The 56999-nt window shown below is 65.1% G+C and carries 53 protein-coding genes (1 of these 53 running past the window's edge); 31 read left to right on the plus strand and 22 right to left on the minus strand.

Annotation, left to right across the window (positions count from 1 at the left end):
- Positions 1–424: 424 nt before the first annotated feature.
- The 11 genes from AC066S_RS24485 (at position 425) to fabZ (ending at position 12267) form a co-directional block, all read left to right on the plus strand.
- Positions 425–1420 (plus strand): 30S ribosomal protein S2, encoded by a 996-nt coding sequence (locus tag AC066S_RS24485; RefSeq protein WP_126257370.1) that lies wholly within the window; start codon positions 425–427, stop codon positions 1418–1420.
- 131 nt (positions 1421–1551) lie between these two features.
- Entirely contained in the window at positions 1552–2475 is a 924-nt protein-coding gene (gene tsf, locus AC066S_RS24490) for a translation elongation factor Ts (protein ID WP_126257371.1), read from the plus strand.
- Between the two features lie 60 nt (positions 2476–2535).
- Positions 2536–3252, plus strand: a complete 717-nt coding sequence (gene pyrH, locus AC066S_RS24495; protein WP_126257372.1) for a UMP kinase — start codon at positions 2536–2538, stop codon at positions 3250–3252.
- 68 nt (positions 3253–3320) lie between these two features.
- Positions 3321–3884 carry a ribosome recycling factor gene (frr, locus tag AC066S_RS24500; RefSeq protein WP_126257373.1) on the plus strand — a complete coding sequence of 188 codons (564 nt, stop codon included), beginning with the start codon at positions 3321–3323 and terminating at the stop codon, positions 3882–3884.
- A 12-nt stretch (positions 3885–3896) separates the two neighbouring features.
- Positions 3897–4655, plus strand: coding sequence for an isoprenyl transferase (locus AC066S_RS24505; protein ID WP_126257374.1), 759 nt, complete (start codon positions 3897–3899; stop codon positions 4653–4655).
- Positions 4652–5494: a phosphatidate cytidylyltransferase gene (locus tag AC066S_RS24510; protein ID WP_126257375.1), complete on the plus strand. Its 843-nt coding sequence runs from the start codon at positions 4652–4654 to the stop codon at positions 5492–5494. Before AC066S_RS24505 ends, AC066S_RS24510 begins: the two co-directional genes overlap by 4 nt.
- Positions 5495–5498: 4 nt before the next feature.
- Positions 5499–6722, plus strand: a complete 1224-nt coding sequence (gene dxr, locus AC066S_RS24515) for a 1-deoxy-D-xylulose-5-phosphate reductoisomerase (protein ID WP_478270830.1) — start codon at positions 5499–5501, stop codon at positions 6720–6722.
- Between the two features lie 43 nt (positions 6723–6765).
- A complete protein-coding gene (gene rseP, locus AC066S_RS24520; RefSeq protein ID WP_135170895.1) occupies positions 6766–7917 on the plus strand; it encodes an RIP metalloprotease RseP in 1152 nt (383 codons plus the stop codon).
- Between the two features lie 176 nt (positions 7918–8093).
- Entirely contained in the window at positions 8094–10616 is a 2523-nt protein-coding gene (gene bamA, locus AC066S_RS24525) for an outer membrane protein assembly factor BamA (protein ID WP_478270831.1), read from the plus strand.
- Between the two features lie 125 nt (positions 10617–10741).
- Positions 10742–11809, plus strand: coding sequence for a UDP-3-O-(3-hydroxymyristoyl)glucosamine N-acyltransferase (gene lpxD / locus AC066S_RS24530; RefSeq protein ID WP_135164424.1), 1068 nt, complete (start codon positions 10742–10744; stop codon positions 11807–11809).
- Positions 11806–12267 (plus strand): 3-hydroxyacyl-ACP dehydratase FabZ, encoded by a 462-nt coding sequence (fabZ, locus tag AC066S_RS24535; protein WP_024341283.1) that lies wholly within the window; start codon positions 11806–11808, stop codon positions 12265–12267. The genes lpxD and fabZ overlap by 4 nt, the downstream gene beginning before the upstream one ends.
- Before the next feature lie 27 nt (positions 12268–12294).
- On the opposite strand, the gene AC066S_RS24540 is transcribed toward fabZ, so the two are convergent.
- Positions 12295–12618, minus strand: a complete 324-nt coding sequence (locus tag AC066S_RS24540) for a KTSC domain-containing protein (protein WP_126257380.1) — start codon at positions 12616–12618, stop codon at positions 12295–12297.
- Positions 12619–12793: 175 nt separating this feature from the next.
- On the opposite strand from AC066S_RS24540, the gene lpxA reads away from it, so the two are divergent.
- Genes lpxA through lpxB form a run of 3 tightly spaced genes read left to right on the plus strand, consistent with a single transcriptional unit; the run spans position 12794 to position 15637 of the window.
- A complete protein-coding gene (lpxA, locus tag AC066S_RS24545; RefSeq protein ID WP_126257381.1) occupies positions 12794–13585 on the plus strand; it encodes an acyl-ACP--UDP-N-acetylglucosamine O-acyltransferase in 792 nt (263 codons plus the stop codon).
- A gap of 19 nt (positions 13586–13604) precedes the next feature.
- Positions 13605–14462, plus strand: a complete 858-nt coding sequence (locus AC066S_RS24550) for an LpxI family protein (protein ID WP_478270832.1) — start codon at positions 13605–13607, stop codon at positions 14460–14462.
- The gene (gene lpxB / locus AC066S_RS24555; RefSeq protein WP_478270833.1) at positions 14459–15637 is read left to right on the plus strand and encodes a lipid-A-disaccharide synthase; all 1179 of its coding nucleotides are present in this window, start codon (positions 14459–14461) and stop codon (positions 15635–15637) included. The genes AC066S_RS24550 and lpxB overlap by 4 nt, the downstream gene beginning before the upstream one ends.
- 109 nt (positions 15638–15746) lie before the next feature.
- Here the strand turns inward: lpxB and AC066S_RS24560 are convergent, their stop codons facing one another.
- From AC066S_RS24560 to gltX, 8 genes are all read right to left on the minus strand, one after another.
- Positions 15747–16514 carry an SDR family NAD(P)-dependent oxidoreductase gene (locus tag AC066S_RS24560; protein ID WP_478270834.1) on the minus strand — a complete coding sequence of 256 codons (768 nt, stop codon included), beginning with the start codon at positions 16512–16514 and terminating at the stop codon, positions 15747–15749.
- Positions 16511–17620 carry an ABC transporter ATP-binding protein gene (locus AC066S_RS24565; protein WP_478270835.1) on the minus strand — a complete coding sequence of 370 codons (1110 nt, stop codon included), beginning with the start codon at positions 17618–17620 and terminating at the stop codon, positions 16511–16513. Before AC066S_RS24565 ends, AC066S_RS24560 begins: the two co-directional genes overlap by 4 nt.
- A 10-nt stretch (positions 17621–17630) precedes the next feature.
- Complete coding sequence (locus AC066S_RS24570) at positions 17631–18488, minus strand: carbohydrate ABC transporter permease (RefSeq protein ID WP_164718568.1); 858 nt, start codon at positions 18486–18488, stop codon at positions 17631–17633.
- Positions 18481–19404 (minus strand): carbohydrate ABC transporter permease, encoded by a 924-nt coding sequence (locus tag AC066S_RS24575; RefSeq protein WP_164718569.1) that lies wholly within the window; start codon positions 19402–19404, stop codon positions 18481–18483. The genes AC066S_RS24570 and AC066S_RS24575 overlap by 8 nt, the downstream gene beginning before the upstream one ends.
- On the minus strand, positions 19401–20687 hold the full coding sequence (locus AC066S_RS24580) for an ABC transporter substrate-binding protein (protein ID WP_135170905.1): 1287 nt from the start codon (positions 20685–20687) through the stop codon (positions 19401–19403). The genes AC066S_RS24575 and AC066S_RS24580 overlap by 4 nt, the downstream gene beginning before the upstream one ends.
- 59 nt (positions 20688–20746) lie before the next feature.
- Entirely contained in the window at positions 20747–21925 is a 1179-nt protein-coding gene (locus AC066S_RS24585; RefSeq protein WP_205680482.1) for an ROK family transcriptional regulator, read from the minus strand.
- Between the two features lie 278 nt (positions 21926–22203).
- On the minus strand, positions 22204–23508 hold the full coding sequence (gltA, locus tag AC066S_RS24590; protein ID WP_126257390.1) for a citrate synthase: 1305 nt from the start codon (positions 23506–23508) through the stop codon (positions 22204–22206).
- Between the two features lie 146 nt (positions 23509–23654).
- Entirely contained in the window at positions 23655–25079 is a 1425-nt protein-coding gene (gene gltX, locus AC066S_RS24595) for a glutamate--tRNA ligase (RefSeq protein WP_478270836.1), read from the minus strand.
- Between the two features lie 154 nt (positions 25080–25233).
- Here gltX and AC066S_RS24600 point away from each other — a divergent pair, with 154 nt between their 5' ends.
- The 4 genes from AC066S_RS24600 (at position 25234) to AC066S_RS24615 (ending at position 30091) form a co-directional block, all read left to right on the plus strand.
- Positions 25234–26910 (plus strand): glutamine--tRNA ligase/YqeY domain fusion protein, encoded by a 1677-nt coding sequence (locus tag AC066S_RS24600; protein ID WP_478270837.1) that lies wholly within the window; start codon positions 25234–25236, stop codon positions 26908–26910.
- Positions 26911–26916: 6 nt separating this feature from the next.
- Positions 26917–27303 carry a YybH family protein gene (locus AC066S_RS24605; protein WP_478270838.1) on the plus strand — a complete coding sequence of 129 codons (387 nt, stop codon included), beginning with the start codon at positions 26917–26919 and terminating at the stop codon, positions 27301–27303.
- 182 nt (positions 27304–27485) lie between these two features.
- Positions 27486–27719 carry a DUF2171 domain-containing protein gene (locus AC066S_RS24610; RefSeq protein WP_126257394.1) on the plus strand — a complete coding sequence of 78 codons (234 nt, stop codon included), beginning with the start codon at positions 27486–27488 and terminating at the stop codon, positions 27717–27719.
- 95 nt (positions 27720–27814) lie between these two features.
- Positions 27815–30091, plus strand: coding sequence for a ComEC/Rec2 family competence protein (locus tag AC066S_RS24615; protein WP_478270839.1), 2277 nt, complete (start codon positions 27815–27817; stop codon positions 30089–30091).
- Between the two features lie 7 nt (positions 30092–30098).
- Here AC066S_RS24615 and AC066S_RS24620 read toward each other — a convergent pair whose 3' ends face one another.
- From AC066S_RS24620 to AC066S_RS24645, 6 genes are all read right to left on the minus strand, one after another.
- The gene (locus tag AC066S_RS24620; RefSeq protein WP_164718573.1) at positions 30099–30533 is read right to left on the minus strand and encodes a hypothetical protein; all 435 of its coding nucleotides are present in this window, start codon (positions 30531–30533) and stop codon (positions 30099–30101) included.
- Between the two features lie 516 nt (positions 30534–31049).
- On the minus strand, positions 31050–31751 hold the full coding sequence (gene lexA / locus AC066S_RS24625; RefSeq protein ID WP_135170910.1) for a transcriptional repressor LexA: 702 nt from the start codon (positions 31749–31751) through the stop codon (positions 31050–31052).
- 175 nt (positions 31752–31926) lie between these two features.
- The gene (locus tag AC066S_RS24630) at positions 31927–33138 is read right to left on the minus strand and encodes a molybdopterin molybdotransferase MoeA (RefSeq protein ID WP_478270840.1); all 1212 of its coding nucleotides are present in this window, start codon (positions 33136–33138) and stop codon (positions 31927–31929) included.
- 212 nt (positions 33139–33350) lie between these two features.
- Positions 33351–33557, minus strand: a complete 207-nt coding sequence (locus tag AC066S_RS24635) for a hypothetical protein (RefSeq protein WP_135164457.1) — start codon at positions 33555–33557, stop codon at positions 33351–33353.
- A gap of 167 nt (positions 33558–33724) precedes the next feature.
- Entirely contained in the window at positions 33725–34348 is a 624-nt protein-coding gene (locus AC066S_RS24640; protein ID WP_126257428.1) for an HAD family hydrolase, read from the minus strand.
- Between the two features lie 40 nt (positions 34349–34388).
- Positions 34389–35522 (minus strand): alpha-hydroxy acid oxidase, encoded by a 1134-nt coding sequence (locus AC066S_RS24645; RefSeq protein ID WP_478270841.1) that lies wholly within the window; start codon positions 35520–35522, stop codon positions 34389–34391.
- 321 nt (positions 35523–35843) lie between these two features.
- On the opposite strand from AC066S_RS24645, the gene AC066S_RS24650 reads away from it, so the two are divergent.
- Positions 35844–37181, plus strand: coding sequence for a S41 family peptidase (locus AC066S_RS24650; protein WP_126257430.1), 1338 nt, complete (start codon positions 35844–35846; stop codon positions 37179–37181).
- 125 nt (positions 37182–37306) lie between these two features.
- On the opposite strand, the gene AC066S_RS24655 is transcribed toward AC066S_RS24650, so the two are convergent.
- Both AC066S_RS24655 and AC066S_RS24660 read right to left on the minus strand, forming a co-directional pair.
- Entirely contained in the window at positions 37307–37807 is a 501-nt protein-coding gene (locus tag AC066S_RS24655) for a hypothetical protein (RefSeq protein ID WP_478270842.1), read from the minus strand.
- A gap of 83 nt (positions 37808–37890) precedes the next feature.
- Positions 37891–38139, minus strand: coding sequence for a hypothetical protein (locus AC066S_RS24660; RefSeq protein ID WP_164718558.1), 249 nt, complete (start codon positions 38137–38139; stop codon positions 37891–37893).
- On the opposite strand from AC066S_RS24660, the gene AC066S_RS24665 reads away from it, so the two are divergent.
- From AC066S_RS24665 to AC066S_RS24695, 7 genes are all read left to right on the plus strand, one after another.
- Entirely contained in the window at positions 38036–39259 is a 1224-nt protein-coding gene (locus AC066S_RS24665) for an OpgC domain-containing protein (protein WP_245481386.1), read from the plus strand. The genes AC066S_RS24660 and AC066S_RS24665 overlap by 104 nt on opposite strands.
- The gene (locus AC066S_RS24670; protein ID WP_478270843.1) at positions 39256–40134 is read left to right on the plus strand and encodes a Spy/CpxP family protein refolding chaperone; all 879 of its coding nucleotides are present in this window, start codon (positions 39256–39258) and stop codon (positions 40132–40134) included. Before AC066S_RS24665 ends, AC066S_RS24670 begins: the two co-directional genes overlap by 4 nt.
- Positions 40135–40156: 22 nt before the next feature.
- Entirely contained in the window at positions 40157–42145 is a 1989-nt protein-coding gene (locus tag AC066S_RS24675) for a 2Fe-2S iron-sulfur cluster-binding protein (RefSeq protein WP_478270844.1), read from the plus strand.
- 4 nt (positions 42146–42149) lie between these two features.
- On the plus strand, positions 42150–42854 hold the full coding sequence (locus tag AC066S_RS24680; RefSeq protein WP_478270845.1) for an iron reductase: 705 nt from the start codon (positions 42150–42152) through the stop codon (positions 42852–42854).
- A gap of 23 nt (positions 42855–42877) precedes the next feature.
- A complete protein-coding gene (locus AC066S_RS24685) occupies positions 42878–43627 on the plus strand; it encodes a class III cytochrome C family protein (RefSeq protein WP_235885195.1) in 750 nt (249 codons plus the stop codon).
- Between the two features lie 207 nt (positions 43628–43834).
- A complete protein-coding gene (locus AC066S_RS24690) occupies positions 43835–44227 on the plus strand; it encodes a hypothetical protein (protein WP_126257435.1) in 393 nt (130 codons plus the stop codon).
- A gap of 313 nt (positions 44228–44540) precedes the next feature.
- Complete coding sequence (locus AC066S_RS24695; protein WP_478270846.1) at positions 44541–45152, plus strand: RNA polymerase sigma factor; 612 nt, start codon at positions 44541–44543, stop codon at positions 45150–45152.
- On the opposite strand, the gene AC066S_RS24700 is transcribed toward AC066S_RS24695, so the two are convergent.
- The 5 genes from AC066S_RS24700 to AC066S_RS24720 all read right to left on the minus strand — a co-directional run bounded on the left by AC066S_RS24700 (position 45149) and on the right by AC066S_RS24720 (position 52350).
- A complete protein-coding gene (locus AC066S_RS24700; protein ID WP_478270847.1) occupies positions 45149–47869 on the minus strand; it encodes a bifunctional diguanylate cyclase/phosphodiesterase in 2721 nt (906 codons plus the stop codon). The two genes, AC066S_RS24695 and AC066S_RS24700, sit on opposite strands and share 4 nt — an antisense overlap.
- 176 nt (positions 47870–48045) lie before the next feature.
- Entirely contained in the window at positions 48046–48594 is a 549-nt protein-coding gene (moaC, locus tag AC066S_RS24705) for a cyclic pyranopterin monophosphate synthase MoaC (protein ID WP_478270848.1), read from the minus strand.
- Between the two features lies 1 nt (position 48595).
- A complete protein-coding gene (gene trpC / locus AC066S_RS24710; RefSeq protein WP_478270849.1) occupies positions 48596–49417 on the minus strand; it encodes an indole-3-glycerol phosphate synthase TrpC in 822 nt (273 codons plus the stop codon).
- 7 nt (positions 49418–49424) lie between these two features.
- Complete coding sequence (trpD, locus tag AC066S_RS24715) at positions 49425–50438, minus strand: anthranilate phosphoribosyltransferase (RefSeq protein WP_135170920.1); 1014 nt, start codon at positions 50436–50438, stop codon at positions 49425–49427.
- Between the two features lie 13 nt (positions 50439–50451).
- A complete protein-coding gene (locus AC066S_RS24720; protein WP_478270850.1) occupies positions 50452–52350 on the minus strand; it encodes a peptidylprolyl isomerase in 1899 nt (632 codons plus the stop codon).
- A gap of 223 nt (positions 52351–52573) precedes the next feature.
- Between AC066S_RS24720 and tpiA the strand changes: the two genes are divergently transcribed.
- The 5 genes from tpiA to kdsA form a co-directional block, all read left to right on the plus strand.
- The gene (gene tpiA, locus AC066S_RS24725) at positions 52574–53329 is read left to right on the plus strand and encodes a triose-phosphate isomerase (protein ID WP_478270851.1); all 756 of its coding nucleotides are present in this window, start codon (positions 52574–52576) and stop codon (positions 53327–53329) included.
- Positions 53330–53469: 140 nt separating this feature from the next.
- Positions 53470–53856: a preprotein translocase subunit SecG gene (gene secG, locus AC066S_RS24730; RefSeq protein WP_028136194.1), complete on the plus strand. Its 387-nt coding sequence runs from the start codon at positions 53470–53472 to the stop codon at positions 53854–53856.
- 166 nt (positions 53857–54022) lie between these two features.
- Positions 54023–55654: a CTP synthase gene (locus AC066S_RS24735; RefSeq protein ID WP_135164472.1), complete on the plus strand. Its 1632-nt coding sequence runs from the start codon at positions 54023–54025 to the stop codon at positions 55652–55654.
- A gap of 76 nt (positions 55655–55730) precedes the next feature.
- Positions 55731–56057: an NIPSNAP family protein gene (locus AC066S_RS24740; protein ID WP_126257445.1), complete on the plus strand. Its 327-nt coding sequence runs from the start codon at positions 55731–55733 to the stop codon at positions 56055–56057.
- A 117-nt stretch (positions 56058–56174) separates the two neighbouring features.
- On the plus strand, positions 56175–56999 hold the 5' portion of the coding sequence (gene kdsA / locus AC066S_RS24745; protein ID WP_478270852.1) for a 3-deoxy-8-phosphooctulonate synthase. 24 nt of this gene lie beyond the right edge of the window; 825 of the gene's 849 nt are visible here — the first part of the coding sequence; its start codon is at positions 56175–56177; its stop codon lies off the right edge, out of view.

Here is a 56999-nt window from a genome sequence, read left to right on the forward strand (position 1 = left end):
GGCCCGCACCGCCCCCAATGGCGCGGCCGGCGCCACCGCCGCCTCCGGTTGCGCGGCCCGCGCCGCCGCCACCGCCTGTTGCGCGGCCGGCGCCGCCGCCGATGGCTGCCGCGCCGCCGCGTGCGGCGCCGCCTCCGCCGCCTCCGCCGCGGCCCGCCGGACCTCCCCCGAAGTCTTGCCCGCCCGGCCAGCCGAAGTGCTAGCCGGTCGAGGAGGGCGCCGGGAATCGGCGCCAGCGTAGCGACCGCAGCTTTCGGGCGCGCGCGAGCGCCGCCTTATTTCCTTGCTTCTGGCCGAAATGGCGCTATATAGCGCGCCATCTCACACGGAAACATGGCTCACAAGGCCGTCCGGTGGCAGCCGGGGCGAGAACGCTCCGTTTTGCTCACACGTTTCCGGAGGAACCAACCGGAGAATTAGAACGATGGCACTACCCGATTTCACTATGCGTCAGCTGCTCGAAGCTGGCGTGCACTTTGGTCACCAGTCGCACCGCTGGAATCCGAAAATGGCTCCGTTCATTTTCGGCACCCGTAACAACATCCACATCGTCGATCTCGCCCAGACCGTGCCGATGCTGCACCAGGCCCTTCAGGCCGTCAGCGACACGGTGGCCAAGGGCGGCCGCATCCTGTTCGTCGGCACCAAGCGCCAGGCGCAGGACGGCGTCGCCGACGCGGCCAAGCGCTGCGCGCAGTATTTCGTCAATTCGCGCTGGCTCGGCGGCACGCTGACCAACTGGAAGACGATCTCGGCCTCGATCAAGCGCCTGCGTCACCTCGACGACGTGCTGGCGGGCGGCGATGCCAGCTCCTACACCAAGAAGGAGCGCCTGACGCTTCAGCGCGAGCGCGACAAGCTCGATCGCTCGCTCGGCGGCATCAAGGACATGGGCGGTCTGCCCGACCTGATCTTCGTGATCGACACCAACAAGGAAGACATCGCGATCCAGGAGGCCCAGCGCCTCAACATTCCGGTCGCCGCGATCGTCGACACCAATTCGGACCCGAAGGGCATCACCTATGTGGTGCCGGGCAATGACGATGCCGGTCGCGCCATCTCGCTGTATTGCGATCTCATCGCGCGTGCGGCGATCGACGGCATCTCGCGGGCCCAAGGCGATTCGGGCGTCGACGTCGGTGCCTCGACTCAGCCGGTCGTCGAGGAACTGCCGGCGGCGTCGACGAGCGGCTTCCAGGGCCTTGCAGGTCCGCGCGGCACCGCCGACGACCTCAAGAAGCTCCCGGGCGTGTCGGGTGCGATCGAGAAGAAGTTCAACGACCTCGGCATCTTCCACTACTGGCAGCTCGCCGAGCTCGACCACGACACCGCGCACACGATCGGCGAAGAAGTCGGTCTGCCGAGCCGCGCGGATGCCTGGGTGGCCAAGGCCAAGGCGCTGACCGCAGAAGCGGAATAGTCGAGAGAGCATGGGCTGGCCGGATGAGATCCGGCCACCATTTCAGTTGACGCGAATTCCTGAGATGGACCGCGGCGGGGCGCTTCGATGCCACGCCGCGGCGAACCGGCAGGCACAAAGGATTTTCAACGATGGCAACGATCACAGCTGCGATGGTCAAGGACCTGCGCGAGTCGACCGGCGCGGGCATGATGGACTGCAAGGCCGCGCTGACCGAAAACGACGGCAACATGGAAGCGGCGCAGGATTGGCTGCGCAAGAAGGGCCTGTCCAAGGCCGCCAAGAAGTCGGGCCGCGTCGCCGCAGAAGGTCTGATCGGCGCGCTCACCAAGGGCACCAAGGGCGTCGTGGTCGAGGTCAATTCCGAGACCGACTTCGTCGCGCGCAACGGTCAGTTCCAGGGCCTGGTCAAGATGATCGCCCAGGTCGCATTCGACGTCGGTGCCGACGTCGAGAAGATCAAGGCCGCCAAGGTCGGTGACGTCACGGTCGAAGCCGCGATCAACGACGCGATCGCCACCATCGGCGAGAACATGACGCTGCGCCGCGCCGCTGCGCTCGAGGTGAGCCAGGGCGTCGTGGCGCATTACGTCCACGGTGCCGTCGTCGATGGTGCCGGCAAGATGGGCGTGATCGTGGCGCTGGAATCGCCCGGCAAGGCCGACGAGCTCGCAGCGCTCGGCCGCCAGATCGCGATGCATGTCGCCGCCGCCAACCCGCTCGCGCTCGATCCGTCCGGCCTCGATCCGGCGGTCGTCAAGCGCGAGAAGGACGTGCTCGCCGACAAATATCGCCAGCAGGGCAAGCCCGAGAACGTGATCGAGAAGATCGTCGAGTCCGGCCTGAAGACCTATTACAAGGAAGTCTGCCTGCTCGAGCAGGCCTTCATCCACGACACCGGCAAGTCGGTGGCGCAGGCGGTGAAGGAAGCCGAGGGCAAGGTCGGCGGCGCGGTGAAGATCGCGGGCTTTGTGCGCTATGCTCTCGGTGAGGGAATCGAGAAGCAGGAAAGCGACTTCGCCGCCGAGGTCGCCGCGGCCAGCGGCAAGAAGTAAGCGCCGGAACGTTCCTTCCGGCGTGCCGCCGGAAGCGGCGCCCGGACAAGGAAGGTGCTCATGACTGATCCGGTCTATCGTCGCGTCGTGATCAAGCTGTCCGGCGAATATCTCGCGGGACAGCAAGGCTTTGGCATCGACCAGCCGACCGTCGACCGGGTTGCGGATGATCTGATCGCCGCCCGCAAGCTCGGCACCGAGGTTGCGGTCGTGATCGGCGGCGGCAATATCGTGCGCGGCGTCGAGGTCTCCGCCCGCGGCGTCTCGCGCCCGACCGGCGACACCATGGGCATGCTCGCCACCATGATGAACTGCCTCGCGCTGGAAGCGGCGATCGAGCGCAAGGGCACGCCGGCGCGCACGCTGTCGGCCTTCGTCATGCCCGAGATTTCCGAGCTGTTCACCCGCACTGCGGCGCACAAATACCTCGCCGAAGGGCGTATCGTGCTGCTCGGCGGCGGAACCGGTAATCCGTTCTTCACCACCGATACGACCGCGGTGCTGCGCGCCGCCGAGATCGGCGCCCAGGCGGTGCTGAAGGCGACCAATGTCGACGGCGTCTACTCGGCCGATCCGAAGAAGGATCCCGCCGCCACGCGGTTTGACCGGCTGTCCCATTCGCAGGCGATCGAGGGCGGCTACAAGGTGATGGATGCGACCGCCTTCGCGCTTGCCCGCGAGACGTCGCTGCCTATCATCGTATTCTCGATCGCGGAGCCGGGGTCGATCGGCGCGATTCTGCGCGGCGTCGGCCACGGAACCATCGTCGCCGGCTGACGGCTGATCTGGCGCGCCCGCAAGGGAAGGCGCGGGAGCGGTCGCCGGGATTTTGAAGGAGAAACGTGATGCCCACGGGTAATTTCGACCTCAACGAAGTGAAGCGCCGCATGCAGGGCGCCGTCCAGTCGCTCAAGCACGAGCTCGGCGGCTTGCGGACGGGGCGCGCCTCCGCCTCGATGCTCGATCCGGTGCAGGTCGATGCCTATGGCGGTCACATGCCGCTCAACCAGCTAGCCACCGTCAGCGTGCCGGAGCCGCGCCTGATCTCGGTGCAGGTCTGGGACAAGTCGATGGTCAAGGCGGTGGAGAAGGCGATCGTCGATTCCAATCTCGGCCTGTCGCCCGCAACTGAAGGCCAGGTGCTGCGGCTGCGCATCCCCGAGCTGAACGAGGAGCGGCGCAAGGAGCTGGTGAAGGTCGCGCACAAATATGCGGAAGCCGCCAAGGTCGCCGCGCGCCACGTCCGCCGCGACGGCCTCGACGTCCTCAAGAAGCTCGAGAAGAATCACGAGATGTCGGAGGACGACCAGAAGCGTCACGCCGACGAGGTGCAGAAGGCGACCGACGGCACCATCGCCGAGATCGACCAGTTGCTGGCCGCCAAGGAAAAAGAAATCCTCACCGTTTAAGGCATCGCCTTCATGTCCAACGCCGCCGCGCCCGCAACGGAAGGACCCGATCGGTCCGAGGCGCCTGCGCATGTCGCCATCATCATGGATGGCAACGGGCGTTGGGCGGCCGCGCGCGGCCTGCCGCGTGCGGAGGGCCATCGCCGCGGCGTCGAGGCCCTGCGCCGGGTCGTGCGCGCCTCGCACGAGCTCGGCATCCGCTATCTCACCATCTTCTCGTTCTCGTCGGAGAACTGGTCGCGCCCGGCGAGCGAGATCGGCGATCTGTTCGGCCTGCTGCGCCGCTTCATCCGCAACGACCTGGCGAGCCTGCATCGCGACGGCGTCAAGGTCCGCATCATCGGCGAGCGCGAGGGGCTCGAGAGCGACATCTGCGCGTTGCTCAACGAAGCCGAGGAGCTGACACGCGACAATTCACGCCTCACGCTCGTCGTCGCCTTCAACTACGGCTCGCGGCAGGAGATCGCCAAAGCGGCGCAAAAGCTCGCCCGCGAGGTTGCGGAAGGAAAGCGCGACCCTGCTACGATCGATGCCGAGACGCTCGGGGCGCATCTCGATGCGCCCGACATTCCAGATCCCGATCTCATCATTCGCACCAGCGGCGAGCAGCGCCTGTCGAATTTCCTGATGTGGCAGGCCGCCTATAGCGAGCTCGTGTTCGTGCCGATCCACTGGCCCGACTTCGACAAGGCGGCGCTCGAAGGTGCGATCGCCGAATTCGCCAGGCGCGAGCGCCGTTTCGGCGGCCTGGTCGCGAAAACCGCCTCGTGAGCGAACACGATTCCGCACCGGTGGGCGCCAAGCCTGCCCCGAGCAATCTGGTGATGCGGGTCCTCGCAGCGCTGGTGCTGGCGCCGCTCGCCATTGCGATCGCTTATGCCGGCGGCTGGCTCTGGGCGCTACTCGTGACCCTGGTTTCGATCGGGCTGTTCGCGGAATGGCTGACGGTAGTCGGCGCGGGCTCTGCCGCGCTGACCGGGGCAGGGACGGTCGTCATCGCCATGATGGGCGCCGCCGTGACTTTTGGTGGGCTCAAGACCTCCGTCGTCGTTGGCCTCGTCGGCGGCGTGATCGTGACGCTGATCGCGCGCGGCAAGTTCGTCTGGGCCGCGACGGGCTTTGCCTACGCAGCGGCGGCGTTGCTGGCCTCGATCCTGCTGCGCAAGGACCTCGTCAACGGCTTCTCCGCGCTGATGTTCGTGCTGCTCGTGGTGTGGGCGACCGACATCGGCGGCTATTTCGCCGGCCGCAGCATCGGCGGGCCGAAGCTCTGGCCGCGCGTGAGCCCGAAGAAGACCTGGTCCGGCGCGCTCGGCGGCTTCGTGGCGAGCCTTGCGGTGGCCGGAGGTTTTGCCGCTTGCGGTATCGGCAAGGCAGTTCCGCTGCTCCTGGTCGGCGCCGTCCTCTCAGTGGTGTCGCAACTCGGCGATCTCTTCGAATCCGCCGTGAAGCGGCGCTTCGGTGTCAAGGATTCCAGTCACTTAATTCCCGGCCATGGCGGGCTTATGGACCGCCTGGACGGCTTTGTCGCCGCCATCCTGGCGGCCTGGATTATCGGCTTTCTCCGCCATGGTGTGCATAGCGCCGGAAGCGGTCTTATGGTTTGGTGAGGATATGAGCGCGGTCCCATTGCGAAACAACAAGGTTGCGGCGGCGTCCGTCCGCAGCGTCACGGTTCTCGGCGCCACCGGCTCGATCGGCGACAGCACGATGGATCTGCTGCGCGCCTCGCCCGAGCGCTACCGCGTCGAAGCGTTGACGGCGAACGGCAATGTCGAGGCGCTGGCGAAACTCGCGAAGGAATTTTCCGCGCGTTATGTCGCGATCGCCGACACCTCCAAATTCGCCGAGCTCAAGGCCGCCCTGGCGGGAACGAGCACGGAATGCGGCGCCGGCGAAAGCGCGGTGATCGAAGCCGGCGCGCGTCCGGCCGATTGGGTGATGGCGGCCGTGAGCGGCGCCGCCGGATTGAAGCCGGCACTGGCCGCGGTCGATCGCGGCGCGCATGTGGCGCTGGCCAACAAGGAATGTCTGGTTTGCGCCGGTGATTTCTTCATGCAGCGTGCCGCCAAGGCGGGCGCATGCATCCTGCCGGCCGATTCCGAACACAATGCGCTGTTCCAGGCGCTGAGCTCCGGCAACCGCGACGAACTGGTCCGCGTCATCATCACGGCCTCGGGCGGCCCGTTCCGCACCTGGAAGCCGGCGGACATCGAGCAGGCGACCCTCGAACAGGCCCTGAAGCATCCGAACTGGAGCATGGGCCAGAAGATCACGATCGATTCCGCCTCGATGATGAACAAGGGCCTCGAGGTGATCGAAGCGTCCTATCTGTTCGCGCTTGCGCCAGAGGAAATCGACGTTCTCGTTCATCCGCAGTCGATCATCCACGGCATGGTCGAATTTTCCGACTGCTCGGTGGTGGCCCAGCTCGGCGCGCCTGACATGCGCACTCCGATCGCGCATTGCCTCGGCTGGCCCGACCGGATCAAGGGGCCGGCGGCCAAGCTGGACCTCGCCAAGATCGGCCAGCTGACCTTCGAGGCGCCCGATTTCGAGCGCTTCCCCGGGCTGCGCCTGGCTTTCGATTCGCTCAGGACCGGGAAGGGGGCGACCACGGTCTACAACGCGGCCAACGAGGTCGCAGTCGCCGCGTTCATCGCCGGCAAGATCCGGTTCGGCGCGATCGCACGGCTGGTGGAGGCGACACTGGACGACTGGATCCGGAGCGGGAACCAGGCACCGCTGACGTCGGCGGACGATGCAATCTCCGTTGACCATGTTGCGCGAAATAGAGCTGCCGCCCTATTGCCTCAAATTGCCTTAAAGGCATCCTAGTTGGTTCGGACCAGGGCCTTGCGGCGCTGGATGAGGGAACTCGATGATCGATTTTTTTACCCATAGTTTCAATACGTTGAGCCATGGGCTCCTCGGCTACGCGGTTCCCTTCCTGTTCGTCCTGACGATCGTCGTGTTCTTCCACGAGCTCGGCCACTTTCTGGTCGCGCGCTGGGCAGGCGTGCGGGTGCTGACCTTTTCGCTCGGTTTCGGACCTGAGCTGATCGGCTTCAACGACCGCCGTGGCACCCGCTGGAAGATTTCGGCCATCCCGCTCGGCGGCTACGTCAAGTTCTTCGGTGACGAGAGCGAGGCCTCGACCCCGTCCGCGCAGACCCTTGCGGCCATGACGGCCGAGGAACGCGCCGGCAGCTTCCACCACAAGAAGGTCGGTCCGCGTGCCGCGATCGTTGCGGCCGGCCCGATCGCCAATTTCATCCTGGGTGCGCTGATCTTCGCCGGCATGGCCCTGTATTACGGCAAGCCGAGCACGATCGCGCGCGTCGACGGCGTCGTCGCCGATGGCGCCGCAGCTGCAGCCGGCTTCAAGGTTGGGGACGTGGTCATCCAGATCGACGGCAAGCCGATCGAGAGCTTTGCCGACATGCAGCGAATCGTTGCGATGAATGCGGGTTCGGCGCTTGCCTTCCAGGTGAAGCGGGACGGTACGATCGTATCGCTGACGGCAACCCCGGCGCTGCTCGAGCGCAAGGATCCGTTCGGCAACAGCCACCGTCTCGGCGTGCTCGGCATCGAGCACAAGGCTCAGGCCGGCGAGGCTTCCACCGCGCCGGTGGGCATCGGCGAGGCGCTCAAGATCGGGGTCGAGCAGGTCTGGTTCATCATCACCAGCACCTTCAAGTTCCTGGGCTCGCTGTTCGTCGGACATGGCAATCCCAACGAGGTCAGCGGCGTCCTGGGAATCGCGAAGATGTCGGGGCAGGCGGCCAGCGCCGGGTTCCAGTTCGTGATCAACCTGTGCGCGGTGCTGTCGGTGTCGATCGGCTTGCTGAACCTGTTCCCGATCCCGCTGCTCGATGGCGGCCACCTTATGTTCTATGCGGCGGAAGTGGTCCGCGGCCGGCCGCTGTCCGACCGGACTCAGGAGATGGGGTTCCGAATCGGGCTCGGCTTGGTGCTGATGCTGATGGTGTTTGCGACCTACAACGACATCCTGCGGATGGCGGCATCTTGATGGAGGCTTTTTTGTGGCGTTGCTGTTGAGCAACGTCTTGGAATGAAATTGAAATCACGACGCTTTCGGCCGTTTGCGGCGTCGGCGAAATTGGCTACAAGCGGCCTCGACTTGGGGAATCTCCGGACCGGCGTTGGGGTTGGGTCTGGCACGGAATGATAAGGGCGCGTTGCGCGATGAAGTTTGGACTGCGACTCCGGGGGGGCTTGCTCGCAACCCTGATCATGTTCGGCGCGCCGGTGGTTGCCCCGGTCGGGGCTGTTTTTGTGTCTTCGTCTGCGCTCGCTCAGACCGTTCAGTCGATTTCCGTCCAGGGAAATCGCCGCGTCGAGGTGGAGACGATCCGCTCCTATTTCAAGCCGGGTCCGGGCGGTCGCCTGGATCAAGGCGCCATCGACGATGGCCTCAAGGCGTTGATCGAGACCGGCCTGTTCCAGGACGTCAGGATCAACCGCGGTCCCGGCGGCCAGATCGTCGTTTCGGTGGTCGAAAACCCGGTGATCGGCCGGATCGCCTTCGAGGGCAACAAGAAGATCAAGGACGAGCAGCTCACCCTTGAAGTCCAGTCCAAGGCACGCGGCACCTTCTCCCGCGCCATGGTGCAGTCCGACACGCTGCGAATCGCCGAAATCTATCGCCGGTCCGGCCGCTACGACGTGCGCGTCACGCCCGAGGTCATCGAGCAGCCGAACAACCGCGTCGATCTCGTCTTCACGATCGAGGAGGGCGTCAAGACCGGCGTCAAGTCGATCGAGTTCGTCGGCAACAACGCGTTCTCGTCCTACCGCCTCAGGGACGTCATCAAGACGCGCGAAACGAACCTGCTGAGCTTCCTCGGCAGCGGTGACGTCTACGATCCCGACCGCGTCGAAGCCGACCGCGATCTGATTCGCCGCTTCTATCTCAAGAACGGTTACGCCGACGTCCAGGTGGTGGCCGCGCTCACCGAATACGATCCGGAGAAGAAGGGCTTCAACGTCACCTTCAAGATCGAGGAAGGCGCTCAATATCGCGTCGGCGCGGTCGACTTCCGCTCCAGCATTCCGAACTTCGATCCATTGTCGATGCGCGGTTATTCGCGCGTCCATGCCGGCTCGCTCTACAACGTGGAGTCGGTCGAAAAATCGGTCGAGGAGATGCAGATCGAGGCCTCGCGCCGCGGCTACGCCTTCGCCGTGGTCCGCCCGGGCGGCGACCGCAACTTCGAGGCGCACACCGTCTCCGTCGTGTTCAACATCGACGAGGGCCCGCGCACCTATATCGAGCGCATCAACCTGCGCGGCAACACGCGCACGCGTGACTACGTCATCCGCCGCGAGTTCGACATCTCGGAGGGCGATGCCTACAACCGCGCCCTGGTCGATCGTGCCGAGCGGCGCCTGAAGAACCTCGATTACTTCAAGAGCGTGAAGATCACGACCGAGCCGGGCTCGTCGAGTGATCGCGTGATCCTGATCGTCGACATGGAAGAGAAATCGACCGGCGACTTCTCGGTCTCGGGCGGTTACTCCACCACCGATGGCGCTTTGGCCGAAGTCTCGATCTCCGAGCGCAATCTGCTCGGCCGCGGCCTGTTCGCCAAGGCGTCGGTGACCTATGGCCAGTACGCACGCGGCTACTCGCTGTCGTTCGTCGAACCCTATCTGCTCGACTACCGCGTCGCGCTCGGACTCGACCTCTATCAGCGCCAGCAACTCGCCAACAACTACATCTCCTACGGCACCAAGACGCTCGGCTTCTCGCCGCGCCTCGGCTTCTCGTTGCGTGAAGATCTGTCGCTGCAGCTGCGCTATTCGATCTACCAGCAGGAAATCACGCTGCCGAGCTACCTGGCGAATTGTAACAACAATCCGGGCAGCGCGGCGTTCAATCCGAGCCCGGCTTACGCGGCCGCCAACGGCATCGACCTGAGCTCGAGCGGCGGCCTCGGTTGCTACAGCGATGGCGAGGCCTCGCTGCCGGTACGCAGGGAGCTTGCCAGCGGCAAGACGCTGACCTCGGCGCTGGGCTACACGCTCACCTACAACACGCTGGACAACAACAAGAACCCGAGCGACGGTCTACTCATCGACTTCCGGCAGGATTTCGCCGGCGTCGGCGGCGACGTGTCCTATCTGAAGACCGTGGCGGACGGAAAGTACTATGCCCCGCTGGTGTCCGACATCGTTGGTCTCGTCCGCCTGCAGGGCGGCATTCTGACCAAGATGAACGACGACCTGCGGATGCTCGACCATTTCCAGATGGGTCCGAACCTGGTCCGCGGCTTTGCTCCCAACGGCATTGGCCCGCGTGACTTGAACCCCTTCGGTTCGCGAGACGCGCTCGGCGGCACCAAGTACTGGGGCGCTTCGCTCGAGCTGCAGATGCCGTTCTGGTTCCTGCCGAAGGAAGTGGGTCTGAAGGGTGCGGTCTATGCCGATGCCGGCGGCCTCTACGACTATAAGGGACCGACGAGCTGGACCACGACCAACGAAGTCAATGTGCCGGGCTGCATCCCGTCGACCTTCAATCCGTCAACGACGGGGACATGTACCGGCCTCGTCTATGACGACAGCAAGGTCATCCGCTCGTCGGTTGGTGTCGGCCTGATCTGGCAGTCGCCGTTCGGTCCGCTGCGCTTCGACTACGCCGTGCCGCTCAGCAAGGGCAAGTACGACCGTACGCAGGAATTCCGGTTCGGCGGCGGCACCACGTTCTAGTTCGATCAGCACGGCACGATCCGGATCAATGGAGCCGGTTTCCGAAGGGGATCGTGCCATTCCAAGAGATGGGGCATGATGCGGCCTGACCGCTTCATGCCGAAGCCGGACCGCGACGGGGTGGAATGGCGCAGCCGATCTTCTTCACAAAGCCGCCTGCCTCAGCGCTGGCTGACATTGCCACGCTGGCCAAGGCCGAGCTGGTCGATCCCGGCAGGGGCGGCCACGTCATCACGGGGCTTGCTTCGCTCGACGAAGCCGGCCCGATGCATCTGGCGTTCTTCGACAACCTCAAATATGCCGACGACCTCAAGGCGACCAAGGCCGGCGCTTGCCTGGTCAGCCCGCGCTTCGAGGCCCAGGTGCCCGCCCATGTGGCGGTGCTGCGGGTGGCGCAGCCGTTCCGGGCCTTCGTCAGGATCGCGCGGGAATGGCATGGGGACGCGCTGAGGCCGCAATCCTGGGTCGGTAACGACGGTATCGCACCGTCGGCGATCATCGATCCCTCGGCCCGGCTCGAGGACGGCGTGATCGTCGACCCCCTGGCGGTGATCGGCCCGGATGTGGAGATCGGCAGCGGCACGGTGGTCGGCGTCGGGGCGGTGATCGGTCCCGGGGTCAAGATCGGCCGGGACTGCAACGTCGGCGCCCGAACCGCAATCCAGTGCGCCCTGATCGGCAACAACGTGCTGATCCATCCCGGCTGCTCGATCGGCCAGGACGGCTACGGCTTCATCTTCTTCGGCCCCGAGGGCCATCTGAAGGTGCCGCAGACCGGCCGGGTCCTGATCCAGAACGATGTCGAGGTCGGCGCGGGGACCACGATCGACCGTGGCAGCTTGCGTGACACGGTGATCGGCGAGGGGACCAAAATCGACAATCAGGTCCAGATCGGCCACAATGTGACCATTGGCCGGCACTGCCTGCTGGCGGCCCAGATCGGCCTCGCCGGCAGCCTGACCATCGGCGACAACGTGGCACTCGGAGCAAAGGTTGGCATCAACAACCACCTCAAGATCGGCGATGGAGCCCAGGTCACCGCGATGAGCGGCGTCAAGGACGACATCCCGCCGGGCGGACGCTGGGGTGGCCTCTTTGCCAAGCCGACCAAGCAATGGTTCAAGGAGATCATCGCGGTGGAGCGCCTGGTGCGCGACAGCAAGGCCGATGCGAAGGACGAGGGACGGGAATGACGGCGGAATCACCTGTGAAGTTCGAGCTGGTGGATATCAATGCCATCCTCCAGACCCTGCCGCACCGCTTTCCGATGCTGCTGATCGATCGCGTGATCAACATCCGCGCCGACTACAGCGGCATCGGCATCAAGAACGTCACCTTCAACGAGCCGGCCTTCCAGGGGCATTTCCCGGAGCGCCCGGTCTATCCCGGCGTCATGATGATCGAGGCGATGGCGCAGACGGCAGGCGTGATCGGCATCAAGTCGGTCGAAGGCACCGAGAAGCCGCGCGCGGTCTATTTTCTCACCATCGACAAGTGCAAGTTCCGCAAGCCGGTGCTGCCCGGTGATACCATCGAATATCACATGCGCTCGCTCGGCCGCCGCAAGGCCATGTGGTGGTTTCACGGCGACGCCAAGGTCAACGGCCAGGTGGTGGCGGAAGCCGATGTCGGCGCCATGCTGACGGACTGAGCGTTTCCGGGCTCGGCGGGAGGGGGCTCACGCGCTGCAATCGTAGCGGCCGCCGGCGGCCTCGCGGCGGATATGCCGATTGAAGAATTGGCCCATGGACGGCGCGCCCAGAAGGCGGTCGACCGTCTCGGCGGCGACGCCGCAATAACGCGCATAGAAGCCGCCAGTCGCGACGACGAGATCGTGCCGCGCGGGGTCGTAACAGACGCGCTGAAGCACGGTGCTGCGATTGATGTCGCGGCATTCGAATGTCGCGAGGTCGACCGGTCGGCGATCACCTGTTTCGACCGTCTCGGACACGATCGGCGCGGCCGCGAGCTGTGCGAGTAGAAGTGCCAAGGTCCTGACCACGAGTGTTGAAGCTCCGCATGAACTTTGGGGCGGACCGGGACGGCCGCCTCATCCGATACTTGAAACACGGCGAGATGATACGTCACTGGACAGATCGGGCATAGACGCGCTAACCACCGGAAAACTGAATGACTTCAACACATAATCAGAGCTTCCTGACGAGTAAGATTGCTTGATGAGCAAGATTGATCCCACCGCACGGGTGGCGGACGGCGCCGTGATCGGCGAGGGCACCGAGATCGGACCCTATTGCATCATCGGCCCCAATGTCGTGATCGGCGCGAACTGCAAGCTGATCGGGCACGTGCATGTCACGGCGCAGACGACCATCGGCGATGATTGCACCATCTATCCCTTTGCCTCGCTCGGCACGCCACCGCAGTCGCTCAGCTATCGGGGCGAGCTGACGAAGCTCAAGATCGGATCGGGTTGCACCATCCGGGAATCCGTGACGATGAACGCCGGTACCGTCGCCGGCGGCGGTGTCACCGCGGTCGGCGATCGCGGCTACTTCATGAATTGCAGCCACGTCGGTCATGACTGCCATGTCGGCAATGATGTGATCTTTGCAACCTCTGCCACGCTCGGCGGTCATTGCGAGATCGGCGACTTCGTCTTCATCGGCGGCCTGTCCGCCGTGCATCAGTTTACCCGCATCGGGCCCCAGGTCATGGTCGGCGGCGTCTGTGGCGTACGCGACGACATCATCCCGTTTGGCCTCGTCAACGGCCAATATGCTGTGCTGGAAGGCCTCAACCTGATCGGCATGAAGCGGCGCAAGTTCACCAAGCAGCGGCTGGCGACGGTGCGTGGGTTTTACCAGAAGCTTTTCCACGGCCCTGGTACCTTCGCCGAGCGGTTGGAGGCATCCAGGCCGCTCGCGGGCGAGGATCCGGCGATCGCCGAGATCCTCGACTTCATCGGCAAGGGCAAACGCCCGCTGTGCCTTCCCGCCATCGCGAAGTGACTTTGGGATGGCCCCGGGCATGACATCGGCGGCTTCGCAGGGGTCATCGCCGGTCGGCATCGTCGCCGGCGGCGGCGCAATGCCGTTCGCGGTCGCCGACTCGCTGGCCGCCCGCGGCATCACGCCGGTGCTGTTTCCGCTTCGGGGCGCCTGCGATCCGGCGCGGGTGGAGAAATTCCGTCACCGCTGGATCTCGGTCGGCCAGCTCGGCCGTGCGATGCGGCTGTTTCGCGAGGAAGGCTGCCGCGACCTGATCTTCATCGGCACCCTGGTGCGCCCCTCGCTCGCGGAGATCCGGTTCGACGTCAAGACGCTGCGCCTGCTCGGGAACGTCATCCGCGCCTTTCGCGGCGGCGACGATCATCTCCTATCAGGCGTCGGCCGCCTTCTCGAGCAGGACGGCTTTCGCATGGTCGGCATCAAGGACGTCGCCCCGGATCTCCTGATGCCCGAGGGCTGCATCAGCCGCGCCTGGCCGAACGACAACAGCAAGGCCGACATCGAGCGGGGCCGTGCGGTGCTGGCCGCGCTCGGCCCGTTCGACATCGGCCAGGCGGCGGTGGTGATCGACGGCCATGTGGTGGCGGTCGAGGACATCGAGGGCACCGACGCGCTGCTCGCGCGCGTGGCGCGGCTGCGCGAGGAGGGACGCATTCGCGCGGCCGCCGGCCGCGGCGTGCTGGTGAAGGCGCCGAAGAGCGGCCAGGACCTGCGCTTCGACCTGCCGACGATCGGCCCGCGCACGCTCGAAGGTGTGGCCGCCGCAGGGCTCGCCGGCATCGCCGTCATCGCGGGCAACACCATCGCGGCCGAGCCGCAGGCGATGATCGCGCTGGCCGACGCCAAATATCTCTTCGTCATCGGCCTGCCGGCGTGATGCAGTCGCGCGATCCCAAGCGCAGGATCTGCCTGATCGCCACCGAGGAATCCGGCGACCGGCTCGGTAGCGCCTTGATGAAGGTGCTGCGCCAGCGCCTCGGCGACGGCGTCGAATTCGTCGGCGTCGGCGGCCGTACCATGGCGCGCGAGGGGCTCGAATCGCTGTTTCCGATCGAGGAGCTGTCGATCGTCGGCTTCGCCGCGGTGGTGCAGCAATTGCCGAAGATCCTGCGGTTGATCCGCAACACCGCGGATGCCGTGCTTGAGGCCGCGCCGGACGCGCTCGTCATCATCGACAGCCCCGATTTCACCCATCGCGTCGCCCGCCGCGTGCGCGCGAAGAATTCTGCGATTCCGATCGTCGACTACGTCTCGCCGCAGCTCTGGGCGTGGCGGCCGGGACGGGCGCGGACCATGCTCGGCTATGTCGATCACGTTCTTGGTCTCCTGCCGTTCGAGCCGGAGGAATACCGCAAGCTCGGCGGCCCGCCATGCAGCTATGTCGGCCATCCCCTGGTCGAGCAATTGTCCTCGCTGCGTCCGAACGCGGAGGAGCAGGCCCGCCGCAACACTGAGCCGCCGGTGCTGCTGGTGCTGCCCGGCAGCCGCCGCAGCGAGGTCAGGCACCATCTCGGCGTGTTCGGCGCAACGATCGGCCGCCTGCAGGCGGAAGGCCGCGCCTTCGAGCTGATGCTGCCGACCATGCCGCATCTCGAAGCCACCATCCGCGAGGGCATCGCGAGCTGGCCGGTCAAGCCGCAGATCGTGGTCGGCGAGAATGAGAAGCGCGCCGCCTTCCGCATCGCGCATGCGGCGCTGGCCAAGTCCGGCACGGTGACGCTGGAGCTCGCGCTATCGGGCATTCCGATGGTGACGGCCTATCGTGTCGGCGCGATCGAGGCCTTCATCTTGCGCCGCGCGATCCGCGTCTCCTCGGTGATTCTCGCCAATCTCGTGATCGGCAAGGAGGTGATTCCGGAATATTTGCAGGAGGAGTGCACGCCGGAGAAGCTGGCGCCCGTGCTTCATGATGTGCTGACGGATTCTCCGCTGCGGCGGCGACAGGTCGAGGCCTTTGCCCAGCTCGATCAGATCATGTCGACCGGCAACAAGTCACCGAGCGTGCTCGCCGCCGATATCGTGCTGGCGACGATACGCAAGGTCAGGCGATAAGCGACGATCTTGCAGGGTGGGCAAAGCGAAGCGGCCCACCAGATGTCTCGTTCGGTCGAGGAGAGAGACGGTGGGCACGGCACTTTGTGCCTTTGCCCGCCCTACAAAATTACGCAAGCCCGGCATCGACCCGAAAACACTGGCCGGTGATGCGCTGGCTTTCGTCGGAGGCGAGGAACAGCGCCATGTTGGCGATGTCCTCGGGCGTGACCGCGTCCGGAACAGCCTGGCGCGAGCGCATCGCGGCGATGACCTGCTCGTCCGGATACCACAGCCGGCGCTGCCGCTCGGTGACGACCATGCCGGGCGCAATCGCGTTGACGCGGATGCGGTCGGGGCCGACCGACCGGGCCAGCGAGTTGGTGAAGCCGACGATCGCTGCCTTGGCCCCGGCATAGACCGGGAGCGCAGGCGCACCGCGCATCCAGGCGATCGACGACATGTTGATGATCGAGCCGCCGCCGCGCGCCTGCATCTGCGGCACCACCGCTTGCGCGGCAAAGAAGACGTGCTTGAAATTGACGCCGATCATCCAGTCGAACTCGGCGGGCGTCACCTCGGCCAGCACCTGGCGCTGGTCGTTGGCGGCGTTGTTGACGAGCACCGCGGCGTCGCCGAGCGATTGCCGCACCTCCGCCATGGCGGCGCGCAAGGCCTCGATGTCCAGGAGATCGCAGGGCACGAATAGCGGCGCGGTGCCGCATGCGGCCGCGACCTCGACGACCAGTGCCGCGCCGGCTGCTGCATCGATATCGAGGAACGCGACGCGAGCGCGCTGGGCGACGAAGGCGCGCACGAAGGCGGCGCCGATGCCGCTGGCGCCGCCGGTGATCAGCACCACGCGGTCCGCGAGACCGGCATAGCTCGTCTTGGTCATACGATCAGTCGCTCCGTCTTGGGGTCGAACAGGCAAATGCGGCGCGTGTCGAGCGCGAATGAGGCGAACGCACCGGGCACGGGCCGGATATCGGGCGAGATGCGCGCCATCGCCGGCTCGCCCCCGAGCCGCAGCGACACCATCGTTTCGGCACCGGTCGGCTCGACCATGTCCACCGGCGCCTCGATGAGGACGGGCGCATCGTTCGAAAATGCACGGCTGCCCTCGGCGATGCATTCCGGCCTGATGCCGAACACCACGTCGCGTCCGACAAAGGACGCTGCGCCGTCATAGCCTCTCAGGCGCAGGCGGATCTCGTCCGGCCGGCCCGCGCCGATCACGACCACCAACCCGTCATTTTCGCTCTCGAGCCGTGCCGGCAGCGTGTTCATCGGCGGCGAGCCCATGAAGCGCGCGACGAACAGATTGGCGGGATAGCGGTACACGGTATCGGGGTCGGCGAATTGCTGCACGCAGCCCTGATGCATCACGGCGATCCGCGTCGCCATCGTCATCGCCTCGATCTGGTCGTGGGTTACATAGACGATGGTGGCGCCGATGCGCTGGTGCAGGCGCTTGATCTCCATCCGCATCTCGACGCGCAGCTTGGCGTCGAGATTGGAGAGCGGCTCGTCGAACAGGAAGAGCAGGGGATCCCGGACCAGCGCACGCCCCATCGCGACGCGCTGGCGCTGGCCGCCGGAGAGCTGCGACGGCTTGCGGCCGAGTAGCATCTCGATCTGAAGCAGCTTTGCGACATTCGCGACCGCGGCGTCCTGCTCGGCCTTGGGCACGTGACGGCATTCCATGCCGAAGGTGATGTTCTGCCGCACCGTCATCGACGGGTAGAGCGCGTAGGACTGGAACACCATGGCGATGTCGCGGTCCTTGGGCGGGACGTCGTTGACGACGCGCCCGCCGATCTCGATCGTCCCCGCGCTCGGGCGGTCGAGCCCGGCGACGATGTTGAGCAGCGTGGACTTGCCGCAGCCGGACGGTCCGACCAGCACGGTGAATTCGCCGCTCTCGATATCGAGCGCGATGTCCTTCAGCACCTCCAGATTGGCGTAGCGCTTGGACAGGGCGCGAATGCTCAGTGCTGCCATGACAACTCCATCATTTCACGGCCCCGGCAGTCAGGCCGCGGACGAAGTACTTGCCGCCGAGAAGGTAGATCAACAGCGTCGGCAGCGCGGCGATGATCACCGCCGCGCTCTGCACGCCATGCTGCGGGATATCGGCGACCGCGGCGGAGAGCGCGATCAGAGCCGCCGTGACGGGCTGCTGCTGGCCGGTCGTGAAGGTCACGCCATAGAGGAATTCGTTCCAGATATGCGTGAACTGCCAGATCACCGTGACGATCAGGATCGGCCCGGAGAGCGGCAGGATGATGCGCCAGAAGATGCGGAAGAAACCAGCGCCGTCGATCCGCGCCGCCCTGATCAATTCATGGGGAATAGCGACATAATAGTTGCGGCAGAACAGCGTGGTGAAAGAGAGCCCCTGGATGGTGTGGATCAGCACGAGGCCGGCCAGCGTGTTGATGAGACCGACGTCGCGCAGCACGATGGTCCAGGGAAGAAGGCGCATCTGCTGAGGCAGGAAAAGGCCGAGGGTCACGATCCCGTAGATCCAGTTGTCGCCGCGAAAGCGCCAGAGCGACACTGCGTAGCCGGCGATGGCGCCGAGCAAAGTGGAGAAGATCGTCGCGGGAATCGTCACCAGCGCGGAGTTCAGCATATAGGGCCGGATGCCGGCGCAGGTCTCGGCCACGCAGAAGCCGCTCCAGGCGGCGGCGTAGTTGCTCCAGGCCAGATGTTGCGGCCAGCCGATCATCGACCCCTGCGCGATCTCCTCGTTCGTCCGCAGTGAGTTCAGAACGACGACCGCCAGCGGCGCCAGCCAGGCCGCGGCGATCAGTGAGACGACGAGATAGATCCAGATCCGGCTCGGTTTGAAGCTGCGATCACGCATGGAGGGCCCGCCGCCGCTGGATGTACCGCCACGCCGCATAGGGCACGAGCACCGCGAGAAGAATGAGCAGCATCAGCACTGCCGCCGCCGCGCCGCGGCCGAGCAGGCTGCGCTGGAACATCAGGTCGTAGACGACCAGAGCGGGCAGCTGGGTCGCAATTCCCGGCCCGCCGTTGGTCAGGGCGCGGACGAGGTCGAACGTCGAAATCGCGAACTGCAGCTGGATCACGACGACGGTGATGGTGATCGGCCAGAGCGAGGGCAGAATGATGCGCCGGTAGATCCGGACCGGTCCGGCGCCGTCGATCTGCGCGGCCTTGATGATGTCGGCATCGACGGAGCGCAGGCCGGCAAGAAACAGAGCCATGGCAAAGCCCGAGGACTGCCAGATCGCAGCGATGACGATGGTCCAGATCGCCATGTCGCGGTCGATCAGCCAGTCGAACTTGAAGGAGGTCCAGCCGAGATCGTGGACCAGCTTCTGAATCCCGAGGCCAGGATTGAGCAGCCAGCTCCAGACCGTGCCGGTGACGACGAACGACACTGCGAGGGGATAGAGGAAGATCGATCGCAGCACGTTCTCGCCGCGAATACGCTGATCGAGCAGGATCGCAAGAACGAGGCCGGTCGCCGCGCTCAACACGACGAATGCGCTGCCGAATAGCAGCAAATTGTCGAAGGCGATCTGCCAGTTCCGCGATGCCAGGACGGCCGTGTAGTTGCGCAAGCCCAACCAGCCCGAGACCGGAACGAGCGTGGAGGGCGTGAACGAGATCCAGATCGTCCACAGCGAGAACGAGACGAGGTGCGCTGCGGACAGCAGCAGCGGCACCCAGATCATCAAATATTCGGGCAGCCGGCGCACCCATTCAGGAAGCGCCGGCCGGCCCGGTCTTATCGCGGCGGCATTGCTCAACGTGCGCCCTCGACGGCCTCGGCGAGGCGGATCGCCGCCTGCTCGGGCTTGATCGTCTTGTTCTTCACGTACTCCGTGATCACGTCGATCATTGCGGCGGTCATGCCGTTTTCCTGCGCCATGTTGTGCGCCATGCTGAGCACCGCCTGGTTGCTGGCGATCGCCTCCTTCAGAGCCTTTGCGGTCGTTCGTTGACCCTCCGACCAGCCTTCGCCGGACAGATCGACATCGGTGCGTACGGGGATCGATCCCGTGATCTGCGAATACATCGTCTGGATCGCCGGATCCATGACGAGCTGGGCCATCAGCGTCTGGCCGGCTTGCAGGTCAGCCTCCTTGCGCTGCCAGAAGATGAAGGCATCGGCATTCAGGAGGAAGACCGGCTTGCCGTTGTCGCTGGGTCCTGGCGCAATCATGAAGTCCTCGAGCTTGAAGCCGGCATTGCGCAACACGCCCTGGGCCCAGCCGCCCATGATCATCATGCCCATGTCGCCGTCGATGAAGCGCTTCAGATTGGTCGAGAAGTGCTGGGCGCCGACGTTGGGGTCCATCCAATCGGCGATCTTGCGCACCTGCGCGAACGCAGCCTTGATCTCGGGACCCTCCAGAGCCTTCTTCTCGAGATTCATGATGGCGGCGCGGTAGGCGAGGGGGCTGATGCCGGCGAGAGCGGCCTCGAATTTCTGCCCGTCATCCGGGCGGGTCCCGCCGTTGGCGATGGGATGGGCGACGCCGCCGGCTTTCATCTTTTCAGCAAGGTCGTTGAAGTCTGCCCAGGTGACCGGGACCTTGTCGGCCTTGGCCTTGTCCATGGCACGCTTGGACAGGAACAGCATGTTGGTGCTGTAGATCTGAAGCGGCAGTGCGATCCATTTGCCGCCCGGCTTGTGTAATTTCGCAAGGTCAGGCGCGACGACCTTCTCGTAACCGGCGGCGGCGACGACGGCGTCGAGATCGACAGTCGGGGCTATTTTCGACCAGGCCGCAATCTCGGGCCCCTTGAGCTGCGAGCAGGCCGGCGGATCGCCGGCCATGATCTGAGCGCGCAACTTGTTCATCATTTCGGTGGTGAAGCCGGGGACGGGCGAATGCTGCCAGACGCCTCCCTTCTCCTCGAACTTCTTGCCGAGCGCCGTGATGGCCGCGCCGTCGCTGCCCGCGGACCATTGCGAGATCGCGGTCAGGCGCGGCTTGACCGCGCCCTGCGCGCGGGCAAAGGCCGGTAGTGCGAGCGTAGCGACGGAGCCAGCGAGCAGACGGCGCCTTGTTGTGGTGATCGGCATGGCAGTTCCTCCCGGTGTGAAAGTTTCGGCGCGTGTGGGGCGTGCAGGTTCAGCGCATGTCAGGCCGCCTCCGTCGAGCTGGCGGGCATGCCGCCACGGCTGGCGAGACAAAAGCCGGCGAAGGCGAGCGCGGCCTGCGGATCGTTGCCGGTCGACGGCGGCACGAAGGCGATCGACACCTGCGCCAGTTTACGTCCGCCCAGCAGGCAGGCATCGATCCCTTCGACCACGGCATTGCGATCGTCTGCGGCGAGAAGCGACGGCCAGCCGCTGATCGCAACGCCGCCGCACGGTTTCACGTTCAGCGTGTTGCCGATGGCAAGGCCGAGCCGGAACAGCCGCCGGCGCAGCTCCTGCCGCACGCGCGATGAGATCGGGATCGTGTTCACCCATTCGTTGCCGAGTTGAAGCAACTCGGCTTCGGCAACGCCGAGAAGCTCGGCGAGGGCCGGAATCGACGCATAGGCCTCGACGCAGCCATGATGTCCGCAGCGGCAGCGCGGGCCCTCAGGCTCGAAGACCATGTGGCCGAGCTCGATCGCTTGCAGCGCATCGGCCTTCGCCGGATCATCCATCCAGGCGCCGGCAACGCCGTGGCTGACGAGCACGAACAGATGTGTGTCGCTGAATGGATAATTCTCTGTGCGGCAGCGGTGAAAGGTGGCGTGGGCGACCACCGAATTGGTGATCTCGAGCGGCACGCCGGCGAACATCTCGTCGAACATCCCGCCGACGCGCCCGACATCGCAGGGAATGATCGGGTTGGCCGATATGCTGAGACGGCCGAGGCCTGGAATGGAGACGCCGATCTGGGAGAGGGTGATCCGGCGCCGCCGCGTCCAGTCGCGCAGCAATGTCATGGCTTCGCGAAACGCCTGGCCGACGCTCTCGGCGGTCGGCGTCTTCGGCAGCTTCACCCGCTCGGTGTAGTGCAGTTCGCCCGACAGGCCGCCGACGCCGACGCTGAGATGCTGAGCGGTCAGCTCGAAGGCTGCGACGGCGACCGAGGCATCGAGCGACACGAGGCCGGTCGGGCCGCCGACGTAGGGAGCAGGGCGCCGCACCTCCTCGATCAAGCCTTCGGCCTTCAGGTCGAACAGGATGCGCGACAGGCTCGCTTCCGACAGGCGCACGGCCTTGGCCAGAGGCGGACGGAACGAGCCGCCCGACTGAAGCAGATGGGTCAAAATGGCAGCGCGGGTCTGCCGCCGACTTCTCGGCTGCTCCGGCATTTCCATCCCTGTCGTCATTCTTACTTAGTGTAAGAATGCGCGCGGGGCAGTTCGACTGTCAAGCGTTGGGCGGCGCGGCGCACGGACTTGTTGTTGTGCGCGGCAGCAAGATCGGAGCGGTACGGGTCTCGTAGGGTAGGCAAAGCGAAGCGTGCCCACGATTTCGTACCTGTCGCAGAGAGGTGGTGGGCACGCTGCGCTTTGCCCACCCTACGGCACCTGCACAAACGAAAACGGCGCCATCTTGCGATGGCGCCGTTTCGATAGCCGTATTGGCTCAAGACTTACTTGCGATCCTTCATCGCGACGTAGTCGCGCTTGGTGACGCCGGTGTAGAGCTGGCGGGGACGACCGATCTTCTGCTGCGGGTCCTCGATCATCTCGCTCCACTGGCTGATCCAGCCGACGGTGCGGGCGACCGCGAACAGCACGGTGAACATCGAGACCGGGAAGCCCATCGCCTTCAGCGTGATGCCCGAATAGAAGTCGACGTTCGGGTAGAGCTTGCGGTCGATGAAGTACTGGTCGCTGAGCGCGATCTTCTCGAGCTCCATCGCCACCTTCAGCATCGGATCATCGCCATGGCCGGTCTCCTTGAGCACGGCGTGACACATCTTCTGCATGAGCTTGGCGCGCGGATCGTAGTTCTTGTAGACGCGGTGACCGAATCCCATCAGGCGGACTTCGGAGTTCTTGTCCTTCACCTTGGCGATGAATTCGGGAATCTTGTCCACGGTGCCGATCTCGGCGAGCATCGCCAGCGCGGCTTCGTTGGCGCCGCCATGCGCCGGACCCCAGAGGCAGGCGATGCCGGCGGCGATGCAGGCGAACGGGTTGGCGCCCGACGAGCCGGCGATGCGTACCGTCGAGGTCGAGGCGTTCTGCTCGTGGTCGGCGTGCAGGATGAAGATCTTGTCCAGCGCGTCGGCGAGCACCGGGTTGATCTTGTACTCCTCGCACGGCACGGCGAAGCACATGTGCAGGAAGTTCTCGGCGAACTTCAGCGAGTTCTTCGGATACACGAAGGGCTGGCCGATCGTGTACTTGTAGGCCATCGCCGCCAGGGTCGGGATCTTCGCAATCATGCGCATGGATGCGATCATGCGCTGCTTCGGATCGTTGATGTCGGTGCTATCGTGATAGAACGCGGCGAGCGCCCCGACTGCGGCCACCATGATCGCCATCGGATGAGCGTCGCGGCGGAAGCCCTGGAAGAAGCGGGCCATCTGCTCGTGCACCATCGTGTGATGGATCACGCGGTCGTCGAAATCCTTCTTCTGCGCGGCGGTCGGCAGGTTCCCGTAGAGCAGGAGATAGCAGGTCTCGAGGAAGTCACCGTTCTCGGCCAGCTGCTCGATCGGATAGCCGCGGTATTCCAGCACGCCCGCGTCGCCGTCGATATAGGTGATCTTGGACTGGCAGCTCGCGGTGGAGGTGAAGCCCGGATCGTAGGTGAACAGGCCGGACTGGCCGTAAAGCTTGCCGATATCGATGACGTCAGGCCCGACGCTGCCGCTGTGGATCGGGAGATCGTAATTCTTGTTTCCGACCGTCAGCGTAGCGGTCTTTGGGCTTGGTTTTGCGTCCATCAGAGGTCCCCGATGTATGGTGAAACGGGCCGGAGCCGGAGGCCCCGAGGCAGATCCTGGGGGCAGGCCGGATGTTCCAGAAGGTACGGGGCAGATGGGTATATTATTGCTATGTGCGCTGCAAGATCGCCGCACGCATGGTCGACTTACGTCGTAGCCTGATCCTTGAGCCGGCCAAGGCTTTCCTGGCGTCCCAGGACGTCCAAAACCTCAAATATACCAGGCGAGGTGGTCCGTCCGGTCAGCGCCGCCCGCAGGGGCTGGGCGACCGCGCCGAGCTTGAGACTATTTTCCTCGGCAAAGGCGCGCAGTGCGGCCTCTGTGGTGGCGCCGCTCCACGTCTCGACTTTCTCCAGCGCGGAATGAAGCTGGCCGATCAGCCTGCGGTTTTCCGGTGTGAGCAGGGCCTGCGCCTTGGGATCGAGCTCCAGCGGCCGGTCGGCGAAGATGAAATAGGCGCCGTCGATCAGCTCGATCAACGTCTTGGCGCGCTCCTTCAGGGCCGGCATCGCCTTGGCGAGCTGCGCGCGCGTGGTGTCGTTCAACTTGGCCTTGAGCTCGCCCCGTCCCGGCACGTGGTCGAGCACGTCCTCGAACATCTTCACGAGTGATTGATCGTCGGCGTGGCGGATGTAGTGGCCGTTGAGGTTTTCCAGCTTGGCGAAATCGAAGCGTGCGGCGGCGCGGCCGACACTGGTGAGATCGAAGGCTGCGATCATCTCCTCGGTCGAGAAGATCTCCTGGTCGCCATGGCTCCAGCCGAGCCGGACGAGGTAATTGCGCAGCGCCGCCGGCAGGTATCCCATGGCGCGGTAGGCATCGACCCCAAGCGCGCCGTGGCGCTTCGACAGCTTCGAGCCGTCCGGGCCGTGGATCAGGGGAATGTGGGACATGCTCGGCAGCGCCCAGCCCATCGCATCGTAGATCTGCTTCTGGCGGGCGGCGTTGATCAGATGGTCGTCGCCGCGGATCACATGGGTGACGGCCATGTCGTGGTCGTCGACCACCACGGCGAGCATGTAGGTCGGGTTGCCATCGCCGCGCAGCAGGACAAGGTCGTCGAGGTTCTCGTTTTGCCAGACCACGCGGCCTTGAACCTGATCCTCGATCACGGTCTCGCCGGTCTGCGGCGCGCGCAGGCGGATGGTCGGCTTGACGTCGCCAGGGGCGGTCGCGGGATCGCGGTCGCGCCACATGCCGTCATAGAGGCGGGTGCGCCCCTCGGCGCGCGCCTTCTCGCGCATGGCGGCGAGCTCCTCGGCACTGGCGTAACAGCGATAGGCCTTGCCGTCGGCGAGCAGCTGCTCGGCGACCTCGCGGTGACGCGCGGCGCGGGCGAACTGGTAGATGACCTCGCCGTCCCAGCCGAGCTCGAGCCATTTGAGACCGTCGAGGATGGCACCGATCGCGGCCTCGGTGGAGCGCTCGCGGTCGGTGTCCTCGATCCGCAGCAGCATCTTGCCGCCGTGCTTCTTCGCATAGAGCCAATTGAACAGCGCCGTGCGGGCGCCCCCGATATGGAGGAAGCCGGTCGGCGAGGGGGCGAAGCGGGTGACGACGGAATCGGTCATTCTTGGCAGGGCCTATGCATTGGAAGCGGTGGTGTATAGCAGGACCGGCGCATAACTAAAGCCCGACGGCGGACCTGCCGGGCCCGCTTAAGCTCTTGGCTCAGCCTCCCGAATTTGGCAGAAGGACCGCTGATTTCCCGACAGGATTTTCGTAATGACAGAACCGGTGGCAGCTGAGGTTGGGCGCGATTTCATTCGTGACATCATCCAGGCCGACCTCGACCAGGGCAAGTACAGGGAGATCGTGACCCGGTTCCCGCCGGAGCCGAACGGCTACCTGCATATCGGCCACGCCAAGTCGATCGCACTCAACTTCGGCATCGCCCAGGAGTTTCCGGGCCGCTGCCATTTGCGCTTCGACGACACCAATCCGGTCAAGGAAGAGCAGGAATACATCGATTCCATCCAGGCCGACGTGCGCTGGCTCGGCTTCGACTGGGGCAAGAATTTGTTCTTCGCCTCCGACTATTTCGACCGCCTGTACGAATGGGCCGAGCAGCTGATCCGCGACGGGCTCGCCTATGTCGACGACCAGACCCAGGAGGAGATCCGCGTCTCCCGCGGCACGCTGACCGAGCCGGGCAAGAACTCGCCGTTCCGCGACCGCAGCGTGGAGGAGAACCTCGACCTGTTCCGCCGCATGAAGGCCGGCGAATTCCCGAACGGCGCGCGCGTGCTGCGGGCCAAGATCGACATGGCCGCCGGCAACATCAACCTGCGCGATCCCGTGCTGTACCGCATCCTGCACGCCCACCATCCGCGCACCGGCACGAAATGGAGCATCTATCCGAGCTACGATTATGCGCACGGCCAGTCGGACGCGATCGAAGGCATCACGCACTCGATCTGCACGCTGGAGTTCGAGGACCACCGGCCGCTCTACGACTGGTTCATCGAGAAGCTGCCGGTGCCGTCCAAGCCGCATCAGTACGAGTTTGCGCGCCTGAACCTCACCTACACGCTGCTGTCCAAGCGCGTGCTGACGCAGCTCGTCCGCGACGGCCATGTCGCGGGCTGGGACGATCCGCGCATGCCGACCATGGCGGGGATGCGCCGCCGCGGCGTGCCGCCGGCCGCCTTGCGCGAATTCGTCAAGCGCATCGGCGTTGCCAAGGCCAACAGCGTCGTCGATGTCGGCATGCTGGAGTTCTGCATTCGCGAGGAGCTGAACCGCACCGCGCAGCGCCGCATGGCGGTCTTGAAGCCGCTCAAGGTCGTGATCGAGAATTACCCGGAAGGGCAGACCGAGGAGCTCGAGGCGATCAATCACCCGGATGATCCCTCGGCGGGGACCCGCAAGATCACGTTCGGCCGCGAGCTCTATATCGAGCAGGACGACTTCATGGAGAACCCGCCGAAGAAGTTCTTCCGCCTGTCGCCGGGCAACGAGGTGCGGCTGCGCTACGCCTATTTCGTCAAATGCACCGGCGTGATCAAGAACGACAAGGGCGAGGTGGTGGAGCTGCGCTGCACCTATGACCCCGCAACCAGGGGCGGCAACGCGCCCGACGGCCGCAAGGTCAAGGCGACGATGCACTGGCTGCCGGCCGCGACGTCGAAGCCTGCGGAAATCCGCATCTACAACCAGCTGTTCGCCAATCCGAGCCCGGACGCCTCGAACTTCGCGCCTGATCTCAATCCGAACTCGCTGGATATCCTGTCGGACGCACGAGTCGAGGCAGCTGTGGCCGAGAGCAATTCGACCGAGCCGATGCAGTTCGAGCGCCAGGGCTATTTCGTGCGCGACAAGGACTCGACGCCGGGCAAGCCGGTGTTCTCGCGCACCATCGGCCTGCGCGATACCTTCGCAAAGGAAGTCGCGAAGGGCTGAGGCACCATGAGCACGGAGGCCGACGACATCGTTTCCGTCATTATCGCGAAATGGTGCGCCGGCTTCGCGACGCTCGACGCTGCCGCGCTCTCGTCGCTCTATTCGAAGAACGCGTTCTTCTTCGGCTCCAATCCGAAGCTCTACCGGGGCCGGGATGGCGTTACCGAATATTTCAACGGCCTGCCGCGCTGGCGCCAGCCGAGCGCCGTGTTCTCCGACGTGAACGCAGCGCAGGTCGGCCCGGACCTGATCAACATGGCCGCGACCATCTCGTTCGATCTCGCCGGCGAGCGGGACGATCTCATCGTCAAGATGAGCTGGGTCATCATCCGCGAGGACGGCGAGTGGAAGATCGTCAATCACCACGCCTCGTCGCAGGCTCCGCTGATCTGATTGGCGCAATCTTCGTAGTTTTGTCATTCCGGGATGGCCCGAAGGGCCAGGCCCGGAATCCATAACCCCAGCTCGTGGTTATGGATTCCGGGCTCGCGCCAAGTGGCGCGCCCCGGAATGACAGCAGGATAAGAACCCGAGTTCTCTCGCTGCGTTGGCGTGGGTCCAACAAGGAACCCGCCATGCAAGACATCGCAGAGCATATGGAAGTCATCGGCGCCGGCGGCGTCCATGTCGGCACGGTCGACAAGGTCGAAGGCAACCGCATCAAGCTGACCAGGAAGGACAGCGGTGAGGGCAGCCACAAGGGCCATCATCATTTCATCGACAAGGGCCTCGTTGCCGACGTCGAGGGCAACAAGGTGCGGCTGTCCGCCAAGGCGTCGGTGGCCGTGACGATGGAAGAGGAAAAGTAGGGGCGCCTTCTTGCGTTCCTGATCTGTACCGCTATTCGCCCGCCCGCACGTTCCGGTAGCCTTGGCGCCCATCGCGTCGCGTAAGGTGCAGGGGAATGGCGGAGCCGGGCCGGCCAGCACGGTCCCAGGGTATTGCCGGGACGTGGCCGGTTGGCCGCGCCGCAGCCGCTGGCGGCTTTGCGCCGGCGGGTTTTGGCATCTGGCCCGCGATCGTCGAAACGCTCCGCGGATGGGCCCGCGCCGAGGCCGGTCCCGGGCGCCTGCTGCCGTGGGTGCCGGTCGCCTTTGGCGGCGGCATCGCACTCTATTTCGCCGCCGATCATGAACCGGTGCTGTGGGTTGTCGCGACGACGGCGGCCGCGCTGTTGCTCGGCGCGATCCTGCTGCGGCGGAGCCGGCTGTTCGCGCCGGCGATCATGATCGCGGCGGTCGCTTCCGGCTTTGCCGGGGCGACCTGGAAGACGGCGCGCATCGCCCATACCGTGCTGGCCAAGCCGCTCTATTCGGTGTCGCTGTCAGGCTTCGTCGAGACGCGCGACATCCGGGAGCGCACCGATCGCTTCGTGCTGCGCGTCACCGCGATGGAGGCGCAGCGCAGCGACGTCAGGCTCGATCGCGTGCGCCTGTCGGTGCGCAAGGGCACTGCGCCCGAGGTCGGCAGCTTCGTTCAATTGAAGGCGCGGCTGATGCCGCCGCTCTCGCCGGTGCGCCCGGGAAGCTACGACTTCTCGCGCGACATGTTCTTTCAGGGTATCGGCGCGTCCGGCTTCGTGATGGGCGCGATCACGGCGTCAGTGCCGCCGGACGCCGGCGGCCTGCGGCTGCGCTACGCCGCCTTCATGCAAGGCCTGCGCGATGCGATCGACGCCCGCATCCGCGCAACGCTCGAGGGCGACAACCGCGCGATCGCGACCGCGCTGCTCACCGGGCGGCGCGATGCGATCTCCGCGCCCGTCAACGACGCGATGTTCATCTCGGGGCTCGGACACGTTCTCTCGATCTCCGGCTATCACATGGCGGTGGTCGCGGGCGTGGTCTTCTTCGCGGTGCGCGCGCTGCTGGCGTTGATCCCGGGCCTGGCCGTCGGCTTCGCCATCAAGAAATGGTCGGCGGCCGCAGCATTGGTGGCCGCCGCGTTCTATCTGTTGCTCTCGGGCGCCGAGGTCGCAACGCAACGATCGTTCTTCATGACGGCGGTGGTGCTGATCGCGGTGATGGTCGATCGCCGCGCCATCACTTTCCGCACGCTGGCGGTGGCGGCGCTGATCGTGCTTGCGGTTGCGCCGGAGGCGCTGGTGCATCCGAGCTTCCAGATGTCGTTTGCGGCAACGCTCGGGCTGGTGGCGCTGGTTCAGATCGGCATGCCGAACCTGCTGGCCTCGCCCGATCATTCGGCGACGGCACGCGTCGCGCTGTGGGGCGGCCGCGAGATCGCGATGCTGTTCCTGGCCTCGCTGATCGCGGGGCTCGCGACCACGCCCTACGCCGCCTTCCACTTCCATCGCGTCACGCCCTATGGCGTGCTCGCCAATCTCGGTGCGATGCCGGTGGTCTCGGCGCTGGTGATGCCGGCGGGGCTATTGGGATTGCTGGCCGCGCCCTTCGGGCTCGATAGCGTGTTCTGGTGGCTGATGGGACTGGGCATCGACTGGATGGTCGCGGTCTCGCGCTGGGTGGCGGCACTGCCGGGCGCGGTCGGCCGCATCCCGGCGTTCGGCATCGCGCCGCTGATCGCCGCGAGCCTCGGCATCATCGTGATGGGATTGTTGCGCACGCCCTTGCGGTGGTGCGGTGCCGTGGTGCTGCTGGCTTCCATCGCCTTTGGCCTGTCGGTACGGCAGCCTGATGTCCTGATTGCCGGCGACGGCGCCAGCGTCGCGGTGCGGGGCGGGGACGGGCGTCTGCACCTGATCAGGGCGAAGGACAGTTTCCTGCTGAAGGAGTGGCTGGCGGCCGACGCCGATCCGCGCAATGCCGGCAGCAGTGCGCTGGCCGAGGGCGTGTCGTGCGACGAGGCCGGTTGCGTGACTCCGCTCGCCGATGGACGCCTGGTCGCGCTGGCCTTGCGCATCGACGCGCTGGCGGACGATTGCAGCCGCGCCGCGCTGGTGGTGACGTCACGGCCAGCGCCGCCCGATTGCGCGGCGATGGTGGTGGATCGGCAGCGGCTCGCTCGTCAGGGCGCGCTGGCGCTGACACGGCATGGCGATGGATTTGCGGTTCAGGCGGTGAAGGCGAGGGGTGCAAGCCGCCCCTGGTCGCCGGCGGCAGCCGGCGAGGGAGATTCTGACATGACCCTCATGCCACGGTCGGCAGCTCCACGCGTTCGCGACGCAACGCCGTCGGAGGCCGATCTTCAGGCCGAGGACTGAGCTTCTATCAGCCGATCGGCAGGCGCCTGACCGGCGACCGACTGTCGGCGATGATCTGCGGCTTCTGCTCGCGCTCGCCGACCGGCTGCGTCACCGGCAGCTGCAGCACGGTTGCGCGCTGGCCTTCGACCAGCTGAGTCACCAGCACGTACTTGCCGTCCGGAAATTCGATCGCGTCGTGATGGCGATCGGGAACGTGCGGATCGATCTTGCCGAACTTGCCGACGCGGGAGTTGACGGTGCGCGTCCAGATCCAGCGGTTGTCGTAACGGACGTTGTCGGCGAAGGCGAGCTCCGTCCCCGGCAGCAGGCAGACCGCAACGGAGAGATCGGCTTCGGAGGCGAAGCCGCGTGTCGAGGTGCCGCGGAAGGTTGTCGTGACGATCGTCTCGCCGACTTCAGCGGGGCGCGTCGCGATAGCATGCAGGCTATAGTCACACATCGGGTGCTCCTCATGCGAAGATAGCGACCCGCACCTCTCCTTGGAGGCGCAGGCCTCGAAGTAGAAGTATGCAACGCTCTGCTCGGTTATAGGCGAATCTGCGGCTGCGATTCGCGAGGCGCGATCACATTAACTTTCCCGAAGTCGATAGGAACAAAGCCGGGTCCCGTGCATTTCGCCGGCGCGCGTCTACGACTGCCAAGTGTCGCCAGCTCGATTGCGATACCTCCACGCTTGTATTGCGGGCGTTGCGGACTTGCCCGTTCACTGCCGTGTTGTTGCGGAGATTGTGATGCGATTACGCGGCAACGGCGGCGTGCGTGCCGATGCCGCGATCAGCGTCGCGACGGCTGCACCAAACGATCTGGCGCTCGGCTGTCCTCTCGAACGCGAACGGCCGTGAAGCGATGTTGCTTCGTGGAGCGGACATTCATCCGCTCCAATCTTTGATCGGCGATGCCGACCGAAGGGCGCACGCAGACGCCAAAATATATCTCGGACCGAGTCCTTCCGGAATCAGTACTTCCGATAAAGCCCGATCAGCTTGCCCTGAATCTTCACCCGGTTCGGCGGCAGGATGCGCACCTCATAAGCGGCATTGGCGGGCTCGAGTGCGATCGAGGCGCCGCGGCGGCGGAAGCGCTTGAGCGTGGCCTCCTCGTCGTCGATCAGCGCCACCACGATGTCGCCGGTATCGGCGCTCTCGTTGCGCTGGATCAGCGCCATGTCGCCGTCGAGGATACCGGCTTCGACCATGGAATCGCCGCGCACCTCGAGTGCGTAGTGCTCGCCCGCGCCGAGCATGTCGGGCGGCACGCTGATGGTGTGGCTGCGGGTCTGCAACGCCTCGATCGGCGTGCCGGCCGCGATACGGCCCATCACGGGGACTGCAACGGGCCGCTCGCCCTCGTCCATGGACGGGCTGGAGCTCGCGCGGATCTTGCCGAGATTGCCCTCGATGACGCTCGGCGTGAAGCCGCGCCGGGCGCCGGCGGCAGCCTGCAGCTCCGGCAGCTTGATCACTTCGATGGCGCGTGCGCGGTTAGGCAGGCGGCGGATGAAGCCACGCTCCTCGAGCGCGGTGATGAGGCGGTGGATGCCCGACTTCGAGCGCAGGTCGAGCGCATCCTTCATCTCGTCGAAGGAGGGCGGCACGCCGCTTTCCTTCAAACGTTCGCTGATGAACCTCAGAAGCTCGTATTGTTTGCGCGTTAACATCTCGACCAAAGTCCCCCGGTTGATGTCGTTCGATTCCGAGACGATGAGTTCAGCGATAAGCCGCTACATGCTCGAAACAAATCATGAACGGACACTATATGTTCGATACATGTTCCGCAACTGCTTAATTTACCGTGAACGGCGGCAAACTCGCGGAATGCGTGTGGCCGTGGACTCAGACGGGGAGCCGCAGCACCTCGCAGGGGCCACCGGCCTCGGCCTTCGCCGCGAACGGTGCGCGCACGAGAAGTACCTGTGCCGCAGCAAGATTTGCAAGCAGAGAGGAATCCTGATGGCTGACGGGAATGGCGACTTGCGTACCATCGTCGCGCAGCTCCAGGCGCGCGCGCAGATAATCCTCGCGCTGGTCGTTGGCACCGAGGTCGCGACCCAGCACGGCGCGCTCGCGGCGATGATGAATCACTGAACGGCCCGACAGGGCACGAATCAGCGGCACCATGAACAGGAACGCGCACACATAGGACGACACGGGATTGCCGGGCAGGCCGATTACGCGCATCGCGCCGAGCCGTCCGTGCATCATCGGCTTGCCGGGGCGTATCGCGATCTTCCAGAACGCCATCGAGATGCCTTCGCCCAGCAGCGCCTGCTGGACCAGGTCATGGTCGCCGACCGACGCGCCGCCGGTCGTGACCAGGATGTCAGCCCCGCTTTCGCGGGCGCGGCGGATCCCGGCGGAGGTGGCCTCCAGCGTGTCGGCGGCCACCCCGAGGTCGATGGTCTCGGCGCCCTCGCTGCGGGCGAGCGCGTGCAGGGCGTAGCCGTTGGAATAGACGATCTGGCCGTGCCCGGGGGCGGTGCCCGGCCTCACCAGTTCGTCGCCGGTGGCAAGGATCGCAACCTTGGGACGGCGGCAGACGGCGAGGTGCGGGTGATTCATCGCCGCCGCGAGCGCGAGATCGCGCTCCGTCAGGCGGGTTCCCTTGCGCAGGAGCACGTCACCCTCGCGGAAATCGACGCCGGCCGGGCGGATGTGCCGTCCGGTGATCGCGGCTTCCTTGATGGTGACGCTGTTGCCATCTGTGACGGTGTCCTCCTGGATCACGACCGCGTCCGCACCATCAGGGACGACGCCGCCGGTGAAGATCCGCACCGCTTCCCCCGCGCCGACCGTTCGGGCGAAGGGACGGCCGGCCGCGACCTCGCCGATCACCGTCAGCCGGGAATCGATCGTTGCCGCATCGGCCGCGCGCACCGCATAGCCGTCCATCGCCGACATCGCTTGCGGGGGCTGCGTGCGCCGTGCCGCGAGGTCATGCGCGAGCACGCGGTGATAGGCTTCGTCGAGCGAAACCATCTGTTCAGGCAGCGGCTCTGCACCTGCCAGCACCGCAGCAAGGGCGTCGGAAACCGGCATCAGGGCCACGGGCGAAACTCCTGCTCGGCACATCGGTCAATGGGCGGCGAGAGTTCTAGCTGACTGCAGGCGCAAGGCAAAGCAGCACGCAGCTGATCTATCCTGCGTGATCTCCGTGGCGGAGGAGCAAGCGCAGGTCCGCCAAGCGCATGATCCGGAATGCGAGACAGACCGGGATGGAAGATGGCCATGGCAAGGCACGAGCGCCACGCCGGAATCGGTCAACTCCCGGTCGGCCCGTCCGGGCTGACGTTCCATGCGACGTCGGGCGGTTTGGGGCCTTGGTCCTTGTCGGGGAGCGGATCGGCCTGCGATTTCAGGTCCGCAGCCTTGCTGATCAGCTTGGCGGAAAGCTCGGAATCCGAGGTGTTTCTTGCGAATTCAAGCAGGAGAGAGGCTTGCTTGGTGAGGTAGGTTTTGCCCAGCACGTGGATCAGTCCGATGTAGAAATCCCAACGGACTGATGAGTCCGAAGAGGGGTATTCCGTTCCGGGAACTCCGTATAAAAATGCACAAAGTGATCAGGTTCCACACTTCCTGCAAATTTAGCGCCGGACGCGGGCCGGCTGCCGACCGCCGGGGAGGCAGCGCAACCTTAGATCCCCAATGCCTTCAAGGCGTTGCCGACGTCGCGGGGCGACGTCACATGCACGGCCGTCAAGCCACGCGCCCGTGCTCCCTCGATATTCTCTTCGAGATCGTCGAAGAACACGATGCGCTCGGCCGGCACACCGATCGCCGCGACGACATGGTCGAAGGCGTCGGCATCCGGTTTGCGCAGGCCGATGCTGGACGACAGGTACAGCTCGCGGAAATGGCCGAGCAGATCGGCATATTCCTTCGAGAAATAGTCGACATGCGGCCGATTGGTGTTGGAGAAGGCGTAGAGCGGCATCTGCTTTGCCGCACGCGGTAACAGCTCGGCGATATCGGGCATCTCGCCGGCGAAGATCGCATTCCAGCCCTCCAGGAACTGGGCGTCCGAAATGCCGATTCCCAGCGAAGCGCGCAAGGAGGCGAAATAATCCGCGTCGCTGATCTTGCCGACCTCGTGCAGCCGGTAGGCCTCGTCGCGCACATAGCGCGCTAGGAGGCTTTCGGGCTGGCAGCCGGCATGTCCCGCCCAACAGGCGATCGCCTTGGAGAAGTCGATGTCGAGCACCACGCGCCCGAGATCGAACAGAAGCGCATCCGCGCTGCCGGGAGAGAGCGATGTCATTGCGTCCTTTTCACTTCAATGTCGGCAGGAATCCGTAAGGTTAGTACCGATAAGGCTCGTGGTCGAACAGCGGGAACGCGCTGAACACGCTCGGCGCGTTGGTGGCGGCCGCCGGATGCAGGCAGGATTTGTCGATCTCGGCAAACGATGTGGCACCCAACAGGCCGAGGCAGCGCAGCACCTCGTCTTCCAGCAGCTCCAGCATCCGCGCGATGCCGGCTTCGCCGGCGGCCGCCAGCGCCCAGCATTGCAGCCGGCCGATGCCGACGAGATCTGCGCCTGCCGCGATCGCCTTGACGATGTCGGTGCCGCGACAGATGCCGCCGTCGACCATGATCTTGGCGCGGCCCTTCACGGCCTCGACGATCTCGGGCAGCACATGCATGGCACCGCGGCCATGGTCGAGCTGGCGGCCGCCATGATTGGAGACGTAGATCCATTCGACGCCGTGATCGACCGCGATCAGGGCGTCCTCGGCGGTGGCGATGCCCTTCAGGATCAGCGGGATCTTGAACCTGTCCTTGATCATCTTCACGGTCCGCCACTCCAGGCCCTTCTGGAAATCGCCGCCGGTGGCGCGCAGGCGGCTCTCGCGAACGTAGCGCTTGGCGATGTCACGTTCGCGACGGCTGTAATGGGCGGTGTCGACGGTCAGGCAGAAGGCGGCATAGCCGTTCTTCTCGCTTCGGCTGACGACATCCGCGACGAAGGCGTCGTCGCCGCGGACATAGAGCTGGTAGAGCCGGAGCGCATCGGGCGCGGCCTCGGCAGTGCTCTCCAGGCCGGGTTCGGACACCGAGCTCAGCATGTGCGCCGCACCGAAGCTGCCGGCACCGCGCGCGACGCTCGCCGCACCATCCGGATCGAAGATTTCGAGCGCGCCGACGGGTGCGAGCACCACCGGAAGGCGCATCTTGCGGCCGAAATGCTGAACCGAGCCGTCCACCCTGCGGACGTCGCGCAAAACGCGCGGGCGAAAGGCGATTTCGTCCAGGGCCATGCGGTTGCGGCGCATCGTGGTCTCGGTTTCGGCGGCGCCGACGATGTAGTCCCAGGCGTTCTGGTTGAGGTTGGCCCGCGCTTTCCGGATGAATTCGTGCAGGTTCTGGAACGGCTCGTTGCTGGCGCCGAGTTCGACGTTCCGTTCCGGCCGGATGCCGGGTGCTTCGTTCATTGTTATCCTCCCGAGAATTTGAACCCTTATGTCATCGCCTAACCCGTCCAGCCCTGCAAAACTATCCTAAAATTGCATGGCTGCGAGGCGCGGGCCGGCCCATGATTCCGCTTGCGGACAGGCCAGTCCTGCAACGTTGCCAAAAGTTTAGGTCCGGGCGAAACGATTTCTACGGCGTACCCGTCGGCATGGCATCCCGGCCTTGAAGAAACCAGAATGGTATTGTGAGAAACGAGCTGGATCGCCAATTGCATGGCGCCTCCCCAGGTCTCGACAGACAAGCCTAAAGCGAACCGCCAAAGCACAAAGGCCAGCCCATCCATGCGGAAATCCCTGCTGTTCCCTCTGGGCACGCTCACCGGAGCGTGTCTCACCCTTCTGGTAGCCAGTCCCCAAGGCGGCGTATGGGCGGCGCGGGCGACAGCGAACGCGAATGATGCCTATTCCCAGCTCAACCTGTTCGGCGAAGTGTTCGAGCGCGTGAAGGCGAGCTATGTCGAGAAGCCCGACAATGCCAAGCTGGTCGAGGGCGCGATCACCGGCATGGTGACCTCGCTCGATCCGCATTCGCGCTACATGAACGCGAAGGCCTGGACCGAGATGCAGGAGACCACCTCCGGCGAGTTCGGCGGCCTCGGCATCGAGGTCACGATGGAAGACGGCCTCGTCAAGGTGGTCTCGCCGATCGACGATACGCCCGCCTCGAAGGCCGGCCTGATGTCAGGTGACCTCATCAGCAAGATCGACGGCGAGGCCGTGCAGGGCATGACGCTCGAGCAGGCCGTCAACAAGATGAAGGGCCCGGTCGACACCAAGACCAAGCTCACCATCCTGCGCAAGGGCGCGGACGCGCCGCTCGACGTCGCGATCACGCGCGAGATCATCCATGTGCGCCCGGTGCGCTTCCGCGTCGAGAGCGGCGACATCGGCTATATCCGCATCACCTCGTTCAACGAGCAGACCACCGACGGCCTGAAGAAGGCGATCGCGTCGATCTCCAAACAGGTTCAGCCGGAGAAGCTCACCGGCTACGTCGTGGACCTGCGCAACAATCCGGGCGGACTGCTCGACCAGGCCGTGTCGGTGTCGAGCGCGTTCCTGCAACGCGGCGAGGTCGTTTCGACCCGTGGCCGCTCTCCCGAAGAGACCCAACGCTTCACCGCCCATGGCGGCGACCTCACCAAGGGCAAGCCGCTGGTGGTGCTGGTCAATGGCGGCTCGGCCTCGGCCTCGGAGATCGTGGCCGGCGCGCTGCATGACCACAAGCGTGCCACGATCATCGGTACGCGCTCGTTCGGAAAGGGTTCGGTGCAGACGATCATTCCGCTCGGCTCCGGCAATGGCGCGCTGGCGCTGACCACGGCGCGCTATTACACGCCGTCGGGCCGCTCGATCCAGGCCCAGGGCATCGCCCCCGACATCGAGATCCTGCAGGACGTGCCGCCCGAGCTGAAGGGCCGCATGGATACCATGGCCGAGTCCCAGATGCGCGGACATCTTTCGGCCGGCGAGGGTGGCGAGCAGACCGGATCGCAGTCTTACGTCCCGCCGGAAGAGAAGGACGACAAGGCTCTGCATGCGGCCTACGACTTCCTGCACGGCGTCACCGCGAACGCGGTTGCGGCGAAGCCCGCCCCGAAAGGTACGGTGCCGAACTAAACTCTACGACTCTTCATCTACGAAATCGCCCGGGAGTGGATGGCCATTCCCGGGCGAATTCTTTTGTGACGCTGTTTCGCTTCGGCGTCATGGCCACGGCAAGACGCGAGATTGCCGCGCGATGGTCATTGCTGCTTCTTCGGACCCACGTGGTGCGGGACTTCGCTCTTCGGTCCGCCGCCGTAATGGTGGCTGCCGCCGGATCCGCCGGCCGATGCGCCGTCGGTGTCCTTCTTGCCCATGTGGTGCGGAGTCTCGGTCTTCGGTCCGCCCGAATAGTGATGGCCGTTCTTTTCGCCGGTCTTGCTCGTCTGCGCCGTGGCAGGCAGCGCGACGAACGACATGATCGCGGCGGCGACAATCAGCTTGCGGTGACTCATTCTGGTTTCTCCTGTTGATATCGTCGAGTCGGTGTCAATCAAGTCCCGGTGGCTCGATCGAGCTGCAGCCAAACCCGCCGCGTGATTGTGTAGGTTGAGCAAGATCAAATGTCGACGCGTGCACTCGCGTGGGCCGTTGCGTGGATCGTCGCGTTGCTGCAGGCGACGAGAAACGTCGATCTTCTTACAGGAAAAAATTCGGCGCGCAGCGCGGGATTGCGGGCCGCAGGCAAAGTCGTCGGTCATGCCGCCAGCCGGATGAGAGATGTCGTGGCCGATGACTCTTCCGGTCGGTGACGACAGCTGCCGCGATTCATTACGCGATCGAGCTACAAAAAGATTTGGCTGGCGCGTCGAGCGAGTTTGATGTCCGTCAAACCCGCATCAATGACGCAACCTAGCGTGCCGGCGCGAACGAGCGGCGACATGATCACGATCCGAAAGAGGTCGGCCGCGGAGATGGAGAACGAGCCTTTGACTGACGAGACTATCCACGCGCCTGGCCGGCCGTCACGAGCAGCGTTTCTTCTGCGTCGCTTGTTGTGGGAGACGATCACGATCAGATCGGTGCTGGTCAAGACGCGGCGCGATGTACGCCTCGATCTGTTCCGCGGTTTGGCGAACTGGCTGATCTTCCTCGGACACATTCCGGACACGGCGCTCGCCTGGTTCACGACGCGAAACTACGGCTTCAGCGATGGCGCCGATCTGTTCGTGCTGATCTCCGGATACACCGCGACCTTGGTGTTCGGCTCGATGATGATGGAACGCGGCTTCGTGATCGGCGCAACCCGGCTGCTGCGGCGGGTGTGGCAGCTCTATGTCGCTCACCTGCTGCTGTTCCTGGTCTATCTCACGGCCGTGCACTACATCGCGCACAGCTTCGACGATCTTCATCTGATGGATCAGTTCAACGTCGCGCCGTTGATGAACTTTCCCGTCGAGACGCTCTCCCAGGGGCTGATCCTCAAGTTCAAGCCGCTCAATCTCGACGTTCTGCCGCTCTACATCGTGCTGATGGCCGCGTTTCCCGTCGTGCTCTGGTTCATGCTGCGCTGGCGCAACGCGGTGATGATCGGCTCGCTCGGACTCTATCTTGCGGCCCGTCATTGCGAGTGGAATCTGCCGGCCTATCCGGCTGGGGTCTGGTATTTCAATCCGTTCGCCTGGCAGCTGCTCTTCGTGTTCGGGGCCTGGCTGGCCCTGGGAGGAGCGGCGGCCTGCCGCTGGCTGCTGTCATCCCGCATGCTGCTTGCCTTGAGCGCCAGCTTCCTGATGTTTGCGCTCGCGATGACGCTGGCCGAGCACATTCCGGAATTGCGGGACCGCGTCCCTGAAGCGCTCGCCGCCGTCTTCATTCCGAACGACAAGACCAATCTGGGACCTTATCGCGTCATACATCTGGCGAGCCTGGTGTTCATCGTCGTTTCGCTCATTCCGATCGACTGGCCAGGCCTCAGGTCGCCGTTGCTCCAGCCTTTGATCCGATGTGGTCAGCAGTCGTTGTCGGTGTTCTGCGTCGGCCTCTTTCTGTCGTTCGTCGCCCATTTCGTGCTCGAATCCGGATCCGAAGGATTTTGGGCCCAGCTGCTGGTCGGTGCCGCCGGCCTCTCGATCATGACGATCGTGGCCTACTACCGAACCTGGTCGAAAGACGTCGACAGGAGTCGCTTCACCGGCGAGGAGGCGAGCGGATGAAGAGGTCCGGGCTGATCTTAACGGAAGAGACCGTCAAGCTGCGTGGCGTTTGCGCGCGTAAGAGCCGCGGACGCTTCGCGTCTATGACGCCTGACCCGCGCCGCACTACACCGCTCGATCGTCGACCTCGACGATCAGATCACCATCCAAATCAAACCAGGAGAATGACCATGAACCATCCGAGACATGTCTTCGTAAAAGCAGCCGCCTTCGCCGTGCTCCTGCTGGCCCCGGTTGGGCTGTCGCCTGCAATCGCCGGCGGCTTTGGTCAGATCGCGATGATGGATGACGACAAGATGTCGAAGATGCCTGCTTCCTCGGATTCGAGCGGCAAGATGAACACCGGCGAACCTGTGGGGCAACCGAACATGAGTGGCGGCCGAATGAACGACGACAAGATGAAGATGCCGCCGCAAGGCCAGATGCGGGACTGCCAGGGCGCCGGCTGTCGGGAAAATTCCGGCATGATGCCCATGATGCAGATGATGGAGAAGATGATGCGTGGCCAGATGAGTTCGCCCGCCGGAGGCGGTGCGACGAGCGGCCCGGCGGACGTGACAGAGCGGCTCGAAGGGCGCATTGCCTTTCTGAAAGCGGAGCTGCAGATCAGTGACAAGCAGGCCGCCGATTGGAGCAATGTCGCAGACGCCCTGCGGTCGGGCCGGCAGCATCTGCTCGAAGCGCGCAAGATGCTCGCCACGGACGACAGGTTGGGAAGCTCCGACCGCCTGGAGCACTACGAGCGGCATTTGTCGGAGCGTCTGGAGGCGATCAAATCGGCTCGCTTGGCCTTCACGCGGCTCTACGTGTCGCTGAACGAGAGTCAGAGGCAGACCGCGGATACGATCCTGTTGCCGCTGATCGCGTCGTTCTGACTCATGACGTGAACGCAACATCATGTTCGGTTCGTCCTTTCGATGTCGCTCCGGCCTGTTTGCGCTTGCCATCCTGGCGAGCCAGCCTTTCGCGATTGCTGGGCCAGCGTCGGACGTCGGCCGCGGCTTACCGCATGCCGCCGGTCAGTTCGCCCAGCGCTGGCAGGTCGCGGAGGCAGAGGGCGATCACGCCGCCCACCATCCCGCCGGAACCGGCGAAGAAGCGAGGCCGAAGCCGGATGGATCAGCCGGTTCAAGCGAGGGCCATGCGGCGGGCGCGCCGCCTGGCACTGCCGCGGCGGGCATGATGGATGGAATGGACGGCATGATGGGCCGGCCACGGAAGGCGTTCTATCCGGCATTGATGGACATGCCGGCGCTGTCCGCCGAGCAGAGGAGCAGTCTTGAGGGCCAGGCGCGCGCGCGGATCAGCGCTGAGGCCGATCGGCTGACGAGTGCTGAAATGGACCTGCGGCACGCGGTCGCCGGGGGCGACATCGTTGCCGCGGATCAGGCCTCGCGTCGGCTTCGCGAATCCCTGAACGAGGTCCAGAGCGGTGTGATCGCCCTGCGTTCGCTTCACGAAGGCAAACCGCCGCAGCAGATCGCGCAGGCCTGGTTCAAGTCGCAAATGAACCTGCTGCCTGCTCGAAGCGCCATGGATGCCGATGACGGCGCGACGGCAATCTCGTGGTTTCACGTCACCACCATGGCGCTGCTGGTGCTGTTCTCCGTGGGAATGCTTGCGATCTATCTCGCGCGCATGCGCCGGGCGAACGCGCTGGTCGACCGACTGGCGCGCGCGGCGGTCGCTCCGGTCGCTGCCACGCGACTCGTGGCCACGCCGACCGCCGGCCCGCCGAACGACAGGGACGGAACGACACCCTCCCGGGATACGGACCGCCGACCGCAGCGCGGTGCGGCGAGCGGCCCCTGGAAAGGCAAGCTGAGAATCTGTGCCATCTATCAGGAGACGCCTGATGTGAAGACCTTCCGCCTGCAGGCAGCGGAGGGTGGTGCGATTCCGTTTACGTTCCTGCCCGGACAGTTCCTGACCTACGCCATCGAGATTGGCGGACAGACAGTCAGGCGCTCCTACACGATCGCCTCGTCCGCCGCCCAGACCGCCTATGTCGAGACCACGATCAAGCGCCAAGAGGGCGGGCTGCTGTCCGACTACATGCATGGCCGCTTGAAGGAGAGGGACCTCGTCGAGGTCGCAGGCCCGTCCGGCGCCTTTACGTTCACGGGGACGGAGGCCGACAGCGTCGTCCTGATTGGCGGCGGCGTCGGGATCACGCCGCTGATGGCGGCGATCCGGTATCTCTCGGACATCGCATGGCCCGGCCAGATCTACCTCGTCTATGGCGCGCAGACGACGGAGCAATTCATCTTCCGCGACGAGCTGGAATATCTCCAGCGCAGGATGAACAATCTGCACGTCGCGGCCACGATGATGCGGGCGGCGGGCACGTCCTGGATGGGACGCGAGGGGCAGATCACAGCCGAATTCCTGACGCAGGCCGTGCCGGACCTTGCCAAGCGGCGCGTTCATCTGTGCGGTCCGCCCGGAATGATGGAGGCGCTCCGCAAAACCCTGATCGGCCTCGGCGTGCCGGGCGAGCGGATCAAGACGGAAGCCTTCGGGCCGGCCCGCGGCGCCGTTCCACCGCCCGGCAAGGTCGCCGCCGAGGCGGGGGGGCCGGAAGATGAAGCCGGCAACCAAGGGGCCGCGGCAATCGGCCCGGCAACGGCAACCATCCGCTTCACGAGATCCGGCAAGATGGCGGCGTTACCGCCGGACAAGAGCGTCCTGGAGGTCGCTGAGAGCGCCGGGGTTGCGATCGACTATTCCTGCAGGGCCGGGGTCTGCGGGCTCTGCAAGACCCATCTGTTGCAAGGGAACGTCGCGATGGAGGTTCAGGACGCCCTGACCGCGGACGACAAGGCGAACGGTCTCATCCTGGCCTGCCAGGCGAGATCCATCGGCGATCTGGTTGTCGAGGCCTGACGCGATGAACGGGAGAGAGCGCCTGATCGCGGATGCCGTTCTGGCTGCCCTGTTGCTGCTGGTGCCGGCTTTCCTGCTTCATTCCAACAGCCGGTTTGCCGGAAGCCTGGCCGGCTTTGTCCTCGGGGCGAGTGCGGCCGCGTTGATGATCCTTCTGCTCGCCTATCCCCTGACCAAGTACAGCACGAGGCTCAAGGCGCTCGTCACGCGATGCGTATCGATGTCGGCGCTCCTGGCGTTTCATGCCTATGCCGGGATCGTCGCGGCCTTCCTCGCGCTGCTGCACACCGGGCACAAACTCCAGAGTCCGCTTGGGATCGCCCTTCTGACCAGCATGCTGATCGTCGTCATCACCGGATTCGTCGGCCGCTACTACCTGCCGCAAACCGCAATGGAGCTTCGCCAGCAGCAGTCGCATCTGGCGACCTTGAGATCGGCCTATGAGCACACCGCAGCGGCGATGTCGTCGCCCGATCGGGATCAGCGAGACGGGCCCGGCATGCATGCACGAGTATTGCAGGATGTGCCGCTGCTGCAACTCGTCGATGGCATTTCCGACGTCGAAGCGGCGATCGGCTCGCGTGAGGCGGTCAAGAAGGTCTTCATGCAGTGGATCGGACTGCATGTCGTGGCCGCGATTGTCATGTACGCGCTGCTCGTGGTCCACGTGGCGAGCGAGGTCTATTACGGGCTGCGGTGGCTCGCGTGACGATCCGAGGGGCGCTCTACGTCGTGGTCGCGACACTGGCGGTCGCAAGTGCGGCGGCCGCGTCGATCGCCTTGTTTCGGGGCAGTGCGGGGATCGTACCGGGATGGACGCGGCTCGTAAGTCCCGGTCCGCTGTCTGCGAAGCATGCATTTCTGTCCAACAGCTGTGAGAGCTGCCATACGCCGGTCAAAGGCGTCGAGGCGGCCGCCTGTATCGCCTGCCACTCGCCTTCAGCCGCCGATCTTGCCAAACAATCGACGGCGTTCCACGCAGTGGCGGGTGGTCAATGCTCCGGCTGCCATCGCGAACATGCCGGCGGCATGCGGCCGACAGGGATGAACCATGCGTCGCTGCTGCAAGTCGCGATGTCTGCCTCCGACAAGACGGTGTTCGGCCGGACCGCGGCCGATCAAATGACAGCGGACCTGAGGGAGTTTCTCGGCCTGCCAAAGTCGGAGCAGCCGGAGAAGGCGGCGCTCAATTGTGCCATCTGTCACAGCAACCGCGATCCGCACCGCGAATTATTTGGGCGGGAATGCGCGAATTGCCATGTGCTCGCGTCCTGGAAAATTGTGGGGTTCCTGCATCCTTCGCCAACCTCGAAGGACTGCGCGCAATGCCATCCGGCGCCGCCGAGCCACAACATGGGCCACTTCATGATGGACCGGATGATCGCGGGACAGGAGCATGCATCGGTCGATCAATGCTTTCTGTGCCACATGACGGACTCGTTCAACGACATCAAGGGCGTCGGCTGGCTGAAGCACCATTGACCGGTGCGGGCGACGCTTGTGGGTCTCCAACATTACAGCATCGCCCGAAAATATTTCGTGATCCGTCTTGCAATGGGTTGCCGAAGGGCGGTGCGTCGCGAACGTGGGTGAAAGGTCCGTCCTGCATGGCCGCTCGGCATGGGTCGTTTTCTGTTGGCCGACGCTACAACCAGAGTTATATCTTCCAGGGCAAGTAGCGGTGCAGGAATGATTGGCTCGACAAGGCCAAGGCGAAGGTGGTGGGGATGGCTTGTCGCCATCGCCTATCTGCTTGCGTCGATGACGCCGTCTCTTGCGATCCCGATCTCCCCCGTCACGGCGATACCGTGCGAACAGCCTGCGCATGCACACGATCAGATCGATGCCGGATCTGCGGTGCATTCGCATGACGTTGCGATGGAGGGGGAGTGTGACGACGACCACGGGCACGGCGACCGACATGCGGCCTGCTGCGGCTCGGTGCTGTGCTTCAGTGCCGTGTCGCCTCAAGCTCCTGGATTCGCGGAATTCGGGTCCCAGCACTCGCGCTGCGAAGCGCAGCCCGACGTGATCGCCGACGAAGGCGCGTTCCGCCGCCACTACCGTCCCCCCATCGCCTGAGCTAGCTCCCGAAGACCGTACTGCGCCGCTCCAAGTCAGAGCGCCGATCGACACGTCCGTGACGGGGTGCATCCCTGCGGATGATGGCGATCGCGCCAGGGACTCGCGTGGCGCTGCGCGTTGAGCGGAAGGACGTCGACAGGGCGATCATTCGCTGGCGGCAAGGCGAGGCCGCCGCGCGAGCAACCCGAGCGGCGATCTCTCACGACTTCTGTTCGGGAGCGGCAGTATCCGCCGATCGCATTGGCGCGCGATCCGACGAACCTGGCTCCAACGAAGCGATCTGCCGAATGGCACGCAAGGACGATAAGTCATGAAATCGCCGAACGAGGGGCCGCCGATACAGGCGGCAGGTTCTCTGGACGTGCAGGACACGGTCGTTCGTGCCGCGCTCGTCGGCAGCTACGATCGCCTGCGCGATTATCTGCAGCGACGCGTTGGCGGTCGGGCCGAAGCGGAAGAGGTGCTGCAGGCATTCATGTTGCGCGCGCTGGAGCGGTCTGGCGACATTCGCGACGCGGATTCGGTTCGAGGCTGGCTCAGCAGGGTTCTGGCGACGACCATCGCCGACTTCCATCGCCAGGTATCAAGAAGCAGGACGCGGGAGATGCCGTTCCCGCATGAACTCAACGATCGTCTGGCGGCTGACCAGGGTGCCGCCGCGAATAGCGCGGTTTGCGAGTGTCTCCATGTCCATCTGTCCCTGCTGAAGCCGGAGCATGCCGAGGTCATTAGAAGGGTCGATCTTGGCGGCGAACCGCGGGAACTGGTTGCCGCCGATCTGGGCGTGACGGTGAACAACCTGACTGTTCGTCTTCATCGCGCAAGGCAGGCGCTGAAAGAGCGGCTCGAGCAGACCTGTGTTGTATGCCTTGAGGAAAGTTTCTGGGAATGCCGCTGTGGCGATAACCGAGGTCCGACCTAACCCGCCTCGCGGCGGCGGCTGCCGCTGCCTTCGCGCTGGGCCAGCCGGCTGCGATGCAGCGCGAACAGCTCCAGCACCTTGTCGGCGGGCTTGGCGGCGCTGAACAGATAGCCCTGCATCTCGGAGCAGCCGAGCGCACGCAGCAGGCGCTGCTGCTCCTCGGTCTCGACGCCCTCGGCCGTGGTGGTCATGCGGCGCGCGGCCGCCAGATTGACGACGGCCTGGACGATGCTGGCGGAGCCGTCGGGACCGGCGATGTCGTCGACGAAACAGCGGTCGATCTTGATCTTGTCGAACGGGAAGCGGTGCAGGTAGCTCAGCGACGAGTAGCCGGTGCCGAAATCGTCGAGCGCGATGCGGACGCCGATGGCGCGGAGCTGGTGCAGGATCGTGAGCGCGGCATCGTCGTCGCGGATCAGCACCGCCTCGGTGATCTCGAGCTCGAGCCGGCTCGCCGGCAGGTTCGAAGCAGCGAGCGCCGCCATGATCTTCAGGGCCAAAGTGCCGCTCTTGAATTGCACCGGCGAGACGTTGACCGCGAGGCGGATGTCGTCGGGCCAGTTCACAGCGTCCCGGCAGGCGGTCGCCAGCACCCATTCGCCGACCTCGTTGATCAGGCCGGTGTCTTCGGCGATCGGGATGAACTCCGCCGGCGAGACCATGCCGCGCTCGGGATGGCGCCAGCGCACCAGCGCCTCGCAGCCGGTGATACGATCGTCCTTCAGGCTGAGGCAGGGCTGGTAATAGACCTCGAGGCCGCCATGAGCGATGGCGTGGCGCAGGTCGCTCTCGAGCTGCCGGCGCTCGCGCACCTTGGCATCCATCTCCGGCTCGAAGAAGCGATAGGTGCGGCGTCCGGCGGACTTGGCGGCGTACATCGCCATGTCCGCGTTCTTGAGGATCTGGTCGAGTACCGTGCCGTGTTCCGGCGCGAGCGCGATGCCGATGCTGGCGTCGGTGGTGAGATGATGGCCCATGCAGTCGAACGGCGCGCGGATGGTCGCGTACATCCGCGCGACCAGCTCGTCGACCTGGTCTCGCGACGTCACCGCGCTCTGGACGACGGCGAATTCGTCGCCGCCGAGCCGCGCCACGAAATCCGCCGGGCCCGCACAGCGGCGCAGGCTTGCGGCAACCGATTTCAACAATTCGTCGCCGACGAGATGGCCGAGCGCGTCGTTGACGCCCTTGAACTCGTCGATGTCGATGTAATGCACCGCGATCTCTTCGCCGTTGCCGACCGTGGCCAGCTCGTTGCGCAGATGCTCGTGGAACATGGCACGGTTGGGCAGATCGGTCAGCGCATCGTAATGGGCAAGGTGCGTGATGCGCTCCTCGATGCGGCGGCGCTCGGTGATGTCCTCATGGGTCGCCACCCAGCCGCCGTCCGTCAGCGGCTCGTTGAGGATGTGAATCGAGCGGCCATCGGAGGTATCGACCACCATGGAATTGCGCGTATGGACGCCCTTCAGCACGCGCGCGACGTAAGCGCCGACGTCGCCTGCGAAGGAGCCGGTTGCCTTGCGATGGGCGATGATGTCGTGAAAACTGCAGCCGGGCTTCACGATCTCGGCCGACAATCCGTACATTTCGATGTAGCGCTGGTTGCAGACCACCAGCCGCCGCTCGGCGTCGAACAGCAGGAGACCCTGCGTCATGTTGTTGACGGCGCGATCGAGCCGCTGCTTCTCCAGCGTCAGCCGCTCGCGCGAGGCGCGGTGCTGCTCGAGCAGCTTGCGCACGACCGCGATCAGCACGCCTGCGATGGCGAGCGCGGAGGCCACGGCGACCGAGACCAGCATGCCGATCTGCTCGCGCCAGTCGGCCAGGGCCGCCGCACGCGTCGTGGTTGCCATCATCAGGATCGGGAAATGGGGCAGGGCGCGCGAGGAGATCAGTCGATCGTCGCCGTCGATCGGGCTCGTGAAACGGCCGGCGAAATGATCGAGCCCGAAAACCCGCTGGTGTTCGAACTGACCGGTCTTGAAGTTTCGTCCCATCAATTCGCTGGAATGGGGATAGCGGGCGAGCAGCGTGCCGTCCCGATGCAGCATCGAGATCGTCGCGCCTTCGCCGAGCGCGACGGTAGCGAAGAACTTTTCGAAGTTGGCGGGCTCGATGCCGCGTCCGACGACACCGAGGAACTCGCCGTTGGGCCCGACGATCCTCCGGGCCACCAAGACGGTCCAGGCACCGGAGATGCGGCTGTGCAATGGCTCGATCAAGACGTCGGGCGCATTGGGATCATACCTAAAGGTGCGAAAATAGGCGCGGTCGGCCACGTTGACCTTGGGAGCCGGCCACGTCGTCGATGAATTGATCAGGTTGCCTTCGGCATCGATGATGTTGACGCCGCCGATATGGGGCAGCGCCTCGATCTTCGAACGCAGCATGCGGTGGACCTCCTGACCAGAGAGGCGCGCGCGTAAGTCTGCGACGCTCGAGATGCCGATCGAACGCGCGTGATCGACGAAGTCTTTCTGGATGACCGCGAAATCCTGCAATTGCTGGTCGAAGTGATGGGCAAGCAACAGCACGGTGTTTTCCAGCTCGCGGCTGGAGTTGCGCAGCGCCCGCTCGCGGAAATTCTGCGCCATCAGGACCGAGCCTATGGCGATCGCCGCGATCAGCAGCGTGCCGCCCGCCACCAGCCAGCGGATCGGGCCGCTGCGCACGAAGGCCTGGTCAAAAAAACGAAAGCCGAATCTCATCGTCATGCTGATCATTGCCACGCACACCCCAGGATCAACTTATGGCCCTGAGAACACCCGTTGGTTTACGGGGACGATGTGGAAGCAAAGTTAGGAAGCGGGGTTAACGGAACGTGAATTGCCGCGCGCAGAAGCGAGCGATGCGCGTCGCAGGAGCGCCGGGTCGCCGAGACGAGCGCGCTTCAGGCGCGGTAATGTCCGGACTTGCCGCCGAGCTTCTCGACCAGATGGATGCCTTCGATGCGCACGCCGCGCTCGACCGCCTTGATCATGTCGTAGATGGTGAGGCAGGCGACTGACACCGCGGTGAGTGCCTCCATCTCCACGCCGGTCGGTCCCGTCACCTTCACGCTGGCGCGGACGAGGCAGCCCGGCAGCTTTGCGTCGGGCTCGATGTCGACAATGACCTTCGACAGCGCGAGCGGATGGCAGAGCGGGATCAGCTCCGAGGTGCGCTTGGCGGCCATGATGCCCGCGATGCGCGCGGTGCCGAGCACGTCGCCCTTCTTGGCGTTGCCTGACACGATCAGGTCGAGCGTCGCCTTGGTCATGACGACGCGGCCTTCCGCGACCGCGAGCCGCTCGGTGGCCGGCTTGTCCGACACGTCGACCATGCGCGCCTCGCCGGAGGCGCCGATATGGGTGAGGGCGGGGCCGGCCTTGGTCTTCAAGGTCCTGGTCTTCAAGGGCCCGGTCTTCGACGGCCTGGTCGTGGAAGCCTTGCGCACCATGTCAGCGCGTACCGGTCGCGCGCGCGCCCGTCTGCCGCGCCAGCAGCGTGCGCGTCGCCGCGGTGACGTCGGCCTGCCGCATCAGGCTCTCGCCGACCAGGAAGGTCGACATGCCGACGCGCTCGAGCCGGGCGAGATCGGCGGGCGTGAAGATGCCGCTCTCGCCGACCATCAGCCGGTCCGCCGGGATCAGCGGCGCCAGGACCTCGCTGGTCGCGAGCGTGGTCTCGAAGGTGCGAAGATTGCGGTTGTTGACCCCGATCATCGGCGAACGAAGTTTCAGCGCCCGGTCGAGCTCGGCGCGGTCGTGGATCTCGATCAGCACGTCCATGCCGTAGGCAGTCGCAGCGTCCTCGAGATCCCGGGCGGTGGCATCGTCGAGCGCCGCCATGATGATCAGGATGCAATCGGCGCCGTGCGCGCGGGCTTCGACCACCTGATAGGTGTCGAACATGAAATCCTTGCGCAGCACCGGCAGGGACGTTGCGGCGCGCGCCGCCACCATGAAGTCGAGATGGCCCTGGAACGAGGGCGTGTCGGTCAGCACCGACAGGCAGGCGGCTCCGCCCGCCTCATAGGCCTTGGCGAGCTGCGGTGGATCGAAATCGGCGCGGATCAGGCCCTTCGACGGCGAGGCCTTCTTCACCTCGGCGATCAGCGCGTAGTCGCCGTTGGCGTGCCTGGCCTTGATCGCGCGCACGAAGCCGCGCGGAGCCCCTTGCGCCTTCGCCTTTGCCTCAATCGCCGCGAGCGGCTGTGCGCGCTTGGCGGCTGCGATCTCTTCGCGCTTGTAAGCTTCGATCTTGGTCAGGATGTCCGACATGTCAGGCTCAGCCGTTCGAGACCGCGATCAGGTGCTTCAGGCGCATGTTCGCCGCGCCGCTGTCGAGTGACTTGGTGCCGATCGCAACGCCCTCCTTGAGGTCCTTGGCGCGCCCGGCCACGACCAGCGCGGCGGCGGCGTTCATCAAGGCCACGTCGCGATAGGCGCTCGGCTTGCCATTGAGCACGCTTTGCAGCGCGATCGCATTGGCGTCGGCATCGCCACCCTTCAGCGCGCCGGCCTCACAGCGCAATAGGCCTGCGTCGTCCGGCGTCACCTCGAAATTCCGGATCTCGCCGTTGTGGAGCGCGGAGACGAAGGTCGGGCCGGTGAGGGTGATCTCGTCGAGACCATCGGAGCCGTGCACCACCCAGGCGGATTCGGAGCCGAGGTTCTTCAGCACCTGCGCCAGCGGCTGCACCCACTGCCTGGAGAAGACGCCGACCATCTGCCGCTTCACGCCGGCCGGATTGGACAGGGGGCCGAGCAGATTGAAGATCGTGCGCGTCGCGAGCTCGACCCGGGTCGGGCCGACGTTCTTCATCGCAGGGTGGTGGGCGGGCGCGAACATGAAGCCGATGCCGCATTCGCGCACGCAGCGCCCGACCTGCTCCGGCCGGAGGTCGATCTTGACGCCGAGCGATGCCAGCACGTCGGCGGCGCCCGAGCGCGACGACAGCGCACGGTTGCCGTGCTTGGCCACCGGCACGCCGGCGCCTGCGACGATGAAGGAGGCGCAGGTCGAGACGTTGACCGAGCCGGAGCCGTCGCCGCCGGTGCCGACGATGTCGACGGCGTCCGGCGGTGCCGTCACGGTCAGCATCTTGGAGCGCATCGCCGCGACCGCGCCGGTGATCTCGTCCACGGTTTCGCCGCGCACCCTGAGCGCCATCAACAGGCCGCCCATCTGCGAGGGCGTGGCCTCGCCGCTCATCATGGCGTCGAAGGCGGCAGCGGCTTCGTCGCGCGACAGGCTGGCGCCGGTCGCCACTTTTCCAATGATCGATTTCAGGTCGTCCATCGCGTGCTTCAACTCACTGGTTCGCGCCGGTCACCTGCGCGAAGGCGGCCTGATTAATGGTGGTGCCGATGTCGGTTTCAAGCTTGTTGACGTAGGAGGCGACCTGCTCCTCGGTCTGGGCGCGGTCGAGGCTCTCCTTCAGCTTCTTGACCGCGTCGGAGGCAACGTCGACCGCGGGACCGACGATGTCGGTGACGCGGAAGACGATGACCTCGGTGCCGCCGGTCACCGGCGTCTGTCCGACGCCATCCTTGGCGGTGCGGAAGGCGGCCGCCACAACTGCTGCGGGCACGCCGGCGGGCGTATCGTCGCGCTTGAAGCCGGTCGCGGTCTCGACCTTGGCGCCGATGGCGGAGGCCTCGTCGGCGAGCTTGCCGCCCGCCTCGAGCTTCTTCACCATCTCGGTCGCCTTGGCCTTGAGCTTGGTCGCGATCTGGTCCTGGCGCCAGCGCGCCTCGACCTGGTCGCGGACCTCGTCGAGATTGCGGTCGCGCGAGGGCGTGATGGCGAGCACGTCGTACCAGACATAGCCGCCCTTGAACGAGATCGAATCGTTGTCGACGCCGACATCGGTGTTGAAGGCCTGCGACACCACGTCGAGGCCCTGCGGAATGCTGGCGACCAGCTGGCCGTTCGGGGTGCGGCCGGAGCGGTCGACGGCCTCGATGGTCACGGCGGTGAGCCCGAGCTTCTGCGCCGCCTCGATCACGCTGGCGCCGCCGCCGCGCTCGTCTTCCATCTTGTCGCGGAGATCGTTGACCTGGACGCGCGCGCGCTCGGTTGCGATCTCGCGCTTGATGTCGCCAGCCGCGCTGGCGTAGTCCGCTTCCTTGCCCGGCTCGATCTTGTCGACCTTGACGATGGACGTGCCGAGCGCGCCCTGGATCGGCTGGCTGATCTCGCCGGCGGGAAGCGCGAACGCGGCTTCGCCGACTATAGCGTCCAGCGAAGATTTGGTGACGAGGCCAAGATCGACATCGGAGGCGCTCAGTCCGCGTTCCTTGCCGAGGTCCTCGAACGACATGCCGCCGACAAGACGCTCCCGGGCGGCCTGCGCTTCCGCGGCGTTGGGGAAGACGATCTGCTGGATCTGGCGCTTCTCCGGCGTGCCGAGCCGGTCCTTGCGCTGCTCGAACACCTTCCTGGCGTCCTCGTCCGACACCTCGCTCCACTTGCCGATCTCTTCCGGCGAGACCACCACGAAGGCGATCTTGCGATATTCGGGCGCGCGGAACTGGACCTTGTGATCCTCGAAATAGGCCGCGAGCGCCTCGGGCGAGGGCGCGTCGATCTGGCCCGCCTGGGCGGCATCGAGCCTGACGAATTCAATGGCGCGCTGCTCGTTCTGGTAGCGCGTCAGCACCTCGATCATGGCCTTCGGCGGCTCGAGGCCGGCCCCGATCGTGCCGGTGATCTGCCGGCGCAGCGATACCTTGCGCTGCTCGGCCACGTAGCGCTGCTCGGTATAGCCGAAATTGCGGATCATGGCCTGGAAGCGGTTCGCATCGAAATTGCCGCCGACACCCTTGAAGTTGGGGTCGTTCATGATGAGCTGGCGGATCTGGTCATCGGACTGACCGAGCCCGAGCCGGCGCGCCTCCTCGTCGAGGGCAGCTTCCGCGATGGTCTGCTGCAGCACCTGGCGGTCGAGGCCGAAGGCGCGCGCCTGGTCGGGCGTCAGCGGACGGCCGACCTGGCGGCCGATCTGCTGCAGGCGGTCGGTGTAGATCTGGCGGAACTCGTTCAGCGAAATCTCGGTGCCGCCGACCTTGGCCACCGTGGACTGCCCGAAGCCTTTGAAGATGTCGGCAATGCCCCAAACGCCGAAACTGATGATCAACACGCCCATCACCACGGCCATAATGATCTTGCCGAGCCAGTTTGATGAGGCCTTGCGCATTCCTCGAAGCATTTGGTCCAACTTGTCTGAGCAGGAGGGGAACGGGAGCGCGTCTTAATGCAGATTCCGCAAAAGCGCGTCACCAAATTGATCCATCATCATAAAGTGGCGGCTTTCCCCCCGCAACCTCGGGTCCTGGGACCGCTTACGGCTGCGGTGAAAAGCCTCTGGTCTCTGGAACTGCGGCAGGTCCTCTGCTAGCGCATGCACAAACCTCATTTTGCTGGGAATCGACATGACCGACGCCATCCGCCCCCTGATCGCCGGCAATTGGAAGATGAACGGCCTGAAGGCCCAGGCTGCCGAGTTTGAGGCCATGCTCGACGGCGCGGCCGCGGTGACCGGCAAGGCCGATCTGCTGGTCTGCCCGCCCGTGACCCTGATTATGGCCTTCGCCGAGAAGGCGCGCGGCAAGAAGATCGCGGTCGGGGCCCAGGATTGCCATCCCAAGGCCTCCGGGGCGCATACCGGCGATATTGCCGCCGAAATGCTGGTGGATGCGGGGGCGAGCGCAATCATCGTCGGCCATTCCGAGCGCCGCGCCGATCATGGCGAGGGCGATGCCCTGGTCCGCCAGAAGGCTGAAGCGGCCTGGCGCGCCGGGGCGACAGCAATCGTCTGCGTCGGCGAGACCCAGGGACAGCGCGACGCCGGTCAGACCCTGGAGATTCTGCGCGGGCAGCTCGCCGGCTCGCTGCCGGACGGCTCGACCGCCGCCAATCTCGTCGTGGCCTATGAGCCGGTCTGGGCCATCGGCACCGGCCTGACCCCCACGGCCAAGGATGTCGAGCAGATTCATGGGTTTATCCGGGAACTCCTGACCGTCAGGTTCAAGGCCGAAGGTAGCCGGATGCGCATCCTCTACGGCGGCTCGGTCAAGCCCTCGAATGCGGCCGAGCTGATGGCGGTGAAGAACGTCAACGGAGCTCTGGTCGGCGGCGCCAGCCTGAAGGCGGCCGATTTCCTTGCGATCGCCAAGGGCTGCCCCTAGCTAAGTCCAAAGCGCTGATCCGGACCCGATCGGGGGTGGCAATGCCCCTTCCGATCGTGTAACACCGCGCAACTTCAGGAAAACCCGCGAAGCGCGATCGGCCGACGTCAGGCGCCGCCCGCTTGTGACGGAAGGGCACTATGCAGACCGTTGTGATCGTCATCCATCTCATGATCGTCGCCGTGATGATCGGCGCCGTCCTGCTCCAGAAGTCGGAAGGCGGCGGCCTTGGCATGGGCGGCGGCGCGGGCTTCATGTCGAGCCGCGGCACCGCGAACCTGTTGACGCGAACCACCGCGATCCTCGCCGCCGGGTTCTTCCTCACCAGCATGTTCCTGTCCTGGCACGCGGGCTACAGCCGCGCGCCGTCGTCGATCATCGGCACGCCGGCGTCGCAGGGCCAGCCGGCCGGCGGATCGCCGATCGCGCCGCCGACCTCGGGCGGCATCCTGGATTCGCTGAAGAAGGCGGACGAGCAGCAGCAGGCGCCGGCTCCGACCGGCCCACAGGTGCCGCGCTCGCAATAAAGCAGGGGGGCCATGCAGGGCGGCAGCTACCGTCCTGCCTCAACAATCCCCATCAAGGCACTGTCACCACTCTTCGTTTTGGCTCACCCACAGGCCCGCAGAATCTTTGGGGCGGAATACGAATCGCTTTGGCGAATCGAATTCGAGGGATTAGAGGTTAAGTCCCATGGCGCGGTACATATTCATCACCGGCGGCGTGGTTTCTTCGCTCGGCAAGGGTCTGGCTTCAGCGGCACTCGGTGCGCTGTTGCAAGCCCGGGGCTACAAGGTCCGCCTCCGCAAGCTCGACCCCTATCTCAATCTCGATCCCGGAACGATGTCGCCGTATCAGCACGGCGAAGTGTTCGTGACCGATGACGGCGCGGAGACCGATCTCGATCTCGGTCACTACGAGCGTTTCACCGGCCGGCCGGCAACCAAGGCCGACAACATTACGACCGGGCGCATCTACCAGGACATCATCTCCAAGGAGCGCCGCGGCGATTATCTCGGCGCGACCATCCAGGTGGTTCCCCACGTCACCAACGCGATCAAGGAATTCGTCCTCGACGGCAATGACGATTATGATTTCGTCCTGGTCGAGATCGGCGGCACGGTCGGCGACATCGAGGGCCTGCCGTTCTTCGAGGCGATCCGCCAGCTCAAGAACGAGCTGCCGCGCGATCACGCCGTCTACATCCATCTGACGCTGCTGCCCTATATTCCGAGCGCCGGCGAACTGAAGACCAAGCCGACGCAGCACTCGGTGAAGGAGCTGCGGTCGATCGGCATCCAGCCGGACATCCTGCTCTGCCGGACCGACCGCGAGATCCCGAAGGAAGAGCGGCGCAAGTTAGGGCTGTTCTGCAACGTGCGCGAAAGCGCCGTGATCGAGGCGCGCGACGTCGACAACATCTACGCGGTGCCCGAGGCCTATCACAATGCGGGCCTCGACGACGAGGTGCTCGCCGCCTTCGGCATCGGCTCGCGGATTCCGCCGGAGCTGCGCAGCTGGCAAGAGATCAACGAGCGCGTGCGCAATCCCGAAGGCAACGTCACCATTGCCATCGTCGGCAAATATACCGGCATGAAGGATGCGTATAAGTCGCTGATCGAGGCGCTCTCGCATGGCGGCATCGCCAACAAGGTGAAGGTCAACCTCGACTGGATCGAGAGCGAGATCTTCGAGAAGGAAGATCCCGCGCCGTTCCTCGAGCACGTCAACGGCATCCTCGTCCCTGGTGGATTCGGCCAGCGCGGCGCGGAAGGCAAGATCAAGGCGGCGCAGTTCGCGCGCGAGCGCGACGTGCCGTATTTCGGCATCTGCTTCGGCATGCAGATGGCGGTGATCGAGGCGGCGCGAAACCTCGTCGGCATCGAGGATGCCAATTCCACCGAGTTCGGCCCTACCAAGGAGCCCTTGGTCGGCCTGATGACGGAATGGCTGCGCGGCAACGAGCTCGAGAAGCGCTCGCAGGCCGGCGATCTCGGCGGCACGATGCGGCTTGGCGCATACCCTGCGGCGCTGAGCCGCGGCAGCCGCGTCTCACAGGTCTATGGCGGCGCCACCGAAATCTCCGAGCGTCACCGCCATCGCTACGAGGTCAACACCGCGTACAAGGACCGGCTCGAGCAGCACGGCCTGAAATTCTCCGGCCTGTCACCCGATGGCGTGCTGCCTGAAATCGTCGAGTACGAGGACCATCCCTGGTTCATCGGTGTTCAGTTCCACCCCGAGCTGAAGTCGCGCCCGTTCGAGCCGCATCCGCTGTTCGCCTCGTTCATTCAGGCGGCGATGGTGCAGAGCCGGCTGGTGTAGCCGGCCCGCCCGCCTTTGACGGGTGCGCAATTTGTTGCGACAACTCCCGCCGCAAGAACAAAGGGAGTGAACTGCAATGATCTACGAAATGCGCGTCTATCGCTGCGTGCCCGGCCGGCTGCCGGCGCTTTTGAAGCGGTTTGAGACCGCTACGCTGAAGATCTGGGAGAAGCACGGCATCAGGCAGGCCGGGTTCTTCACGACGCTGATCGGTGACTCCAACCAGGAGCTGACCTATTTCCTGGCCTGGGACTCGCTCGCCGAGCGCGAGAAGAAGTGGGGCGCGTTCATGACCGATCCGGATTGGATGAAAGCCCGTGCCGAGAGCGAAGCCGACGGCCAGATCGTCGGCAACATCGTCAGCCAGATCCTGACGCCGACCGCATTCTCGGCGGTGAAGTAGCGATCCGCGCCGCGGCGGGGAGCTCCGGCGCAACCCTGATATTCGAACGGTCCGGGCCGAATAGGGTTGATCCGACCCTCATCGCGGCTATGGTCGCGCCGAAACGAGGGATTTGCCTTGAGCTCTTCGCATTCAGCGGCGCCGGTCGTCACCATTGGAAAGGTCAAATTCGGCAATGATCTGCCGATCTCGATCATTGCCGGACCCTGCCAGCTCGAAAGCCGTCAGCATGCGCTGGAGGTCGCCTCCGCGCTGAAGGAGATCGCTGCGCGGCTGAACATCGGCCTCGTCTACAAGACCTCGTTCGACAAGGCCAACCGCACCAGCGCCTCGGCTGCGCGCGGGCTTGGCCTTTCGCAGTCGCTGCCGATCTTCGCCGAAATCCGCTCCTCGCTCGGCCTGCCTGTCCTGACCGACGTGCATGAGGCCGCGCAATGCGCCGAGGTGGCGCAGGCCGTGGACATCCTGCAGATCCCCGCCTTCCTGTGCCGGCAGACCGATCTGCTGCTGGCAGCGGCTGCGACCGGCAAGGTCGTGAACGTCAAGAAGGGCCAGTTCCTGGCGCCGTGGGACATGGCCAATGTCGTCACCAAGATCACGAGTGCGAACAATCCCAACGTGCTCGTCACCGAGCGCGGGGTGTCGTTCGGCTACAACACGCTGGTCTCCGACATGCGCGCGCTGCCGATCCTGGCGCGCACCACCGGCGCCCCCGTGATCTTCGATGCCACCCATTCGGTGCAGCAGCCGGGCGGGCAGGGGACCTCCTCGGGCGGCGAGCGCGAATTCGTGCCGGTGCTCGCGCGTGCTGCGGTCGCGGTCGGCGTTGCCGGCGTCTTCATCGAGACCCATCCCGATCCTGATCGCGCGCCCTCGGACGGGCCCAACATGGTGCCGCTGCGCGAGTTCGAGGGGTTGATCGCCAGACTGATGGCGTTCGAC

Source organism: Bradyrhizobium sp. CFUWI, from assembly GCF_056429085.1.

Bases quoted from the DNA above. Each gene is read 5' to 3' on its own strand.
- AC066S_RS24485 (WP_126257370.1), top strand. From the start codon at position 425: ATGGCACTACCCGATTTCACTATGCGTCAGCTGCTCGAAGCTGGCGTG.
- tsf (WP_126257371.1), top strand. From the start codon at position 1,552: ATGGCAACGATCACAGCTGCGATGGTCAAGGACCTGCGCGAGTCGACC.
- pyrH (WP_126257372.1), top strand. From the start codon at position 2,536: ATGACTGATCCGGTCTATCGTCGCGTCGTGATCAAGCTGTCCGGCGAA.
- frr (WP_126257373.1), top strand. From the start codon at position 3,321: ATGCCCACGGGTAATTTCGACCTCAACGAAGTGAAGCGCCGCATGCAG.
- AC066S_RS24505 (WP_126257374.1), top strand. From the start codon at position 3,897: ATGTCCAACGCCGCCGCGCCCGCAACGGAAGGACCCGATCGGTCCGAG.
- dxr (WP_478270830.1), top strand. From the start codon at position 5,499: ATGAGCGCGGTCCCATTGCGAAACAACAAGGTTGCGGCGGCGTCCGTC.
- rseP (WP_135170895.1), top strand. From the start codon at position 6,766: ATGATCGATTTTTTTACCCATAGTTTCAATACGTTGAGCCATGGGCTC.
- bamA (WP_478270831.1), top strand. From the start codon at position 8,094: ATGAAGTTTGGACTGCGACTCCGGGGGGGCTTGCTCGCAACCCTGATC.
- lpxD (WP_135164424.1), top strand. From the start codon at position 10,742: ATGGCGCAGCCGATCTTCTTCACAAAGCCGCCTGCCTCAGCGCTGGCT.
- fabZ (WP_024341283.1), top strand. From the start codon at position 11,806: ATGACGGCGGAATCACCTGTGAAGTTCGAGCTGGTGGATATCAATGCC.
- lpxA (WP_126257381.1), top strand. From the start codon at position 12,794: ATGAGCAAGATTGATCCCACCGCACGGGTGGCGGACGGCGCCGTGATC.
- AC066S_RS24550 (WP_478270832.1), top strand. From the start codon at position 13,605: ATGACATCGGCGGCTTCGCAGGGGTCATCGCCGGTCGGCATCGTCGCC.
- AC066S_RS24560 (WP_478270834.1), bottom strand. From the start codon at position 16,514: ATGACCAAGACGAGCTATGCCGGTCTCGCGGACCGCGTGGTGCTGATC.
- AC066S_RS24565 (WP_478270835.1), bottom strand. From the start codon at position 17,620: ATGGCAGCACTGAGCATTCGCGCCCTGTCCAAGCGCTACGCCAATCTG.
- AC066S_RS24570 (WP_164718568.1), bottom strand. From the start codon at position 18,488: ATGCGTGATCGCAGCTTCAAACCGAGCCGGATCTGGATCTATCTCGTC.
- AC066S_RS24580 (WP_135170905.1), bottom strand. From the start codon at position 20,687: ATGCCGATCACCACAACAAGGCGCCGTCTGCTCGCTGGCTCCGTCGCT.
- AC066S_RS24585 (WP_205680482.1), bottom strand. From the start codon at position 21,925: ATGGAAATGCCGGAGCAGCCGAGAAGTCGGCGGCAGACCCGCGCTGCC.
- gltA (WP_126257390.1), bottom strand. From the start codon at position 23,508: ATGGACGCAAAACCAAGCCCAAAGACCGCTACGCTGACGGTCGGAAAC.
- gltX (WP_478270836.1), bottom strand. From the start codon at position 25,079: ATGACCGATTCCGTCGTCACCCGCTTCGCCCCCTCGCCGACCGGCTTC.
- AC066S_RS24600 (WP_478270837.1), top strand. From the start codon at position 25,234: ATGACAGAACCGGTGGCAGCTGAGGTTGGGCGCGATTTCATTCGTGAC.
- AC066S_RS24605 (WP_478270838.1), top strand. From the start codon at position 26,917: ATGAGCACGGAGGCCGACGACATCGTTTCCGTCATTATCGCGAAATGG.
- AC066S_RS24610 (WP_126257394.1), top strand. From the start codon at position 27,486: ATGCAAGACATCGCAGAGCATATGGAAGTCATCGGCGCCGGCGGCGTC.
- AC066S_RS24615 (WP_478270839.1), top strand. From the start codon at position 27,815: ATGGCGGAGCCGGGCCGGCCAGCACGGTCCCAGGGTATTGCCGGGACG.
- AC066S_RS24620 (WP_164718573.1), bottom strand. From the start codon at position 30,533: ATGTGTGACTATAGCCTGCATGCTATCGCGACGCGCCCCGCTGAAGTC.
- lexA (WP_135170910.1), bottom strand. From the start codon at position 31,751: ATGTTAACGCGCAAACAATACGAGCTTCTGAGGTTCATCAGCGAACGT.
- AC066S_RS24640 (WP_126257428.1), bottom strand. From the start codon at position 34,348: ATGACATCGCTCTCTCCCGGCAGCGCGGATGCGCTTCTGTTCGATCTC.
- AC066S_RS24645 (WP_478270841.1), bottom strand. From the start codon at position 35,522: ATGAACGAAGCACCCGGCATCCGGCCGGAACGGAACGTCGAACTCGGC.
- AC066S_RS24650 (WP_126257430.1), top strand. From the start codon at position 35,844: ATGCGGAAATCCCTGCTGTTCCCTCTGGGCACGCTCACCGGAGCGTGT.
- AC066S_RS24655 (WP_478270842.1), bottom strand. From the start codon at position 37,807: ATGACCGACGACTTTGCCTGCGGCCCGCAATCCCGCGCTGCGCGCCGA.
- AC066S_RS24670 (WP_478270843.1), top strand. From the start codon at position 39,256: ATGAAGAGGTCCGGGCTGATCTTAACGGAAGAGACCGTCAAGCTGCGT.
- AC066S_RS24675 (WP_478270844.1), top strand. From the start codon at position 40,157: ATGTTCGGTTCGTCCTTTCGATGTCGCTCCGGCCTGTTTGCGCTTGCC.
- AC066S_RS24680 (WP_478270845.1), top strand. From the start codon at position 42,150: ATGAACGGGAGAGAGCGCCTGATCGCGGATGCCGTTCTGGCTGCCCTG.
- AC066S_RS24690 (WP_126257435.1), top strand. From the start codon at position 43,835: ATGATTGGCTCGACAAGGCCAAGGCGAAGGTGGTGGGGATGGCTTGTC.
- AC066S_RS24695 (WP_478270846.1), top strand. From the start codon at position 44,541: ATGAAATCGCCGAACGAGGGGCCGCCGATACAGGCGGCAGGTTCTCTG.
- AC066S_RS24700 (WP_478270847.1), bottom strand. From the start codon at position 47,869: ATGACGATGAGATTCGGCTTTCGTTTTTTTGACCAGGCCTTCGTGCGC.
- moaC (WP_478270848.1), bottom strand. From the start codon at position 48,594: ATGGTGCGCAAGGCTTCCACGACCAGGCCGTCGAAGACCGGGCCCTTG.
- trpC (WP_478270849.1), bottom strand. From the start codon at position 49,417: ATGTCGGACATCCTGACCAAGATCGAAGCTTACAAGCGCGAAGAGATC.
- trpD (WP_135170920.1), bottom strand. From the start codon at position 50,438: ATGGACGACCTGAAATCGATCATTGGAAAAGTGGCGACCGGCGCCAGC.
- AC066S_RS24720 (WP_478270850.1), bottom strand. From the start codon at position 52,350: ATGCTTCGAGGAATGCGCAAGGCCTCATCAAACTGGCTCGGCAAGATC.
- tpiA (WP_478270851.1), top strand. From the start codon at position 52,574: ATGACCGACGCCATCCGCCCCCTGATCGCCGGCAATTGGAAGATGAAC.
- secG (WP_028136194.1), top strand. From the start codon at position 53,470: ATGCAGACCGTTGTGATCGTCATCCATCTCATGATCGTCGCCGTGATG.
- AC066S_RS24735 (WP_135164472.1), top strand. From the start codon at position 54,023: ATGGCGCGGTACATATTCATCACCGGCGGCGTGGTTTCTTCGCTCGGC.
- AC066S_RS24740 (WP_126257445.1), top strand. From the start codon at position 55,731: ATGATCTACGAAATGCGCGTCTATCGCTGCGTGCCCGGCCGGCTGCCG.